At 52.1% G+C, this 57,671-nt stretch carries 50 protein-coding genes (2 of these 50 cut by a window edge); 46 read left to right on the top strand and 4 right to left on the bottom strand.

Going from position 1 to position 57,671, the window contains the following annotated elements:
• The 20 genes from fliD (YERSI8AC_RS19585) to YERSI8AC_RS19490 form a co-directional block, all read left to right on the top strand.
• On the top strand, nucleotides 1-146 hold the 3' portion of the coding sequence (fliD, locus tag YERSI8AC_RS19585) for a flagellar filament capping protein FliD (RefSeq protein ID WP_159177348.1). It extends 1,204 nt beyond the left edge of the window; the window shows 146 of its 1,350 coding nt (coding positions 1,205-1,350); its start codon lies off the left edge, out of view; the stop codon is at nucleotides 144-146.
• 181 nt (nucleotides 147-327) lie between these two features.
• Nucleotides 328-1,680, top strand: a complete 1,353-nt coding sequence (gene fliD / locus YERSI8AC_RS19580) for a flagellar filament capping protein FliD (RefSeq protein WP_159177347.1) — start codon at nucleotides 328-330, stop codon at nucleotides 1,678-1,680.
• 171 nt (nucleotides 1,681-1,851) lie between these two features.
• Nucleotides 1,852-2,754 (top strand): flagellin N-terminal helical domain-containing protein, encoded by a 903-nt coding sequence (locus YERSI8AC_RS19575; RefSeq protein WP_159177346.1) that lies wholly within the window; start codon nucleotides 1,852-1,854, stop codon nucleotides 2,752-2,754.
• A 295-nt stretch (nucleotides 2,755-3,049) separates the two neighbouring features.
• Entirely contained in the window at nucleotides 3,050-3,937 is an 888-nt protein-coding gene (locus YERSI8AC_RS19570; RefSeq protein ID WP_159177345.1) for a flagellin N-terminal helical domain-containing protein, read from the top strand.
• Nucleotides 3,938-4,183: 246 nt separating this feature from the next.
• Nucleotides 4,184-5,050 carry a flagellin N-terminal helical domain-containing protein gene (locus YERSI8AC_RS19565; RefSeq protein WP_159177344.1) on the top strand — a complete coding sequence of 289 codons (867 nt, stop codon included), beginning with the start codon at nucleotides 4,184-4,186 and terminating at the stop codon, nucleotides 5,048-5,050.
• A gap of 289 nt (nucleotides 5,051-5,339) precedes the next feature.
• The gene (locus YERSI8AC_RS19560; RefSeq protein WP_201304241.1) at nucleotides 5,340-7,547 is read left to right on the top strand and encodes a glycosyltransferase; all 2,208 of its coding nucleotides are present in this window, start codon (nucleotides 5,340-5,342) and stop codon (nucleotides 7,545-7,547) included.
• A gap of 23 nt (nucleotides 7,548-7,570) precedes the next feature.
• The gene (locus YERSI8AC_RS19555) at nucleotides 7,571-9,730 is read left to right on the top strand and encodes a hypothetical protein (protein ID WP_159177342.1); all 2,160 of its coding nucleotides are present in this window, start codon (nucleotides 7,571-7,573) and stop codon (nucleotides 9,728-9,730) included.
• Between the two features lie 17 nt (nucleotides 9,731-9,747).
• Nucleotides 9,748-10,746, top strand: coding sequence for a UDP-N-acetylglucosamine 4,6-dehydratase (inverting) (pseB, locus tag YERSI8AC_RS19550; RefSeq protein ID WP_159177341.1), 999 nt, complete (start codon nucleotides 9,748-9,750; stop codon nucleotides 10,744-10,746).
• Nucleotides 10,746-11,918, top strand: a complete 1,173-nt coding sequence (gene pseC, locus YERSI8AC_RS19545; protein WP_159177340.1) for a UDP-4-amino-4,6-dideoxy-N-acetyl-beta-L-altrosamine transaminase — start codon at nucleotides 10,746-10,748, stop codon at nucleotides 11,916-11,918. Before pseB ends, pseC begins: the two co-directional genes overlap by 1 nt.
• Nucleotides 11,915-12,619 (top strand): pseudaminic acid cytidylyltransferase, encoded by a 705-nt coding sequence (pseF, locus tag YERSI8AC_RS19540; RefSeq protein WP_159177339.1) that lies wholly within the window; start codon nucleotides 11,915-11,917, stop codon nucleotides 12,617-12,619. Before pseC ends, pseF begins: the two co-directional genes overlap by 4 nt.
• Nucleotides 12,616-13,728 carry a UDP-2,4-diacetamido-2,4,6-trideoxy-beta-L-altropyranose hydrolase gene (gene pseG, locus YERSI8AC_RS19535; RefSeq protein ID WP_159177338.1) on the top strand — a complete coding sequence of 371 codons (1,113 nt, stop codon included), beginning with the start codon at nucleotides 12,616-12,618 and terminating at the stop codon, nucleotides 13,726-13,728. Before pseF ends, pseG begins: the two co-directional genes overlap by 4 nt.
• Entirely contained in the window at nucleotides 13,715-14,260 is a 546-nt protein-coding gene (gene pseH, locus YERSI8AC_RS19530) for a UDP-4-amino-4,6-dideoxy-N-acetyl-beta-L-altrosamine N-acetyltransferase (RefSeq protein ID WP_159177337.1), read from the top strand. The genes pseG and pseH overlap by 14 nt, the downstream gene beginning before the upstream one ends.
• 5 nt (nucleotides 14,261-14,265) lie before the next feature.
• Nucleotides 14,266-14,964 (top strand): methionyl-tRNA formyltransferase, encoded by a 699-nt coding sequence (locus tag YERSI8AC_RS19525; RefSeq protein WP_159177336.1) that lies wholly within the window; start codon nucleotides 14,266-14,268, stop codon nucleotides 14,962-14,964.
• Nucleotides 14,961-16,007: a pseudaminic acid synthase gene (gene pseI, locus YERSI8AC_RS19520; protein WP_159177335.1), complete on the top strand. Its 1,047-nt coding sequence runs from the start codon at nucleotides 14,961-14,963 to the stop codon at nucleotides 16,005-16,007. Before YERSI8AC_RS19525 ends, pseI begins: the two co-directional genes overlap by 4 nt.
• On the top strand, nucleotides 16,000-16,671 hold the full coding sequence (locus YERSI8AC_RS19515; RefSeq protein ID WP_159177334.1) for a PIG-L deacetylase family protein: 672 nt from the start codon (nucleotides 16,000-16,002) through the stop codon (nucleotides 16,669-16,671). The genes pseI and YERSI8AC_RS19515 overlap by 8 nt, the downstream gene beginning before the upstream one ends.
• Before the next feature lie 340 nt (nucleotides 16,672-17,011).
• Nucleotides 17,012-18,451: a flagellin N-terminal helical domain-containing protein gene (locus tag YERSI8AC_RS19510; RefSeq protein WP_159177333.1), complete on the top strand. Its 1,440-nt coding sequence runs from the start codon at nucleotides 17,012-17,014 to the stop codon at nucleotides 18,449-18,451.
• A 197-nt stretch (nucleotides 18,452-18,648) separates the two neighbouring features.
• On the top strand, nucleotides 18,649-19,326 hold the full coding sequence (locus YERSI8AC_RS19505; RefSeq protein WP_159177332.1) for a hypothetical protein: 678 nt from the start codon (nucleotides 18,649-18,651) through the stop codon (nucleotides 19,324-19,326).
• A gap of 166 nt (nucleotides 19,327-19,492) precedes the next feature.
• Nucleotides 19,493-20,263: an amino acid ABC transporter substrate-binding protein gene (locus YERSI8AC_RS19500; RefSeq protein WP_041159255.1), complete on the top strand. Its 771-nt coding sequence runs from the start codon at nucleotides 19,493-19,495 to the stop codon at nucleotides 20,261-20,263.
• Nucleotides 20,264-20,345: 82 nt separating this feature from the next.
• Complete coding sequence (locus YERSI8AC_RS19495; protein ID WP_035538134.1) at nucleotides 20,346-21,014, top strand: amino acid ABC transporter permease; 669 nt, start codon at nucleotides 20,346-20,348, stop codon at nucleotides 21,012-21,014.
• Nucleotides 21,011-21,766 carry an amino acid ABC transporter ATP-binding protein gene (locus YERSI8AC_RS19490; RefSeq protein ID WP_027956927.1) on the top strand — a complete coding sequence of 252 codons (756 nt, stop codon included), beginning with the start codon at nucleotides 21,011-21,013 and terminating at the stop codon, nucleotides 21,764-21,766. The genes YERSI8AC_RS19495 and YERSI8AC_RS19490 overlap by 4 nt, the downstream gene beginning before the upstream one ends.
• Nucleotides 21,767-21,826: 60 nt before the next feature.
• On the opposite strand, the gene YERSI8AC_RS19485 is transcribed toward YERSI8AC_RS19490, so the two are convergent.
• The 3 genes from YERSI8AC_RS19485 to YERSI8AC_RS19475 all read right to left on the bottom strand — a co-directional run bounded on the left by YERSI8AC_RS19485 (nucleotide 21,827) and on the right by YERSI8AC_RS19475 (nucleotide 25,135).
• Entirely contained in the window at nucleotides 21,827-22,180 is a 354-nt protein-coding gene (locus YERSI8AC_RS19485) for an HVO_A0114 family putative DNA-binding protein (RefSeq protein ID WP_022521973.1), read from the bottom strand.
• The gene (locus YERSI8AC_RS19480; RefSeq protein ID WP_155706041.1) at nucleotides 22,177-22,527 is read right to left on the bottom strand and encodes a toxin-antitoxin system TumE family protein; all 351 of its coding nucleotides are present in this window, start codon (nucleotides 22,525-22,527) and stop codon (nucleotides 22,177-22,179) included. Before YERSI8AC_RS19480 ends, YERSI8AC_RS19485 begins: the two co-directional genes overlap by 4 nt.
• Before the next feature lie 631 nt (nucleotides 22,528-23,158).
• Nucleotides 23,159-25,135, bottom strand: a complete 1,977-nt coding sequence (locus YERSI8AC_RS19475; RefSeq protein ID WP_159177331.1) for a sensor domain-containing diguanylate cyclase — start codon at nucleotides 25,133-25,135, stop codon at nucleotides 23,159-23,161.
• Nucleotides 25,136-25,430: 295 nt separating this feature from the next.
• On the opposite strand from YERSI8AC_RS19475, the gene rpsT reads away from it, so the two are divergent.
• From rpsT to YERSI8AC_RS19415, 12 genes are all read left to right on the top strand, one after another.
• The gene (gene rpsT, locus YERSI8AC_RS19470) at nucleotides 25,431-25,697 is read left to right on the top strand and encodes a 30S ribosomal protein S20 (protein ID WP_022521977.1); all 267 of its coding nucleotides are present in this window, start codon (nucleotides 25,431-25,433) and stop codon (nucleotides 25,695-25,697) included.
• A gap of 84 nt (nucleotides 25,698-25,781) precedes the next feature.
• Entirely contained in the window at nucleotides 25,782-27,365 is a 1,584-nt protein-coding gene (gene murJ, locus YERSI8AC_RS19465) for a murein biosynthesis integral membrane protein MurJ (RefSeq protein ID WP_201304240.1), read from the top strand.
• A 66-nt stretch (nucleotides 27,366-27,431) separates the two neighbouring features.
• On the top strand, nucleotides 27,432-28,544 hold the full coding sequence (gene ribF / locus YERSI8AC_RS19460) for a bifunctional riboflavin kinase/FAD synthetase (RefSeq protein ID WP_159177330.1): 1,113 nt from the start codon (nucleotides 27,432-27,434) through the stop codon (nucleotides 28,542-28,544).
• Nucleotides 28,528-31,383, top strand: coding sequence for an isoleucine--tRNA ligase (ileS, locus tag YERSI8AC_RS19455; protein ID WP_159177329.1), 2,856 nt, complete (start codon nucleotides 28,528-28,530; stop codon nucleotides 31,381-31,383). Before ribF ends, ileS begins: the two co-directional genes overlap by 17 nt.
• Nucleotides 31,384-31,441: 58 nt before the next feature.
• The gene (gene lspA / locus YERSI8AC_RS19450) at nucleotides 31,442-31,939 is read left to right on the top strand and encodes a signal peptidase II (RefSeq protein ID WP_053857186.1); all 498 of its coding nucleotides are present in this window, start codon (nucleotides 31,442-31,444) and stop codon (nucleotides 31,937-31,939) included.
• Between the two features lie 19 nt (nucleotides 31,940-31,958).
• The gene (gene fkpB, locus YERSI8AC_RS19445; protein WP_022521982.1) at nucleotides 31,959-32,405 is read left to right on the top strand and encodes an FKBP-type peptidyl-prolyl cis-trans isomerase; all 447 of its coding nucleotides are present in this window, start codon (nucleotides 31,959-31,961) and stop codon (nucleotides 32,403-32,405) included.
• Between the two features lie 11 nt (nucleotides 32,406-32,416).
• Nucleotides 32,417-33,421, top strand: coding sequence for a 4-hydroxy-3-methylbut-2-enyl diphosphate reductase (gene ispH / locus YERSI8AC_RS19440; RefSeq protein ID WP_159177328.1), 1,005 nt, complete (start codon nucleotides 32,417-32,419; stop codon nucleotides 33,419-33,421).
• A gap of 81 nt (nucleotides 33,422-33,502) precedes the next feature.
• Complete coding sequence (locus YERSI8AC_RS19435; protein WP_022521984.1) at nucleotides 33,503-33,898, top strand: type IV pilin protein; 396 nt, start codon at nucleotides 33,503-33,505, stop codon at nucleotides 33,896-33,898.
• The gene (gene pilV / locus YERSI8AC_RS19430; protein WP_236557357.1) at nucleotides 33,885-34,493 is read left to right on the top strand and encodes a type IV pilus modification protein PilV; all 609 of its coding nucleotides are present in this window, start codon (nucleotides 33,885-33,887) and stop codon (nucleotides 34,491-34,493) included. Before YERSI8AC_RS19435 ends, pilV begins: the two co-directional genes overlap by 14 nt.
• Nucleotides 34,490-35,599, top strand: coding sequence for a PilW family protein (locus YERSI8AC_RS19425; protein WP_159177327.1), 1,110 nt, complete (start codon nucleotides 34,490-34,492; stop codon nucleotides 35,597-35,599). The genes pilV and YERSI8AC_RS19425 overlap by 4 nt, the downstream gene beginning before the upstream one ends.
• Nucleotides 35,599-36,030 carry a hypothetical protein gene (locus YERSI8AC_RS19420; protein ID WP_022521987.1) on the top strand — a complete coding sequence of 144 codons (432 nt, stop codon included), beginning with the start codon at nucleotides 35,599-35,601 and terminating at the stop codon, nucleotides 36,028-36,030. Before YERSI8AC_RS19425 ends, YERSI8AC_RS19420 begins: the two co-directional genes overlap by 1 nt.
• 149 nt (nucleotides 36,031-36,179) lie before the next feature.
• Complete coding sequence (locus tag YERSI8AC_RS19415; protein ID WP_022521989.1) at nucleotides 36,180-37,202, top strand: tryptophan--tRNA ligase; 1,023 nt, start codon at nucleotides 36,180-36,182, stop codon at nucleotides 37,200-37,202.
• Between the two features lie 139 nt (nucleotides 37,203-37,341).
• Here the strand turns inward: YERSI8AC_RS19415 and YERSI8AC_RS19410 are convergent, their stop codons facing one another.
• Entirely contained in the window at nucleotides 37,342-37,860 is a 519-nt protein-coding gene (locus YERSI8AC_RS19410) for an Hcp family type VI secretion system effector (protein WP_009287534.1), read from the bottom strand.
• 642 nt (nucleotides 37,861-38,502) lie between these two features.
• Here YERSI8AC_RS19410 and tssB point away from each other — a divergent pair.
• The 14 genes from tssB to tssM all read left to right on the top strand — a co-directional run.
• Entirely contained in the window at nucleotides 38,503-39,012 is a 510-nt protein-coding gene (gene tssB, locus YERSI8AC_RS19405) for a type VI secretion system contractile sheath small subunit (protein ID WP_009287535.1), read from the top strand.
• 53 nt (nucleotides 39,013-39,065) lie between these two features.
• Nucleotides 39,066-40,547: a type VI secretion system contractile sheath large subunit gene (tssC, locus tag YERSI8AC_RS19400; RefSeq protein WP_009287536.1), complete on the top strand. Its 1,482-nt coding sequence runs from the start codon at nucleotides 39,066-39,068 to the stop codon at nucleotides 40,545-40,547.
• Nucleotides 40,548-40,562: 15 nt separating this feature from the next.
• Entirely contained in the window at nucleotides 40,563-40,994 is a 432-nt protein-coding gene (gene tssE, locus YERSI8AC_RS19395) for a type VI secretion system baseplate subunit TssE (RefSeq protein ID WP_159177326.1), read from the top strand.
• Nucleotides 40,995-41,012: 18 nt separating this feature from the next.
• Nucleotides 41,013-42,776 (top strand): type VI secretion system baseplate subunit TssF, encoded by a 1,764-nt coding sequence (tssF, locus tag YERSI8AC_RS19390; protein WP_022521992.1) that lies wholly within the window; start codon nucleotides 41,013-41,015, stop codon nucleotides 42,774-42,776.
• On the top strand, nucleotides 42,740-43,759 hold the full coding sequence (tssG, locus tag YERSI8AC_RS19385) for a type VI secretion system baseplate subunit TssG (protein WP_027956916.1): 1,020 nt from the start codon (nucleotides 42,740-42,742) through the stop codon (nucleotides 43,757-43,759). Before tssF ends, tssG begins: the two co-directional genes overlap by 37 nt.
• 3 nt (nucleotides 43,760-43,762) lie before the next feature.
• Entirely contained in the window at nucleotides 43,763-45,229 is a 1,467-nt protein-coding gene (tagH, locus tag YERSI8AC_RS19380) for a type VI secretion system-associated FHA domain protein TagH (protein WP_027956915.1), read from the top strand.
• Nucleotides 45,226-45,765, top strand: a complete 540-nt coding sequence (gene tssJ, locus YERSI8AC_RS19375; RefSeq protein ID WP_022521995.1) for a type VI secretion system lipoprotein TssJ — start codon at nucleotides 45,226-45,228, stop codon at nucleotides 45,763-45,765. The genes tagH and tssJ overlap by 4 nt, the downstream gene beginning before the upstream one ends.
• Nucleotides 45,765-47,099: a type VI secretion system baseplate subunit TssK gene (tssK, locus tag YERSI8AC_RS19370; protein ID WP_022521996.1), complete on the top strand. Its 1,335-nt coding sequence runs from the start codon at nucleotides 45,765-45,767 to the stop codon at nucleotides 47,097-47,099. Before tssJ ends, tssK begins: the two co-directional genes overlap by 1 nt.
• A 3-nt stretch (nucleotides 47,100-47,102) precedes the next feature.
• Nucleotides 47,103-47,948: a type IVB secretion system protein IcmH/DotU gene (gene icmH, locus YERSI8AC_RS19365; protein WP_022521997.1), complete on the top strand. Its 846-nt coding sequence runs from the start codon at nucleotides 47,103-47,105 to the stop codon at nucleotides 47,946-47,948.
• Between the two features lie 8 nt (nucleotides 47,949-47,956).
• A complete protein-coding gene (gene tssH, locus YERSI8AC_RS19360; RefSeq protein WP_159177325.1) occupies nucleotides 47,957-50,578 on the top strand; it encodes a type VI secretion system ATPase TssH in 2,622 nt (873 codons plus the stop codon).
• A 4-nt stretch (nucleotides 50,579-50,582) separates the two neighbouring features.
• Nucleotides 50,583-52,166 carry a sigma-54 interaction domain-containing protein gene (locus YERSI8AC_RS19355; protein ID WP_022521999.1) on the top strand — a complete coding sequence of 528 codons (1,584 nt, stop codon included), beginning with the start codon at nucleotides 50,583-50,585 and terminating at the stop codon, nucleotides 52,164-52,166.
• A gap of 62 nt (nucleotides 52,167-52,228) precedes the next feature.
• On the top strand, nucleotides 52,229-52,822 hold the full coding sequence (gene vasI, locus YERSI8AC_RS19350; RefSeq protein WP_223828105.1) for a type VI secretion system-associated protein VasI: 594 nt from the start codon (nucleotides 52,229-52,231) through the stop codon (nucleotides 52,820-52,822).
• Between the two features lie 18 nt (nucleotides 52,823-52,840).
• Complete coding sequence (gene tssA / locus YERSI8AC_RS19345; protein ID WP_022522000.1) at nucleotides 52,841-54,307, top strand: type VI secretion system protein TssA; 1,467 nt, start codon at nucleotides 52,841-52,843, stop codon at nucleotides 54,305-54,307.
• Between the two features lie 57 nt (nucleotides 54,308-54,364).
• Nucleotides 54,365-57,671 carry the 5' portion of a type VI secretion system membrane subunit TssM gene (gene tssM, locus YERSI8AC_RS19340; protein ID WP_159177324.1) on the top strand. 344 nt of this gene lie beyond the right edge of the window, so 3,307 of the gene's 3,651 nt are visible here — the first part of the coding sequence; it begins with the start codon at nucleotides 54,365-54,367; its stop codon lies off the right edge, out of view.

Raw genomic sequence — 57,671 nt, 5'->3', positions numbered from 1 at the left:
GATATGCGACAACGGAAAGCCGTATCGAACAAACCGTTGAGCGTTATCGCACGCAGTTTCAAGCGATGGACAGCATGGTAGCTCAAATGAACTCAACCAGTGCTTATCTGACCCAGCAGTTTGCAGCGCTTGATCAGCAAAGTTAAAATTAGCCTGATAAACTAGCTAAATTAATAGCTTACAAGATGCCCTGCACTATGTGCTGGGCATTTTTCTTTGCAATGCTTTAAAAACAGCTTAAAAAAGGCATTACCTCTAAAGTTTGTTCCTCCGCAGCCGATAGATTACCTAGACACCTTTCTCTACTTCTTATAAGGAATGAGCCCCATGGCATCGATCACAGCACTCGGTGTAGGTTCTGGATTGGATCTTTCAGGTTTGGTGGATCAGCTAAAAGCGGCCGAACAGCAAAAGCTTGTGCCTATTCTAGAGCAGAAAAGTGCTCAGCAAACCAAGATTTCTGCCTATGGACGCCTTGAGTCAGCAATGGATAGGGTGCAAACCTCTATTGCTGCGCTGAACGATGCCGCTACATTTAAGCAGCAAAAAAGCACCGTGATGGGCGATGGCGTGCTGGCGACCGCAGGCGAAACCGCTAACGCAGGGCGCTATGAAGTCACCGTTACCCAATTGGCACGCTCAGGCAGCGCTGCTTCCAACAGCGTAGCGCTAGACCAAGAGCTAACAGCAGCCGATGCGACGCTAACGCTTAACTTTGGTGCTGGCGGAACACAAACAAGCTACGATGTTGCTATTTCAGCGGGCAGTACGCTGGCGGATGTCCGTGACCAGATCAATGCGGATAAAGAGTCTGGTGTCACTGCTTCTATCGTTAATGATGGCACTGGATACCGCTTAGCGCTGAGCTCAAAAGAGACGGGCCAAGATGCTTCACTGGAGAGCTTCTCAGGTTTGGCATCGCTGACCATGGATGCAGCCACCCAGCGTTCAGGTCAGGACGCTGAACTGAATGTTAATGGCATTGCTATCACCAGTAAAACCAATCGCGTTGAAGAGGCCATCCAAGGCGTAACGCTTGATCTCACAGAGGCTTCTGGTGACCCCGTTACGCTGGTAATCGAGCGTGATGATGCGTCGCTGAGAGAAGCCATTGACGAGTTCGTTAAAAACTATAACGAAATGAAATCCACCGTTGGTCGAATGACCGCATACAACGGCGAAGGCGAAACGTCTGGCGAGCTAGTGGGCGACCGCACCGTGCGCACCATTGAAGACCGCCTACGCCGGGATATTACTGACAACCTCGGCACCGGCGATATTTCACGCCTTTCACAACTGGGCATCGCCATTGATGAGAAGGGGCGATTAAAGGTCGACGAGGATAAGTTGGACGATGCAGTAGCCAACAACCCAGAGGGGCTATCTGCCTTCTTTGCGGGCGAAACCGAAGAAGGTGGCTTTGCTGGGCGCTTAAACGCCACGCTTGAAGGCATTACGGCAGAAAACGGCATCATTCAAAGCTCAGTGACTAGTGCTGAGCAGCGGGTTGACAGCCTGGACGAGCGTAAGCTTCGTATGGAGGCAAGTATCGAGCGAAGCACAGAGCGTTATCGTAAGCAGTTTGGGCAATTGGATGGCTTGATCGCTCAGATGAACTCAATGAGTAGCTACCTCTCTCAGCAGTTCAGTATGCTGGGGAACATGCAGAAAAGTAATTAATAAAGAAACCGAGATTTTTGTTGAGACAATAGTTGAAAAAGTTACGTTAATTTACGGTAAAAAGAGTGATTTTTCTAAAGAAATTGGTGGGGCTGCCGTTAATTATCATAACGGCACCATAAGCGCCGCAAAGCAGGCCATTAGGCCAGTTCATCTCCAAGGAGTGTTCATATGTCTGTAATCAATACTAACATTACTGCCCTGATCGGCCAGAATAACTTGTCAAATTCGCAGTCTATGCTGGCAAAGGCGCAAGAGCGTTTGTCTTCTGGCCTGCGCATCAACAGCGCCTCTGATGACGCTGCTGGTCAAGCCATCGCCAATAAAATGACGGCTCAGATCAAAGGCATGGATCAGGCTAGTCGTAACGCTAGCGACGGCATCTCCCTCGTTCAGACCATGGAAGGCGGTCTTGACCAAATCAACGACAACCTACAGCGTATTCGTGAACTAGCGGTTCAGGGTGCCAACGACACTAATGCCGCAGAAGATCGTGATGCAATCGTTACCGAGATCAACGAGCGTCTAGCTGAAATTGATCGTGTAGCTGGCAGCAACAACTTTAACGGTACGAACCTGCTGAACGTCAGTGGTGGTGGTACTCTAAATATTCAGGTCGGCTCTAATACCGAAACTGAAGATGTTATTTCTGTTACTACTCTTAACGCCACTGTTGAAGGTCTAGATTTAGACTCAGCTGCTGGTGGTGTGATAACTGCTGCGAGTGGTGGTGCAGCATCGCAGTTCCAACTTCAAGGTACCAGTGGTGGCGGAGCTGCTACTAACGCACACGGCGATTTCCAAGCGCTAGTTGATGCTGTTGATACTGCTACCGAGACTCTGGATACCAACCGTGCCACCTTGGGTGCAACGCTTAACCGCTTTGACTCAGTGATTGATAACCTAGCGACGACGTCGACTAATCTCTCTGAAGCCCGCTCACGTATAGAAGATGCTGATTACGCCGTGGAAGTGTCGAATATGACACGTGCGAATATTCTTCAGCAGGCGGGTACCTCCATGCTGGCACAGGCTAACCAGACGCCGCAGTCTGTATTGTCTCTGCTGGGCTAATACCCTAGCTGGTAATCTGCAAAAGATAGTAACGACGGGGCCAATAGGCCCCGTTTTTGGTATTTAAGGCTGGCAAATGCTGCTGCAAACAGTAGCTTGAGAATATGGTTTTCTAATGATTGTTGGCGGCATGTAACGTCCTATACAGAATGGCAATTCGTTACGTCACAGAGCGTTACATAAAAAAAGCGTTTTTTTCTAAAGAACCGGGTGCGGCTGCCGTTAATTATTATAACGGCAACGCAGGTGCCGCAAAGCAGGCCATTAGGCCAGTTAATCTCCAAGGAGCACTCACATGTCTGTAATCAACACTAACATTACGGCCCTGATCGGCCAGAACAACCTTTCCAACTCCCAGTCTATGTTGGCCAAGGCGCAAGAGCGTTTGTCTTCTGGCCTGCGCATCAACAGCGCTTCTGATGACGCTGCTGGTCAAGCCATCGCCAACAAAATGACGGCTCAGATCAAAGGCATGGATCAAGCTAGCCGTAACGCTAGCGACGGCATCTCCTTAGTACAGACCATGGAAGGTGGTCTTGATCAAATCAATGACAACCTCCAGCGTATTCGTGAGCTAGCGGTACAAGGCGCCAACGACACCAACGCCACAGAAGATCGTGATGCAATTACCACCGAGATCAACGAGCGCCTAGCTGAAATTGATCGTGTAGCTGGCAGCAATAACTTTAACGGCACTAACCTGCTGAACGTTAGCGGTGGCGGCACTCTCAATATTCAGGTTGGTTCTAATACTGAAGCTGAAGACGTTATTACTGTTACTACGCTTGATGCAACAGTAACTGGTTTGGAGCTGGATGCAGGTAGTGGTGCTAGTGTAATTACAACAGCTAGTGGTGCTTCAACGTTCGCTATTGCTGGGTCTGGAAGCGACGCGGCACATACCAGCTTCCAAAACTTGGTTGATGCTGTTGATGTTGCAACTGAGTCGCTAGATACCGATCGCGCGACACTAGGTGCTACTCTTAACCGCTTTGACTCTGTGATTGATAACCTGGCCACGACATCCACAAACCTCTCCGAGGCTCGCTCGCGCATCGAAGATGCCGACTACGCAGTGGAAGTGTCTAACATGACGCGTGCAAACATTCTCCAGCAGGCGGGTACCTCCATGCTGGCACAGGCTAACCAGACGCCACAGTCTGTACTGTCCCTGCTAGGTTAATACCTTAGCAAGTAATGTTTCAAAAGCGAGTAATTACGGGGCCAATAGGCCCCGTTTTTATTTAAGGCAGACAACACCGAACTCGGTGTTAGTTGACAGTTGTCGCGTTAGCTAGGTTACAGTAGCTTACATAAAAAAAAGCGGTTTTTTTAAAGAAGTTGGCGGAGCTGCCGTTAATTATAATAACGGCAACGCAAGTGCCGCAAAGCAGGCCACTAGGCCAGTTAATCTCCAAGGAGCACTCACATGTCTGTAATCAACACTAACATTACTGCCCTGATCGGTCAGAATAATCTTTCCAACTCTCAGTCTATGTTGGCTAAGGCGCAAGAGCGCCTGTCATCTGGTCTGCGTATCAACAGCGCTTCTGATGACGCTGCTGGTCAAGCCATTGCCAACAAAATGACGGCTCAAATCAAAGGCATGGATCAAGCTAGCCGTAACGCTAGCGACGGTATTTCCTTAGTACAAACCATGGAAGGTGGTCTTGATCAAATCAATGACAACCTCCAGCGCATTCGTGAGCTAGCAGTTCAGGGTGCTAACGATACTAACGCTACAGAAGACCGTGATGCGATCGTTACCGAAATCAACGAGCGCCTGGCTGAAATTGACCGTGTAGCTGGCAGTAACAACTTTAACGGCACTAACCTGCTGAACGTCAGCGGTGGCGGTACCCTCAATATTCAGATTGGTTCTAATACTGATGCTGAAGACGTTATTTCTGTTACTACGCTTGACGCCACCGTAGATGGTCTTGGGTTGTCAGGTGGTGCTGTTACCGGCAGCACATTTGCAATTACTTCCGGTGGTGCGGCGGGTGTCGTTCACCAAGAGTTCCAAGACTTGGTTGACTCTGTTGATACTGCAACTGAAACCCTTGATACCAACCGTGCAACCCTGGGTGCAACGCTTAACCGCTTCGACTCGGTAATCGATAACCTGGCAACGACGTCTACCAATCTTTCTGAAGCTCGCTCGCGTATCGAAGATGCCGACTACGCAGTGGAAGTGTCTAACATGACACGCGCTAACATTCTTCAGCAGGCCGGTACCTCCATGCTGGCGCAGGCTAACCAGACGCCTCAGTCTGTACTATCTCTGCTGGGCTAATATTCGAGCCGGTAAAGATAAGCTAGAAAATAAAGAACGGGGCCAATCGGTCCCGTTTTTTGCTTGCTGCAATGTCTGAGTGGTGCTGATTGCGAGAACATCTACTTAAATACCTCTGCATTCGCGCCTTTGGTCACCGCGCTACCACGGTAAGATAGATAAATTGCCTTTTTTCTGTGTGAGCTGCTTCATGGTTAAGACCTCTTCTTCATCTACTAATCAAAAACGCAAGCCCCGCATATTATGGGCTAATCCATTCTGCCTGCTAGACTCCTCTAGCGGGGCCAGCATGACAGTGCGGCAAATGCTGTTGCAACTGGTAGCTTATGGGTATGAAGTCCAAATATTGGGCGCGACCGTATTTGATAATCCTAAGGGGATGGGAAAACTCAAAGAGCAATTTCCAGACCTGAACGCTCACTTGCACCAACTAATCGAAGCTGAAGATGGCCCACTGACTCATCAGCTGGTAGTGAGCTATAGCCATAACCGTAATCACTTTACGACCCACGAAGAAGGGCTGTGGTACAGCCAGTATCTCTACATGCTGGATTCATTTAAGCCGGATATTGTTTGGTTCTACGGTGGCCAAACCTTGGACATGCTTATTGCCGATGAAGCGCGTGATCGCGATATTCCTGTCGCTTTCTACTTGGCCAATGGTAACTATAAGTCACCACGCTGGTGTCGTGATGTCGACTTGATCCTCACCGATAGCCAAGCAACGGCGGATATGTACCGTCAAACGATTGGTTATTCAGCCAAACCGGTAGGTAAGTTCATTGCCCCAGAAAGCTTTATCGCTGAACGCCATGAACGAAATCGGCTGCTGTTTGTTAACCCCAGTTGGCAAAAAGGGGGCAGCGTATTTGTGCAACTGGCAGAAAAGCTAGAAAGAGAAAGGCCCGATATTGAGCTTGAAGTGGTGGAAGCACGGTCTGACTGGCCCGCTGTGCTGCGGGAAACCACACGCCGAATGGGTGAGCTACGTAACTCGTTGAGTAATGTAACCGTTACTGCCAATACCAACGATATGCGCGGCCCATACGGGCGTGCTCGTGTGGTGATGGCTCCTAGCCTATGGTGGGAAAGCTCTGGAAGAGTGCTTGCGGAGGCCATGCTTAACGGAATTCCTGCACTGATTACCAACCGGGGAGGCATGCCTGAAATGATAGGCAATGCTGGTATTGCCTTTGATTTTCCGGATGCCTGCTATGAGGAACCCTACCATCACTTACTCAGTGATGAAGAGCTGCAACCTCTCGTTGATGCAGTCATCAGCTTTTTCGATGACGAAGACCTTTACCAGGACTACGTAGCTCGTGCCTGGCAAGTAGGCAAAGAGAAGCATCACCTTGACCGCGCTACCGATAGACTGATTGGTGCTCTAACGCCCCTGGTGGGGCAGCGAGCGGGCAATAAAGACTTCACGATTACCCAGAGAAAGCGTCACCGTCAGCGCTTAGCCAGCCGAGCGACTAAGCCTGACTTTAAGGTTGATAACTCTTTGCAACAGTTGGTTGGTGCTAAGTCGGGGGGGGAACCGGAAAACAACGGGCAACAAACTAGCCGTTTGTCATTGACAGATAATTTTACCTGGCAAATCAAAGGTAAAATTATGGTGCTTGATAATCGCGCCAGCCTGCTCAAAAGTGGCCTTGCCGACCAGATGGCGGCTACGGAAGCCTTTGGTATTGTCGCCTTTGACCCCGCCAGTGAAATAAAGGAGGTCAAGCAATACGAAGGCAGTGAGTATATACAGCTATTTCAGCACGCACTGCTCGGCAATGGGAAGCCAACAAAGTTGCACGCTTGTGTCGCTCCGGAAATGACCAGTATTCTCACACCACTACCGGCCGAACAACTCCCTAAACGCCACCAGCTAGGCACAAAACCTTTAGCTGAACTGCCCATCAATACAGTGGCTCTGGATAGTATTGAAGGTCTGGGGAACCTCGACTGGTTGATTCTTGATGACCTGAGTGATGCCATGAGCGTGCTAGAATATGGTAAAAAGTCGCTCATAAATACACTGCTGGTTCAGGCACGCGTTGTCTTCCAGCCTACGCATCAACACCAACCAAATTTCGCAGAGCTACAGCACTGGGCCAGCCGTAATGGCTTTCGTTTCTACCGCTTTCATAACATCAGCCAATATAGCCACTTTCCAAAAGAACTAAACGCCCGCGCACCTTGCGCCACTGAGCAGGAAAGCGCCGATATGCTATTCCTCCCAAGTCACGAGCGTATGGCTAAACTGAGTGAAAAAGAGAGAATGAAGCTTGCTTTTATTCTCAGTGCGGTTTTTGCAGCGCATGACATGGCTTTTGAATTGATAGCGGACGTTAGCCAGGAGAAAGCGCTAGAGTTTCTTGAAGCGCAAGAGCTGCTTCCTCCCGCTGTTGAAAAAGACAACAGTGAAATACCTCCAAAAGTTAATCCAGCTAAAGCTGCGTTTTTGGGTCAGGATGATAACCTTTTTGAGTTGCTTAGTTGAGCTATTTAGAGGGAATAGGTTTTATGCTTGCTGATGAAAAATTTTCTGTGTTTGATGAGATTGTTTCTAGTCTGCCTGATGGCTATGCTTTAACTTATTCACCGCTTATAAGAGAGAGCTTCCATTTCTGCCTTAAAGAAATTAATCGAAAAGGGACGGTTGCTTTTAAGGGAGGGGTGGCGCTTTCAGGCGTGAATTCTAGCAGCTATCCAGAGAAAAAAGATATCAAGAAAGTTGGTTACTTTTTCGATGAGGAATTTTTTAAAAATATCATTAAAGGTTTTGAGAACAAAGGTGTGGAGGTTGAAAAGCTAGAGCTTCTTCCTACTCAACTTAAAAGAGTGTTAAGTAATAAACAAAAAGAGGAAATCGATTTTTTTGACTCTATGCTTCAGGAGTATTTTGGCACCAGTATTCGATCAAGTTTAGAAGAGAGGTTTTACTTGATGAATGGAATGGTAGCTGAGTACTATAATTTGTTGAAAGAGTCAGATGTTGATGCTTTGGTTTTTAGAGTTTATTATGGTCTTTATTATTTCCCTATTATTCTTGCCTGTAAAATGCTGGGTATTACGGTTATTGATGTTCAGCATGGAATCAATGGGTTTAAGCACCCATGTTATTCAAGATTTAAGAAAAATGAGATTGGCAGCCCCTTGCTTCCAGATGTTTTTTGGACATGGAGTGATATGGCTACAAGAATGCTAATAAAAGATAGCCATATTGCGGCAGGAGCTTCCATTGTTGAGGGCGGTAATCCTATCTTTTCTACTCAGACTCACAGAAAAGGAAAGAAAATACTATATACCCATCAACCGCAATCGAAAGGAATTCCAGTTCCTATTGACGAAATTAAACGTGTTGCTGAGATTAAAAAAAGGGAAGTGGTTATCAGACCTCATCCATTGCACTTAGGTGAGGCAAAAGAAGTTTTAAGTTTACTCAAAAAAGAAGGCGTAAAATCAAAGATTGAGGATCCAAATAAAATCACAATCAATGACTCTTTGAGTCAATCGAGTGTTCATATAACTCATTCTTCAACGTGCGCATTAGATGCATTGAACTTCGGTATTCCTTCAGTTTATTGCCATGATTATATTGGTGACGTTGAAAAAGAATTTTCTACTGGTCTTCTGTTTAAGCTGGATGAAATAAGTAAAAAGGATATGTTCCCGTCACCAAGCAAGAGAGTAAATTATAGTTCTGGTAGTGCGGAAAAATTAGATGTCGGTATTAAATTACTTCTGAACCAAAAAGAAAAGGTTTCATCAGATCATAAGGTAGATACAGGAAAGTGGGGGGGGGTGTTGAAAAATAAAAAAATTGATATGAATGATATCGTTGAGATTAATAGTGATACAGTCGAATATATTAAGGGTCTTTCCATTTTAGATGTTAAGGAAAGATGTGATGAAGTTACTTTTGACAACTTAGATAATGTTGAAGAGGTTAGTGCCTGTTTAGATAGGACGGGTATTGTTATTATACCTAATTTTATATCTAACGAGATTTTCAGTGATATAGAAAGGGTGATTAGTGATTTGAACGAAAGAATGCAGTGTTTTTTCTCTTCAGGTAAAAATTTGGAAGAATCTGAAGAATTGCTTATCCAGAAAGGTGTTGCTAAGCTTTCAGGGTATGATCAATTGTCAAACTATGATAAAGCAGTTGCGCAGGTGAGGCTAGGTAAAATTGGACAAGATAGAGGTATGATTGATATATTTAATGTTGATTTAGCTTATCCTAGCCTTAACAAGTTAAGGAGGGTCTATGAAGCTTCAAATATACTTCGTGTTATCTCTGGTGGAAATAAACGCGCTAGTTGTAAAAATTTAAATTTTTATCTAAACGAGGGTGTTACCGAAACTCGGGGATTTCATGCCGACTCCTATTTTCCTCAGTTAAAAGCATTTATATACTTAACTGATTGTATTTCGCTTGATGATGGGCCTTATACGTATGTACAGGAAAGTCATAAAGATAGTAAATACCGTCGTTTCAACGTAGCCCTCTCAAGTGTTCTGCCGAACAGAACAGAAGCTCCCTTTGTTGAAAAGGAAAAAATAATTCCTGTTATGGCTAAAAAAGGTGCACTTGTGATTTCTGATCAAAGCGGATTTCACCGGGGTTTCCCACAGAATAAGGGGCATCGTCGCGCAGTTGCCGTGATGAATATTAGATAAATATATGGACATCAATTATGTTTAATGATGCAAGTGTTCTTATTACTGGCGGTACAGGCTCCTTCGGCCATACGTTCATTCCTATGTTGCTGGCTCGTTATAACCCCAAAAAAGTCATTATTTTTTCACGTGATGAAATGAAACAATGGGAGATGGCTAAAAAGTTTGAGGGTGATTCTCGTGTGCGCTTCTTTATCGGTGATGTGCGGGATCGTGAGCGCCTTTATCGTGCATTGGACGGGGTAGACTATGTTGTTCACGCGGCGGCGACTAAGATTGTCCCCACAGCTGAATACAATCCCTTTGAGTGCATAAAGACAAATGTTATCGGAGCTATGAACCTTGTAGATGCTTGTATCGATAAAGGTGTAAAAAAACTGGTGGCGCTTTCAACCGATAAAGCCAGTAGCCCGATTAATCTGTATGGCGCGACAAAGTTAACGTCTGATAAGTTATTCGTTGCTGGCAATCACTATGCTGGACATGACTCCACTCGGTTTTCTGTTGTTCGCTACGGCAATGTAATGGGCTCACGCGGCTCGGTGATTCCATATTTTATGTCTATCAGAGGAAGAGGCGTACTGCCGATTACTGATGAGCGCATGACCCGCTTTATGATTTCGCTAGAAGAAGGTGTTGAACTGGTTTGGCACGCCTTCGAGGATATGGAAGGTGGGGAGATCTACGTCAAGAAAATTCCTTCAATGAAGGTGATCGACTTGGCACGGGTGATCGCTCCCGAAGCCAAGCAGGAGGTTGTAGGTATCCGCCCTGGTGAAAAGCTACATGAGCAGATGATCAGTGCTGAAGATGCTTACTATACTTACGAATATCTCGAACATTTTAAGATTTTACCGCAGATCAACAACTGGGACAAAGATGCCAACCGGATTAAAGACGGCAAGCTTGTTCCAGATGGCTTTGTTTACTCAAGTAATAACAATAGTGAATGGATGACAGACGATGATCTTCAGGCCTGGATCAGTCAGAATCGTGAGAAAATTGGAGCTATTTAATGATCCCTTACGGTCGCCAAGAGATTACTCAAGCTGATATAGATGCAGTGGTCTCTGTGCTGAAGTCCGACTTCCTCACCCAGGGGCCGCAAGTACCTCGCTTCGAGCAGACAGTAGCCGCACATGTAGGAGCAAAGTATGCCTTAGCAGTCAATAGTGCTACCTCTGCATTACATATTGCCTGCTTGTCACTAGGCCTCGGAGAAGGCGATTGGCTGTGGACTTCACCGATCACCTTTGTTGCTTCAGCTAACTGCGGGCTTTATTGCGGTGCACAAGTTGACTTTGTTGATATTGATCCACGCACCTATAACCTCTGCCCTAAAGCGCTAGCGGCTAAGCTAGAGCAAGCAGAGACAGAAAGGCGCTTACCAAAAGTCGTCGTTGCTGTGCATCTATGTGGTCAATCGTGCGACATGCAAGAGATTAGTGTGCTTAGCCAACGCTATGGTTTTCGCCTTATTGAAGATGCTTCTCACGCCATTGGCGGTAAGTACCAAGGCGAGTTCATAGGCAGTGGTCGGTACAGTGATATTACTGTATTTAGCTTTCATCCTGTAAAAATCATTACTACTGCCGAAGGTGGCATAGCGGTGACCAATAATGACAAATTGGCCAGCCGCATGAACTTATTACGCAGCCACGGCGTTACCCGTGATCTGAACTTAATGACGCATGAGTCGGACGGCCCCTGGTATTACCAGCAGGTGGAGCTGGGCTATAACTATCGCATGACCGAGCTGCAGGCTGCGTTAGGCATCAGCCAAATGGGTCGGCTAGTTGCGTTTGTTGCCCGCAGGCATGAGCTAGCCAAGCGGTATGATGAGCTCTTAAAGGACCTGCCGGTAACAACGCCGTGTCAACACCCGGACAGCTATTCCGGGCTACATTTGTATGTGATACGTTTGAAGCTGGACGCAATCAACAAAAAACATCGCCAAGTGTTTGAGTCTCTGAGAGAGCAGGGCATCATTGTGAATCTGCACTATATTCCCGTTCATATCCAGCCGTATTACCAGGAAATGGGATTTGAACCGGAAGCCTTCCCGCAAGCGATGCAGTACTACCGTGAAGCGATTAGTTTGCCGATGTTCCAGGGACTGACGGATGAACAGCAGGATGACGTAGTGCAGGCACTGAAAATCGCTTTGGAAGTTGGAAGCTATTTATGAACCGAATTGCGATCATCCCCGCTCGCGGCGGCAGCAAACGTATCCCCCGTAAAAACATTAAAGACTTTTGTGGCAAACCGATGATGGCCTGGTCGATTGAAGCTGCAAAAGCCAGCGGTTGTTTCGACAGAATTATCGTGTCCACAGACGATCGTGAAATCGCCAAAGTAGCCGAACAATGGGGTGCAGAAGCGCCATTTCTTCGCCCAAACGATTTGGCCGATGACTACACGGGTACGCTCCCGGTGATTCGTCATGCGGTCGAATGGGTAAATGATCATGAAATGATAGTGGGTTATGCCTGTTGCGTCTACGCAACGGCACCTTTTGTAACCCCAGAAGATATTCAGCGTGGTTGGGAATTAATGCAACAAAGCGTAGCCAGCTTTGTCTTTTCGGTAACCAGCTACGCTTTTCCGATTCAGCGGGCTATCCGGATCACTGAGAATGGCCGGGTTGCTATGTTTAACCCAGAGCACTTTCAGACGCGATCCCAGGATCTAGAAGAGGCTTGGCACGATGCAGGTCAATTTTATTGGGGGACAGCGGACTCCTGGTTGGAAGAGAAAATGATCTTTGGCGAAGACTCGGTGCTGGTGAAACTACCCCGCAACCGCGTTCAGGATATCGATACTCCTGAAGACTGGGCCCGTGCTGAGTGGCTATTTAAAGCCATGCAGGCAGAAATGGAGACTCAATGAAAATTGCTTTCCGCGCTGATGCATCCATTCAGATCGGCACCGGCCATGTCATGCGCTGCCTGACCCTGGCTGAAGAGCTGCGTCGACAGGGCCATCAGTGCCTGTTTATTTGCAGAAATCATGAAGGCCATCTGGTCGACTTGATCTCGCAAAAGGGGTTTGATCTTCACCTGCTGCAGTCACCAGAACAATTAGAAACGTTGGAAAAAGATGAGCCACCGCTTGCTCATTCCGATTGGCTGGGTGTTCCATGGCAAACCGATGCAATGCAAACGCATGAAGTGCTTGCTGTTCACAATGCTGATTGGCTGATTGTCGATCATTACGCACTCGATGCCCATTGGGAACGCTCTTTGGCCGAGGTCGTTGGACAGATTATGGTGATTGACGACTTGGCAGACCGGGCGCATGAGTGTGCGGTGTTGTTGGATCAAAATATGTTAGATAGCAATGCAAAACAACGTTACAAAGTGAAGGTCAATAACGAGTGTGATCTTTTACTGGGTCCACGCTATGCACTGCTGCGACCAGAGTATGAATTGCTGGCCAATGCCCTGCCTGAACGTGATGGTAACATATCGAGAGTTTTGGTATTTGTCGGTGGAAGCGACCACGGTCATCTTACAGAAGGCTATTTGGAAACGCTTCAAGCTGAGCCATTTAAACATCTATTCGTAGATGTTGTGCTTGGCAAGAACCATCCATCCCCAAAAGCTGTGGAACAGCTGGTGGTAAATCGAAGAAAAACACGCATTCACTATGGGTTGCCAAGTCTGGCTGCATTGATGATTAGGGCTGACCTAATGTTGGGTGCTGGTGGGACGACGAACTGGGAGAGAATGTGTGTCGGCTTGAACTCCATTGTTGCGAGTATTGCCAGCAATCAAACTGAAATAAACCGTGAGCTCGAAGTTCAAGGTCTTATACAGTTTCTGGGTGATGCAGAAATCCTGAACACCTGCGGAATTCACAAAGCCATAAAATTTGCATTGGAATATCCAGAATACAATCGGAGCCAGTCAAATTCTATGAGATCTATCGTAGATGGTCGTGGTACACAATATGTATTGCAACACCTAAAGGATATTCAAGATCGTGTCTCTTCGTAAACTTGATGAGCCAGACTTGGAGTTAATGTGGAGCTGGCGGAACCACCCAATTGTTCGAGCCGGTATGTTTTCTCAGGGCGTTATCGAGTTGCATCAGCACAAAGCGTGGTTTAGACGTGAATCCCAAAAGAAGGATTCAGCTTGGTTTTTGTTTGTTGACATGAATGAAAAACCTGCCGGAGTGGTTTATTTTACAGAGATGGATCGCATAGCGAATCATGCCTTTTGGGGATTTTATACAGCTCCTGATGCTCCACAAGGTACAGGTACCCAGATGGGTGTTGAGGCATTGGATTATATTTTTAATGAGGAGCAATTCCATAAAATCAATGCTGAGGTTCTGGAAAGCAACGCACGAAGTTACAAGTTTCATAGAAAGTTAGGTTTTCGGACTGAAGGAACCTTTTGTGACCACTACTTTGGATCTGGTGGTTATGAGAGTGTGACGCGGTTTGCTCTGTTGGCGCAAGAGTGGCCCGCACACCGAAAAGAGCTTTTTAGATTTTTGAAAACTTTTTCAGGCCGCGAGTAGATAACTTGCACACAAATACTTATATTTTGGCTTCATCTAAGCCTTGGCATAAAACGCAACTCGCTGCCAGCAAACTATCGAGCGGCGATCGAGTCTTGTGGGCTGAAAGGCCTTCTGAGCTAGAACAGCTGCTTGAATCTAATCCGGCCGTTCGCTATATTTTTTTCCTCCATTGGAACTGGTTAGTCCCCGAAACTATTTGGAAAAACTACGAATGCGTTTGTTTTCATATGACTGACGTACCATATGGTCGAGGTGGAAGCCCACTTCAAAATTTAATAGTTCGAGGCCATACAGATACTATGCTTACAGCTCTGCGTATGGTTGAAGAAATGGATGCGGGGCCAGTGTATGCAAAACGTCGTTTCCTGTTGGAAGGAACGGCCCATGAAGTTTATCTACGGGCGGGTGAGCTGAGTTTCGAGTTGATCCGATGGATAATAAAGAATGAGCCACAACCAGAACTCCAGAAAGGCGAACCGGTGATATTCAAACGCAGGACACCTGAGCAAAGCTTGCTGCCAGTATTTGGCTCCATCAAAAGTCTTTATAATCATATCCGTATGTTAGATGCTCCAACTTATCCGAAGGCCTATTTGGAACATGGTGAATTTATTCTTGAGTTCTCTGGTGCTAATACTTGTGAAGGCGAGCTTACAGCTACCGTAAAGATTCGCAAAAAAACAAAGCAGGAGACAACATGAAAATAAGTATTGATGGTGTAAAAATTGGTCCAGAACACCCGCCTTACATTATTGCCGAACTCTCGGCTAACCATAATGGTTCCTTAGATAGAGCCCTTGAAACTATCAAGGAAGCAAAACGACGAGGTGCTTCCGCAATAAAGCTACAAACTTATACAGCGGATACGATGACTATCGACAGCGACCGCCCTGAGTTCCTGATTAAAGGTGGGCCATGGGATGGCTATAAGCTTTACGACCTTTACAAGTGGGCACAAACTCCTTTCGAGTGGCATAAAGCCATGTTCGATTATGCTCGTGAACTTGGAATCACTGTTTTCTCGACACCATTCGACGAGAGTGCTGTAGATCTGTTGGAAGAGCTGAACGCTCCAGCATATAAGATTGCCTCATTTGAGCTTACGGATCTCCCGCTAGTGGAGTATGTTGCTAAAACCGGAAAGCCGATGATTATGTCTACCGGAATGGCTACAGAATATGAAATCAAAGAGGCGGTTACAGCCGCTCGTAACGCAGGCTGTAAGGAACTGGTTTTACTACATTGTATTAGCAGCTATCCGGCTCCTATGGAACAGGCAAATGTCGCCCAGCTGGTAGAATTAGGGCGTCGTTTTAATACCGTACCAGGCTTGTCAGATCATACGTTGGGCACCACAGCCTCGGTTGCTGCCGTATCGCTAGGTGCGTGTCTTATTGAAAAGCATTTTATTTTGGACCGTAATGACGGCGGGCCTGATAGTGGTTTTTCGATTGAACCGCAAGAACTTGAAAGGTTATGCACTGACGCTTATGACGCCTGGGCCGCTGTTGGTAAATCCGGGTACAATCGCCAGGAGGCTGAGCAGTCTAATAAGATGTTCCGCAGATCGATTTACTTCATGCGAGATATGAAGGCTGGAGAATCAGTCTCTGAAACAGATATTCGCCGAATCAGACCTGGGGTTGGCATAGAGCCAAAGCATTTCAATACCCTAATCGGTAAAACGCTGCAGGTTGATGTAACACATGGCACGCCTACAAGCTGGGAACAATTCAATGACTAAAATTGTTCTTGTTGTAGCTGCGCATACCGATGACGAAGCCTTGGGCTGTGGCGGTACCATTGCACGTCACGTGGCCGAGGGTGATAGCGTTCATGCCGTCTTTCTTGCTGACGGGGTAACCTCAAGGCCGAAAGCTAGCACTAACGATATCGAAGAACGCTATGAAGCTGCAGCTAAAGCGCAGAAAGTGCTTGGCATTCGTCGTACCTACATGCTGGGTTTCCCGGATCAACGCACCGATAGCGTGCCATTTCTTGAGGTTGTCCAGGCGTTAGAAAAAGTTATTCAAGAAATTCGTCCTGAAGTGATATATACGCACCATTACGGTGACTTGAATGTTGATCATCGAATTGCTCATCAGGCCGTGATGACTGTCTGTCGCCCAGTACCTGGAAGTAGTTTTAGAGAAATTTATGCGTTTGAAGTGCTTTCCAGCACAGAATGGAATTCCCCGGGCAGCCTCTCATTTGTTCCTAATGTGTTTGTTGATATTTCAGCGCATCTTGAAACGAAAATTAAAGCTCTTGAAGCATATGGACTTGAAATGCGAGAAGAGCCTCACTCTCGCTCTATTATTAATGCTAAAAGGCAAAGCGAATATAGAGGAGCTTCAGTGGGAGTTAGAGCAGCTGAGGGGTTAATGTTAATAAGAAGAGTTAAGTGAATATATCGAAGTGGTGGAGGTTTTGACGATAGCTTCTCACTCGAACCCGTGAGCTAGCAGCATTATGCTGTGACATTAAAACGGCTTGACAAGCGCTTGGTAATGTGGGTTGTGGTGGTCAGCTGATATCGGACAGTAATTTAAGATTTTCCTCAGCTCCAACGTGAGACACGCCACCGTTAAATGAATGAGGTCGCTGCTGGTTGTAGTAACCTATTAGATAGCAGAGATAGAGTCCCAGAGAACATTGAAATCTTAGTGTCTTTCTCCATCAAGCCCTAAAGTAGCTATCCTTTCTGCCGTTACTCAATGTAATAAGCTGCTTACAAGGATGTCCTGAATGACGGTGATTAATACGAATCTGCTCTCTTTAAACGGTCAGAATCAGCTCAAACGCTCAAACTCTGCCATGGAGACCGTCATCGAGCGCCTTTCGTCGGGCTTGCGTATCAACGGGGCGAAGGACGATGCAGCAGGGCAGGCTATTGCTAACCGCATGGAGTCCAATCTTCAGGCGGGCAAAGCCTTAACCCGAGGCATCAACGATGGCATTTCGCTGATGCAAACTGCTGAAGGTGGTCTTGATAGCATTAACGATATTTTGCAAAGAGCGCGTGAGCTGGCCATTCAATCCGCCAACGGCACCCTATCTGATGCTGATCGCTCCTCGGTCAATGCCGAGTATCAGCAGCTCTCAGAGGAGATCGACCGACTGTCCTTCGGTACAGAGGCGTTTGGTAAGACACCACTCGCTCCCGCTGAACCGCGCCCCTTGCCGGTTAAGCTCGGCGAGGCACCTCATATTACTGAGCTTCTTGGGCCTGGTTTTGAGAGTTTTACCTCCGGTACAGTTTCATTGGCTTACATACCTGAGGGGGCCACTAACGTCACGCTGGAGATCGACTCTTTTGGTTTAGATGATGACATTCAGATCTTCACGCAAGATGGGAAGCATCTGGTAGGGACGCCTATTGATGGGGCTCATCCTGACCATGTTTGGCAGTCCCGGGACGCTACGGATCTTAATGCTTCACTACTCACGTCTGAAAATGGATTTGAACCTGGGGCCAGTTACGATGCTAGCCTGCTACAAGATGCGTCGGGAAGCTATGATCTAAGCTCGCCGCCTGTTGAGCTTGATTATAACAACATGAAAATTACCTATAGTGGAGATGGTGATCGGCTTGCCTTGGCTTCGGCCGATGATGACGATACCGAGTTTAACGACGGCAGCCTGTCGGAAAACATGCTGGAGCGAGTAACCTTCGATAAAGTCACCGAAAACCTAATTGTTTTCGTGGTAGGCCAAGGTTTATTTAATGCCAGAGCTACTTGGGACGACATGCCGATTGAATATGACGACCCTGAGCCGGTGCCGACCCCCGTTAGCACCCCGACAAACATAGTGGTCAGCGCTGGTGTTGGTCAGGAAATGGATTCCATCACGATCGCTCCCACGCCTTCTGACACTCAATCACTGGGGCTTGAGGGTGTAGCGCTGGATCCTATAGAGAAGGCCTTAGAAGCAATGCAGAGCTTGAACAGGCATGATGACTATCGAAGTCAATATGGGGCGCTAAACAACCGCTTTGAATCTGCCATTGGCACCTTGAGCCAGGAGCAAGTGGACTTGGGAGCTGCTAAGTCGAGAATTGAGGATGCTGACTACGCTGTAGAGGCATCTAATATGACTCGCGCGCGTATTTTGCAGCAAGCCAGTACTTCGATGCTAGCCCAGGCCAACCAGAACCCACAAAGCGTGCTTTCTCTGCTGGATTAATTAACTAGCCGATTGGTGTGTTAATTGTGCAAGTCCTGACATACGGGCTTGCTTCTTCTAAACCCTCTGCCACTAATTACTTAGACCGCTAAAATTGATCTTCCTGGCGTTTGCTCGATAATGAGTAGTTATCTTCGGCACTCGTCACCTTGTGGGTGCTCAAATTGTACGTTCCTAACCGGGCAGGAAAACACCCCATGGATCCGCAAAAACTGGCGGTAACCTTAGCGATTGCTGCAGGTTGGTTAAGTTTTAACAGCCTTATCATTTGCATGTATTTCCTATTGAGTGGCAGAGGCGTGCTGGAAGGGGGAATGTGGCGAGGCGGAGAGTGGCTAAGGCTCGGACAGTCAGTGCCAACTGATGAGAGCAATGAACTGGCTGCTCAGCCCCCTGCTGTTGCTAAACAAGTGAATACCTCCTCTACGTTACCCGAGAATGAAGATAGCGTAGAGGAGGTGGCACCTGTAGAGGCAGAAGAGAGCACTCATGTACTGTTTGTGATGTTTGATCAACCGGATATCGCACTCAACAAAAAGCTGTTCTCGAGCCTGCAAAAGTGGGAGGCCCACTACGATGAGGCCTTTCAGGTTTATAGCGTGCCAGGCGTTACCCCACAAAACCCATTGCGGGTTACCAATGCCTACCCGCCTGGATTGATGCCACCTCCAGAAGCCTTTCAGCAAGAAGAGCATTTGATCAGTGGTGTAAGTGTCATCCTCAAAAAGCCAAAGCGCAGGCGCGGGTTTGATAAGGTACAGTTGGAAAAACTGGTTACGTTTACTCAGGAGTTGGCAGCGCTGGGTGGAGGTGTGCTAGATGCCGATCGCCAAGCCGCTACCTTTAAAACGTTTCAGGCCATTCGCCACAAATAGCCATACATCACGGTGTGACTGCATATTCAATAAAAGAATAAAAATTATCTTTAATATTCTTTTGTATGCTTTTGTCGTAGAGGTAAACTAGCAGCCATCAATGCCTCATGATTATTTGTGTGGCTATTCGGATCGTCGGGATATCGACTAACGAGGAAACAGACTCATGCCACTACCAGCTAAGTTAACTACTACCCTTGCGGCGCTTTCGTTGAGTGTTGCCAGTGGGTTTTTCGCCGCTTCTGCCCAAGCCGATACGCTCCGGGTGGGCATGTCCGGTGGTTATTTCCCCTTTACCTTCGTTGAGCAAGACGAGCTCAAAGGCTTTGAAGTTGATGTCATGAATGCCGTGGGTGAGATCACTGGTGATGACATTGAGTTCGTTACGGCGAGCTTCTCGGGCTTGGCGGGGATGCTTGAATCTGGCCGTATCGACACCATTGCCAATCAGATCACCATTACCCCAGAGCGTGAAGCGAAGTATGTGTTCACTTCGCCTTACGTGTATGACGGCGCGCAGGTTGTGGTGCGGGCAGGCAATGACACCATTGAAGGTGTTGAAGATTTGTCCGGTAAAAGCGTAGCCGTCAACCTGGGCTCGAACTACGAGCAGTTATTGCGCGAGCAGCCCAATGCCGATGAAATCGACATTCGCACCTATGAGTCCAATATCGAACAGGATGTGGCGCTGGGCCGGGTAGAGGCCTTTGTGATGGACCGCGTGAGTGCTACACAGGTCATTAAAGAGAAAGGCTTACCGTTAGAGCTGGCGGGGCAGCCGTTCTCGACCATTGAGAACGCATTGCCGTTCCGTGATGATGAAGCGGGCCGCGAGCAGCGCGACCGCGTCGATGCAGCGCTGAGTGAGCTGCGTGAGAATGGTGAGCTGCGTGAGATATCGGAAAAGTGGTTTAATACTGATATCACCCAACCCTAAACGCTGAACTGATCCGTTCAACGCGGCCGTGGCATTGCCACGGCCGTTTGCTTATAAGCGATTTAGCCTATGTTTAATTATTATGCTTAACCTCGAATACATGTGGGGGCTGCTGCCGGTTCTGTTGCGCTACTTGCCGCTCACCCTTCAAATGGCAACGATTGCCATGTTCTTTGCGTTGATTCTGGCGTGCCTGCTGGCGGTAGTTCGCGTATCGAAGGTGCCTTTCTTGAACGGCTTCTCGTTACTGTTTATCTCGTTTTTCCGGGGTACGCCGCTGCTGGTTCAGCTGTTCCTGTTCTATTATGGTCTACCACAACTGATTAGCGCCTTGATCTCGATTACCGGCGTTACCGCCGCCGTGCTAGGCCTGACGCTGCACTTCTCTGCCTATATGGCCGAATCCATTCGTGCGGCGATTGTCGGGATTGATCGCAGCCAGACTGAAGCCGCGCTTTCAATCGGGATGACCCAGTCGCAACTGATGCGCCGCATCATTCTGCCCCAGGCAACCCGCGTGGCAACGCCGACGCTGATGAACTATTTCATCGACATGATCAAAGCGACCTCGTTGGCCTTTACGCTGGGGGTGACCGAGTTGATGGGCGCTACCCAAAAAGAGGCCGCGGGCAGCTTCCTCTATTTAGAAGCATTCCTGCTGGTGGCGCTGATTTATTGGGCGATTGTGGAAGTGCTCTCTTGGGGGCAGCGCCGGTTAGAAATTTATCTGAATAAGGCCTACCAACGATGATTTCGCTGCAAGGCATTACCAAGCGTTTTAGTGGCCATACGGTGTTTAAAGATATCGACTTGAGTCTTGCCCAGGGCGAGATCATTGTGATCATTGGGCCTTCCGGTACAGGTAAATCGACGTTGCTGCGCTGTATCAACTTTCTTGAACGCCCTGATGCAGGCCGTTTGCAGGTGGGTGATTTGAGCGTTGATACCCAGCGTGCCAGCCGGGCAGATATCCTGGCATTGCGCCGGCGTACCGCCTTTGTCTTTCAGAACTACGGCCTGTTCGCCAACAAAACCGCGCTGGAGAATATCAGCGAGGGGATGATCGTGGTGGATAAGTTGCCGAAAGCGAAGGCCCATGCACGGGCAAGAGAGATCCTTGAGCGCATCGGTCTGGCAGACAAAGCAGATGCTTATCCCGCTTCTCTCTCCGGCGGTCAGCAGCAGCGGGTGGGTATTGGCCGTGCCATGGCCGCCAACGCCGACGTGATTCTTTTTGACGAGCCCACCTCTTCACTTGACCCTCAATGGGTAGAGGAAGTATTGAGCCTGATGAAACAGTTAGCGGTAGAGCGCCAGACGATGATCGTGGTCACCCACGAGATGCAGTTCGCCCGGGAAGTAGCGGATCGGGTTGTCTTCATGGACGAGGGCGGCATCGTCGAGGAAGCGCCTCCTGAAGAGTTGTTCACTGCACCCAAGGATGAGCGAACGCGCCATTTCTTGCGCAAAATTTTAGCGCCCACGGGGCAGGCTGTGCCTTAAATGCTGAATACAGTTACTGTCCGCGGTGCACCGCTAAGAAAAATGCCTGTTTTGCACTTTTTACATTAACGTGACTTCAAAGCTATCGGCAGTAACCACAGGGGTCTTGGCATGTCGTGGGCCTTCTTGGATTTCCACTAAGCCATAATCGCCCATCTTTTTAATGGTGCGACTCAAACTTTCTTTTCGACGCCCGGTTATCTCAGCAAGCTCCCCTAATGATTGCGGCTTGCAGCGCCGAATCGTTTTGAGAAGTTCAAGGTTTTTCGTGTTTAACAGACGAGACATGGACTCGACACTATCAAACCATACCTTAGGCTCATCAGGAGCAGGTTTATAGAAACCTTTGGCAATTGAGATTGTGCGCTCACGGAATTCATCACGGTTCATGATGCCGATCTTGACGGTTGTCATATTCCTTCCTCTCGGAGTATTTCGTCGACATGCTTCCAAAAGTCTTCAATCAAGTGAGCCGCAGAATCAAAGAAGTAATCACTGACAACGCTGCGATAATGGCGGTGATCCCACTCTTCGCGTCGTCCCGCAAACTTTCTGCGTTTGATTTTTGGAGCATGTGCGTTGTCAAAGCCAAGTAGCCGTGTCCCGCTCTTATGATGCAAGGTCAAGCTATATTTTATTCCATGGGGGATGTTCGGTGTTGCCTTGACTCGCCGCACCTCAAACTTGACCCAAAAATCACCTTGGATGCCGTACTGAGTTCCATCGAGCGCTAATAAAGTATCTAGCCCTTGATCATCCATACGCTCCTTCCCTATTTCATAGATAAAATATAGTAGGGTTGATTGTAGATGTCAATGGTTGGGTGTGGAGTTGCGCCTATCTACGAGCCGGGCTTGAGCTGCTATCAGGCACTCTGGACGACGAACATGCTGGGTCGATTTGCAATACGCGCTGGCGATTTTGGACTGGGGGCACGTCCGTGCTGCACTTGTTGGTTGAGTTCAGGCCATTGGACCCAGCAAACATCCGCAAGCGGGGATGTCTCATCCATTAGGTAACCTTGAGCTTCATTCCTATGGGAGCTTTATGCTTAGCAGGCGCTTTCTTCAGAACCTGCGTGCTGCCATCGGGACGTGTTTCAACAAGTTCACCGTCGATGATTTCCACTATGTGTTGACCGCTGCTCAACGAGACCTGATAAGCGCGTCGCGTGTAACGCGCCGATTGGGCTGCAAGTCGTTGTTCTTAATCAGGTTTAATCGCCATTGGCTCGCCTCGTTGCTTGCATCTTGCTATCATATTATAGTTCAAGCACTGGATAGTAAGCGCTAGTGGTCATGTTTATTCTGCGCACTATATCGAAGTACCCATAATTGGCAATTACAGCAGTGTTTTGGCTGTGCAAGCTGTACCTTCGAGCACGTAATCCTGCTACGCCGCGTTAACGACTACTTGATTACGGCCATTATCTTTAGCCTGATATAACCCTATATCGGCGCGTTTCAGGGCAGGCTTAAGTGCTTTTTCGTTGTCTAGAATAGTCGTTACCCCTAGCGAAGCTGTCAGCCAAAGTGCCTTTTCTGCGTGCTCAGTTGAGACGTTAATCGGGGTCGCTGCCGTTGTTCTACGTATTCGCTCGGCCACCTGTTCCGCTTGAGAAAGCGAGGTGTTGGGAAGCAAAATAGCAAACTCTTCGCCGCCCACTCGGCATAGCAAGTCTTCCTGACGAAGCAGCTCGGTTACTATTTTGGTGAAGTTTTTCAGTACGTCATCACCCGCGTCATGTCCGTACGCATCGTTAATGTGCTTAAAGTGGTCAATATCAATGGCGATGAGCGCGATGGGGTGGTTTTGCCTTCGCGCCCGGGGTATTTCAGTCGTTGCTTGGGCCTGTAAATAGCGCCTATTGAAGACCCCCGTTAAGGGGTCGGTCATGGCTTGGGCGCGTAGTTTCTCTTCCAGCTCTTTGCGCTCGGTAAGGTCAAAGACGGTGGCGCGCGAATGCACAAACTGACCATTACGGCAGAAGGCTGAGGCTTGAATCATGACGTGACGCTGCTCGCCGTTTCGGGTTAGCAGGCTGCATTCAGCGCTACTGGGTTGATTTTGTTTTACGTTTGCGAAAGCTTTATCAAACTGATAGCGGGTTTCTGGCGTGATCAATTCTCGGTAAGTGATGTGACCAATAACTTCTTCGTCGGTGTAGCCTAGCCAAGCGAGCTCGGTGCGGTTCATTTTGATCACTCGCCCTGTGGTATCGAGCGAGTGGTAGCCGCAGGGGGCGTTTTCATAAAGATCGCTGACTTCATGAGCGTGGCGCTGAGCCGCCCTACGTAGCTGGCGCTGACGCTGGCTGCTGAGAGCCCAGAATATTCCAAAGGCGACGGCGACACCGTAGGTCAACAGTAGAAACCAGAGCACGGTGGTCTCTTCTTCTATTAAGGATCGCCAAGTAGGCAGTGGTAATGTCACGCCCAGCTTCCAAGGGTAGTAAGCGTTTTCGCTGAAAACAGTACCCGCTAGGCTACGGTAGCGCTGAGTGCGTATATCTTCAGTCTGAAAGCGTAATAGCTGACCATCGACCTTGGCATGACCTGTGTTGCGCTGCTGCATGGCTTGCCAATAGAGAGGTGAAAGGGCGGCAAAGTCGCTGCCAAAGCTCGTCGTATTTAATGGCGGGAAGCCTTCATCGAGCAGCCATCGTCCTTGGGCGTCGATTAAAATCGCATTGGCATCTTGGTCAAGCAACATGGCCTGACGTAGGGCGCTGGTAAGGTAATCCCAATTGAGGCTCAAAAGCACCACGCCGCGGCGTTCCCCTGCTGCATCAAAAACAGGGGTAGATACATTGACCACAGGAATCACGTCGCGACCCATTAGCTCAAAGTGGAGGTTACGGCCCGGTGGCGAGATATAAAGATCGCGTGGCTGTAGTGAAGAGGCTCCTTTGAAATAGTCGGTATAGGCATGATGATTGGCATTCACGCGGGGCCCCGTTTGAATACTTTTAGGTGCACGGAGTACTTCGCTGCCATGATTATCAATGAGTACTAGCTTGGTATAGCGAGGGTTGTGGCTGATCAACGTGTTTAGAAAGGTTGAAAGTTGCGATAAGTCGCTAAGCGAATAAGGCTGGGCTGATATCGACGAGTTGTCCTGTGCTGCCAGGTACCGCCTTAACGCAGGCATTTCGGCAATCGCCAGCGCGTAATTTAGGCTTTCATTAATATCGCGGGTTAGTGCCTCCTGGCCAGCTTTTAATAAGGCATCTGCTTCGGCATGCAGGCTATCTAGTCGGGACTCCATATGGACATGGAGCACAGGCAGCAACGTTGTCGATACGAGGATCAACGGTATGCAAATGGCTAGTAGTAAGCGAGTGTGTAAACGCCGCAATGACACTGACATGTTTCCTTTGAGTAGGTCTGCGCCGGGCAGCCTGCTTTTAAAGTTATACGTTGTACTTGTAAAGGCGTAGCTAGCAAGCTCGCCAAGCGCGTGATAGACTACGCCATCCTCTCAGGCAAGTCCCGTGAGCGGGCAGCTTATTTCGACTGCCTGCTACACACTTTGGTAGGGTGATACGCCTGCCAAATCAATTGGTTGTTGCGGAAACGTCGTGCTGTGGCAGCATAGCAGACGAACACATATTTAATTTCGTTGCCGTTTTGTCGGCAACCTTTATTCTCCAAGGAGATACCCTGTGGCGAACAGCAAGCAAGCTCGCAAGCGCGCCCGCCAGGCCGAGAACCGTCGCGTCCTGAAATCCAGCCAGCGCAGCATGGTCCGCACCTACATCAAGCGTGTAGTGAAAGCGATCGGCACCGGCGACCACGCTAAGGCAATGGAAGAGTTCAAGGCAATGCAACCGGTCGTTGACCGTATTGCAGACAAAGACGTGCTGTCTAAGAAGAAAGCAGCTCGCCTGAAGAGCCGTTTGAACAAGCGTATTAAGGCACTGGCGGCGTAAGCCGGCAGGCGCCATAAAAAAACCGGCTGCGGCCGGTTTTTTTGTGTCTGGATGATTTTTCTAGATGATTTTTCTGGATAGCTTATGACAGCGAAGAAAGCACCCAACACATCCCCAGGCACCACAGTCGTGCGTCGCGGGCTAATGCGCTCGGGGCTTGTAGTCAGTGCCATGACCATGCTGTCGAGAGTGATGGGACTGGCGCGTGATGTGGTTATCGCTACCTTCTTAGGGGCAGGGGATGGCGCCGATGCGTTTTTCGTGGCGTTTAAGATCCCTAACTTTCTGCGCCGTCTGTTTGCCGAAGGGGCTTTCAACCAGGCTTTCGTACCCGTGCTCTCAGAGTACTCCACCCAGCGTAGTCGGGAGGAGGTACGCGCGCTGCTGAATGCCACTGCCGGTAGCTTAACGGCGGTGCTGGCGCTAATTACCGCCGTGGCGATGCTCTGTGCGCCGTGGCTGATTTGGGTATTTGCCCCTGGGTTTGGCAGTGAGCCGGACAAGCTGGCGCTGACCGCGGATATGCTGCGCTTAACCTTTCCTTATTTACTGCTGATTTCGCTCACCGCGTTTTCCGGTAGCGTACTGAATACCTGGAACCGCTTTGCGGTTCCCGCGTTTACCCCGGTGCTGCTTAACCTTTCGCTGATTGGTGCGGCGCTGTTTTTAATGCCGCTAATGGAAGAGCCCGCCATGGCGCTCGCCTGGGGCGTGTTGATCGCCGGAGCGGCCCAGTTGGTTTTTCAGGTGCCGTTTTTACTGCGCTTGGGATTGATGCCTACTCCCTGGCCTAATTTTGCTCATGAGGGAGTGCGACGCATACTGAAACTCATGGGGCCTGCGCTGTTTGGGGTATCGGTATCGCAAATTAACCTGCTGTTGGATACCGTTTTGGCGTCATTGCTGACGGCGGGCAGCGTGTCGTGGCTTTACTACTCGGATCGTTTAGTGGAACTGCCGCTGGGCGTGTTTGGGGTGGCCATTGGGACGGTGATTTTACCAGCACTCTCTAAACGCCATGCTGACCAGTCCAAGGAGCACTTTGCTGCGATGCTTGATTGGGCGATCCGCATTGTATTGCTGTTAGGCTTGCCCGCGGCACTGGCGCTGGCGGTGCTTGCCGAGCCGCTGTTAATCACGCTGTTTCATTACGGAGCGATGACCGACAACGACATCCAGATGGCGGCCATGAGCCTGCGTGCTTATGCCTTTGGCTTGGTAGCCTTTATGCTAATCAAAGTATTGGCACCGGGATTTTTTGCTCGCCAAGACACCAAAACCCCGGTGAAGGTAGGCATTATCGCCATGGTCGCTAATATGGTGTTTAACCTACTGCTGATTTGGCCGCTGGCTCATGCTGGATTAGCGTTAGCCACCGCGCTTTCTGCTTTCTTGAACGCGGGCCTGTTGGGTTACTTACTGCATAAGCAGGGAGTGTTGGTCTTTCAGCCGGGCTGGAAGCGCTATGCGGTGCAGTTACTAGGTGGCAGCGGGCTAATGTGCGCGGCCCTCTATTTTATTGCGCCCGACTGGCAGGCTTGGCTCGCGTTTGGCCTTTGGCAACGGATAAGCTGGGTCACCGGGCTAGTGATACTGGGCGGCTCGCTGTACTTTGCGTGGCTGGCGGCACTGGGTTTGCGCGTTCGTCATTTAAAAATGCACTCATAACACTGCATCCTGGGGTGTGGGTTCGTTATAATCAGAGGCTTTATGTCCTCCAACGGCTGAGGTGCCATGCGCGTCATTCGAGGTCTGCACAACTTGAGAGCGGCTCATCGTGGCTGCGTTGCCACCATCGGTAATTTCGATGGGGTGCATCGCGGTCATCAAGCCATCCTGCAGCAGTGCCGAGAGCATGCGGCGCGCTGGAGTGTGCCGTTAACAGTGGTGGTGTTCGAGCCCCAGCCGCGTGAATTTTTTGCTGGTGATCAAGCTCCACCGCGTTTAACCCGGTTGCGCGAGAAAGTACGGCTGCTCCGCGATTTTGGCACTGAACAGGTTCTCTGCTTGCCGTTTAACGATGCGCTGCGCAGCCTTACCGGGCGTGAGTTTATCGATCAGGTGTTGATTGATGGGCTAGGCGTTAAGCACTTGGTCGTGGGCGATGATTTTCGCTTCGGCTGCGACCGCCGCGGTGATTTTGCTCTGCTGGCGGAGGTCGGGAGCGAACAGGGGTTTGGCGTAGAGCACACGCGTACTTTTACCGTGGATGACGAGCGGGTTTCCAGTTCTCGGGTGCGTACGCTGCTTGCCAGCGGCAATTTTTCTGCTGCTGCGCGTTTGCTGGGCCGCGCCTATTCGTTACATGGCCGAGTGGTGCGCGACCAGCAGTTGGGGCGCACCATTGGTGTACCGACTGCCAATTTGCCGCTGATGCCCCAGCCATTAACGCTGCGTGGGGTTTATGCGGTGGTGGCTGAGCTTGAAAATGGCGAGCGCTACCCAGCAGTGGCGAATGTGGGCTTCCGCCCTACGGTGGGTTCGGAACGGCCAACGCTGGAGGTGCACCTGCTGGATTTTAAAGGTGATCTCTACGGCCAACGCATGACGGTGTTTCCCTGCGCGCGCCTGCGGGGCGAGGTGAAGTTTGACAACCTTGAGGCACTTAAAGCGCAAATTGAACGTGACCAGGCCCGCGCTCGCCACTATTTAACGGCGGCAATAGGTGGGCAAAACAGCGCTGACCAAGAGAACGCTGAACAGGACTATTCGCTTCCGCTGGCCTCGGCCCCGCTTGGGCGTGAGGCCATGTCTTCAAGTGCAATGTCTTCAAATGCGGTGTCTTCAAACACGATTCCTTCTGATTCTTCTTCGGCGGATGATGCCGCCGATGCTAACAACGGCTGACCAGACCATGGATTATAAGCACACGCTGAATTTGCCTGAAACTGATTTCCCCATGCGCGGCATGCTGCCAAAGCAGGAACCAGGGCGGGTTTCCCAGTGGCAGGATATGAACATTTACCAGCGCCTGCGGGAAGCGCGCGCGGGCGCGCCGCTGTTTGTGCTGCACGATGGCCCTCCCTACGCCAACGGCAGTATTCATATTGGTCACGCCGTTAATAAGATCCTTAAAGATATTATCGTTAAATCGAAGAATTTAGCCGGCTTTGATGCGCCTTATGTGCCCGGCTGGGACTGCCACGGCTTGCCCATTGAGCACAAAGTAGAAACCACTCACGGCAAGAACCTGGCGCCGGAACATGCCCGTGAGCTTTGCCGTGAATACGCTGGCGCCCAAGTTGAAACACAACTGGCCGACTTTGTTCGTTTGGGCATTATTGGCGATTGGGATCACCCATACCGCACTATGGATTTCGCCAACGAAGCGAGCGAGATTCGTGCTTTGGCCGAGATGGTCGACGCGGGTTACGTGTTTAAAGGTTTGAAGCCGGTCAACTGGTGCTTTGACTGTGGTTCGGCGCTGGCGGAAGCCGAAGTCGAGTACGCTGATAAGAAATCCGACGCCATCGACGTCGCTTTCCCGGTAGAAGATGCCGACAAGCTCGCCGCCGCCTTTGGCTTAAGCGAACTGGCCAAGCCTGCGGCAGTGGTGATCTGGACTACCACGCCGTGGACCATTCCGGCCAACCAGGCGCTCAACGTTCACCCTGAGTTCACCTATGCACTGGTCGATACTGGCGAGCGTTTGCTGCTGCTGGCGGAAGAGTTGGTGGAGAGCTGCCTGGAGCGCTTTGGCCTGCAAGGCGAGGTAATTGCTACGACCCAGGGCAAAAACCTCGACCTGATCAATTTCCGTCACCCATTCTACGATCGGCTCTCGCCAGTCTACCTGGCAGAGTACGTCGAGTCTGAGGTGGGCAGCACCGGTATCGTTCACTCCGCGCCCTCTTACGGTATGGATGACTTTATCACCTGCCGCGAGCATGGCATGGAGTTTGATGACATGCTCAACCCGGTGCAGGGAAATGGCGTTTACGTTGACGACCTGCCGTTCTTCGGCGGCCAGATGATTTGGAAGGCCAACCCGCATATCGTCGAAAAACTGCGCGAAGTGGGTGCGCTGATGGCGCATATCCCGATCAAGCATAGCTACATGCATTGCTGGCGCCATAAAACGCCGGTGATCTACCGTGCCACGGCGCAGTGGTTTGTGGGTATGGACATCAAAGGCAAAGATGGCAAAACCCTGCGTGAACGTGCCCTTGAAGGCATCGAAGCCACGGCGTTTACGCCTGCCTGGGGCCAGGCGCGCCTGCACAGCATGATCGCCAACCGCCCGGATTGGTGTATCTCGCGTCAGCGTAACTGGGGCGTACCGATCCCGTTTTTCCTACACAAGCAAACCGGTGAGCTGCATCCGCGCACCGTTGGGTTGATGGAAGAGGCGGCCAAGCGCGTTGAGTTGGAAGGCATCGATGCCTGGTTCAAGCTCGACCCGGCAGAGCTGCTGGGTGCCGAAGCGGCAGATTACGATAAAGTCACCGATACCCTGGATGTCTGGTTCGACTCTGGCACCACCCACCGCCACGTACTTCGCGGTTCGCACCCCCATGGCCACGAAAGCGGCCCGCGGGCGGACCTCTACCTGGAAGGCTCCGACCAGCACCGTGGTTGGTTCCACTCATCGCTGCTCACCGGTTCAGCGATTGATGGCCATCCGCCGTATCGTCAGTTGCTGACCCACGGCTTTACCGTCGATTCCCAGGGCCGCAAGCAGTCCAAGTCGCTGGGCAATGTGGTCGCGCCCCAGGAAGTGATGGACAAGCTGGGCGGCGATATTCTGCGCCTGTGGGTCGCCTCCACCGACTACTCTGGCGAAATGGCCGTTTCTGACGAAATTTTGAAACGCACCTCTGATGTGTATCGGCGGATTCGTAACACTGCTCGCTTCCTGCTGTCGAACCTTAACGGGTTTGATCCAGAGAAAAACCAGGTAGCGTTTGGCGATATGCTGGCGCTGGATCAGTGGGTGGTGGATCGAGCGCACCAATTGCAGGCGCGGATCGAAAAAGCCTACGAAGAGTACCGCTTCCTGGATGTTTACCAACAGGTGCATGGTTTCTGCGCCCGGGAACTGGGTGGCTTCTATCTGGATGTGATTAAAGACCGCCAGTACACCACGCAAACCGATTCGTTGGCGCGGCGCAGTGCACAAACCGCGCTCTATCACGTGGTGGAAGCGCTGAGTCGTTGGATTGCGCCGATTCTCTCCTTTACCGCTGAGGAGATTCACGAAAACATCCCCGGTAAGCGCGGCGACAGCGTGCTGCTGGAGACTTACTACACTAACCTTGGCAACCTGGAAGAAAATGCTGAACTGGGTCGTGCTTTCTGGGAGCAAGTGCTGGAAGTCAAGCACTCGGTCAACAAGTGTCTTGAAGATGCCCGTAATGCCAAAGTCATTAAAGGCAGCTTGGCAGCTGAAGTCACGCTGTATGTCAGCGATGACCTGCAGGCGACTCTGGCTAAACTGGGTGATGAACTGCGCTTTGTGATGCTAACCAGTGAAGTGACGCTTAAGCCCTTGTCTGCTGCGAGTGATGCAGAAGCGACCGAGCTGGATAGCTTGAAAGTCGCGGTTAAAGCCAGCGACAACACCAAGTGCGAACGTTGCTGGCACCATCGTCCCGATGTAGGCACCTATGCGGACCACCCGGATCTGTGTGGACGCTGTATCAGCAATCTCCCCGAAGGTAGCGGTGAGATTCGTTACTATGCTTGATAAAAACATAGCTAAAGAAACTAAAACACCGTCTGACGATGTCGACACACGGCCGCCAATGCAGCGGCCGCTGCGCTGGCTGTGGCTAGCTGTGGCAGTAATTGCCTTGGATTTGGTCACCAAATACGTGGCCAGTAGTCAGTTGGGCTATGCCCAGCCGGTCGAAATACTGCCGTTCTTTAACCTGACGCTGCTGCACAATACTGGCGCAGCGTTCAGCTTTTTAGCCACACATCCAGGCTGGCAGCGCTGGTTCTTCGCCTTGATTGCCGTAGGTGCCAGCGTGGCGTTGACAGTATGGCTTTCACGCATCAAACACGATGAAAAGTTACTGGCGATAGCGCTGCCGCTGATTATTGGCGGGGCGCTGGGGAATCTCTACGACCGCCTGGTGCATGGCTATGTGGTCGACTTTTTATCGTTTCACGTCGCTGGGTGGTACTACCCGGCGTTTAACGTGGCGGATATAGCGATTACCCTGGGGGCGGTCGCTTTAATCTGGGAATCCATTATGGGCGAGCGGCGGCGCAAAAAAGCGGCCAAGACTTCCCATTAATCGAACGTTGAGAACTGCAATGAGCGACTATCTGATCGATGAAGGCATGGAAGTGACGCTACACTTCACCTTAAAGCTGGAAGATGGCACTTTGGTGGACTCCACCAAAGACAAAGCACCGGCTACCTTCGAGTTTGGCGACGGAAATTTGCCGCCCGGTTTTGAGCATCCGATTAAAGGCTTGGCTGCGGGGCAGGAGGGTACCTTTCAGATAACCCCTGAGCATGCATTCGGCCAGCACAACCCGCAAAATATTCAAACCCTGAAGCGGGCAGATTTTGGCGATGAAGCCCCGGAAATTGGTATGGTAATGTCGTTTGCCGATAAAGCGGGAACGGAATTGCCAGGTGTGGTCAAAACCATTGACGGTGATCGTATCGAGGTGGATTTCAATCACCCGTTAGCAGGCCGCACGCTCACCTTTGAGGTCGAAGTGCTCGACGTCAAACCGGTGACAACGCATTAATTCACTAAGCGATGCCGCTTACGCATCAAGGCGCTACTATGCAAACGACGCAAGCACAGCCCATACAGATCAAGTTAGCCAATCCGCGTGGTTTTTGTGCCGGTGTGGATCGCGCGATTGATATCGTTAATCGCGCGTTGGATGTGTTTGGCCCGCCGATTTACGTGCGCCATGAGGTTGTGCATAACCGCTTTGTGGTCGAAACGCTGCGCGCTCGCGGGGCAGTGTTTGTTGAAGAACTGGATGAAGTGCCGGACGATGTCATCGTCATTTTCTCCGCCCATGGCGTTTCCCGTGCGGTGCAAGCCGATGCTGAGCGGCGGGGCTTGAAGGTATTCGACGCCACCTGCCCGCTGGTCACCAAAGTGCACTTGGAAGTATTGCGCTACGCCAAGCGTGGTCAAGAGTGCATTCTCATTGGTCATGAAGGTCATCCGGAAGTTGAAGGCACTATGGGGCGTTATGACACCTCCCACGGTGGGCGTATCTACTTGGTAGAGGATGAAGAAGACGTCGCTAAGCTGGAGGTGAATGATCCCTCAAAGCTGGCCTTCGTGACCCAAACTACGCTGTCGATGGATGATACCGCTAAGGTGATCGACGCGCTGCGCGATAAGTTTGCCGAGATTCAGGGGCCACGCAATGACGATATTTGCTACGCCACGCAGAACCGTCAGGATGCAGTACGTGAGCTAGCGGCCCAGAGCGATCTATTGCTGGTGGTGGGCAGCCCCAATAGCTCCAACTCTAACCGCTTGCGAGAACTTTCTGAGCGCATGGACACGCCCGCCTACTTGATCGATAACGCTGACCAGATCGACCCCAAGTGGCTTGAGAACGTAGCGCGTGTAGGCGTCACCGCAGGCGCCAGTGCCCCTGAAGTATTGGTGAAAGGTGTGATTGCCAAGCTGCAGACCATGGGGGCTGCATTACCTGAAGAGCTACAGGGCCGCGAGGAGACCATTACTTTCTCTATGCCAAAGGAGTTGCGTGAAAAGGTGATCGCCAGCAGCTAACCATAGGCCTCGCAATGCAATGCGTATTAGTTTGCGACATACTAAAACGGTATGAGCCCACTAATACAGGAGCGAAGCCGCGTGTCTTATACCTCTCATCTTTCGACTGGCCATTCTTTACTGAATGGCCAGCGCGGCTTCACCCTCATTGAATTGATGATTGTGCTGGTGATCATCGGCATCGTCGCCTCCATTGCCTACCCCAGCTATACCCGCTACGTGCAAAAATCAGTGCGAACCGACGCCCACGCAGGCCTTATGCAAGCCGCTTCAGAGCTTGAGCGCTGTTACACGCGTTCTTACAGCTATAGCGATTGCACCATCAGTGAGTTATCTCCCGAAAAAAATTATGAGATTGCTGAGAGTATTAACGGTGACGGCTACCTACTGACTGCGAGCACCGTTCAAGATGATGGCTGTGAAGAGGATATAACCTTAAGTTCGAATGGCGAAAGGTTACCCAATGCCTGTTGGTGAGTTAAGGCGACAACGCTTTCAAAGTGTGGGCGACGCTGCCACTTCCAACTGTCCTGACTCTCCCTGCGAAATGACGTTAAACCCCACCCATCAAAGTGCTTCAGCTCCTTCTGTAACGCTGGTGATTAGCACATCGGACAGCCTTCGCAGGAAGGAGAGAGTCATAAACTCTCAGCGCGGCTTTAGCTTATTGGAAGCGCTAATCGCACTGGTGGTTCTCTCGATTGGCCTGATCGGCGTTGCCGCCATGCAGCTTAAAGCACTGCAAAGTGCCAATGCAGGCTATCAGCGTTCGGTGGCAAGTGTTGCGGCTGTGGATGCTCAGGAGCGGCTTTGGGCTCAGCTAGCCACGCTCGAAACAGGCCAGACCTGCGAGGATGTCTACATCTCCGGCGTGCAGAGTGCATGGAAGGAACATTGGTTTCAAAATAGTGATGCGACACCGCTACGGGGAGCCTCTTCTTCCCACAGCTATATTGCAAAAGATGACAGTGGAAGTGATTGTCGCATTGACGTGACTGTGGCCTTGGGCGAGAACAATGACGATCAATTTAGCTACTTCTTTCTTCTTCCCAAGGTCGAGAGCTCACCATGAGGCAGCGTCAGCAGGGCTTTACACTGGTGGAGTTGATGGTGGCGTTGGCGATCGGCACGGTCATTATCCTTGGGGCTGGCCAACTGTTTCTAACGACCTTTCAGACCTTTCAAAATGTTGACAAGGTAAGCCGTAAGCAAGAGAACCTGATTTTTATTGCCCAGAGGCTTACCAGTGAAATTCGTCAAAGTGGGCCGGGTCGCTATACGTTACGGTGTGAACGGAATCAGGATGCCTGTAGCTGTACGGTGGCGGATCAGGAAGAGAATGGGCAGCCGCTGGTAAGTTTTCTGAAAGATGTACCGAATCATGATTCGCCAAGCCAGTGTAATGAGGACGAGCACGTGTTAGGCGAACTTGTGCCGGGTGATGCGCCGCTTTACCGGGTGGAACTGCCCTTAGAGAACAATGGTGAGGCGATTGTATTTCATGTCATGGAGCGACAGGGCATATATGCCAGCTTCTTTGATACTCCTACCAGTCAGAAGGGGAAGGGCGATGCAGTGATTGCGGGAGGTGCCGTGAGCGGGGCGGAAAATATCCTGGTAAGTGAATCAACGGTTAACTCAAATTTAGATCCATCGATTATCCCTTCTCCGCAATCAAGCGACTCGCATGATTACTATACAGGCTATATCAATAACATTAAAAATCTGGACGGCGTGATTGCTACCTGTACCGAAAACGAAATCATGTTTTCATCGGGCAAGGTCTTTTATTGCGATGGAAATATAAATAAGTTAAACGTGACTGAACTTAGTGGAAAGGTGGTCGTAGTAGAGCAAGACATTTCAATACAGCAGAATGATAACTCCTCAGTCACTGATGTCGCCATTGTCGCTGGTGGCGAAATTAATTTTAATGGCAATAATACCAATGCACTGTTTCGAGGACTTATCTGGGGAGCGGGTAGTGTCAATTTAAGCATGTCTGGAGTTGAGTTTGTTGGTAGTGTTATCTCCAATGGCTCTGTTGTATTCAATAATGTCAATAGTATTAATGCTGACCTGAGTGTTTGGGAGTTACTGTCAGTATATGGTTATGAGTTCTCTATGCGTCAAGCATTAGAGGGTTTGTCAGAAAATATCGATTTTGGTGACGACTGATGACTCTGCAAAATCGTCAGAAAGGCGCTGCATTGGTCATCGTCATGGCGCTACTAGCCGGGGCACTGCTACTGGGGACTGCCGGCATGCAGTCAGCAATCATAAATGAGCATTTGGCAGGTAACTACCGGATAGTGGCGCAAGCCAATATGAATGCAGAGTCGGCTTACGCAAAAGCGGTTGAGGAGAATCTCGAAACAATAAACTGGGGTAGTGAGTCTTATGACCAAAATTATATTGAAAAGATGAATTGGGAGAGTATCAAAGGGCTTGGGCAGGTCGTAGATCAGTGTGAGGGGGAGGCCTTCCTGTGTTTTTATTTTCCTTTGCTTGTTGATGGAGAAAAGTGCTTCGTCGCGTTTGGAGCTGTATATGATGATCAGGAAGAGCCACTTGCCTTTAGTGACCCCTATTTTCTTTTCATCGATTGAGCATTTCTTTCAGAATGATAACGGCATAATGCTCTTGTAAATCCTCACCACTCTCTGCGGATATTGTAAAACCAAATTCTGCCTGTCGCATCCCCAGGTTCATACAAGTATCATACGACAATGTACGTTCAATGATGAGCCTAAAAACCATGAGCCAGACCGCAAAAACCCGCGTCCTCACCGGTATCAACACCACCGGCACGCCCCATTTGGGCAACTATGTTGGAGCGATCAAGCCCGCCATTGAGGCAAGCCAGGATCCCAACGTGCAGTCGTTCTATTTTCTGGCTGACTATCACTCCCTCATCAAGTGCCAAGACCCTAAGCGGGTGCAGCAGTCTCGCCTGGAGATTGCCGCGACTTGGCTTGCGCTAGGGCTGGATACCGATAACGCCATTTTCTATCGCCAGTCTGATATTGGCGAAATTCCCGAGCTGATGTGGATGCTCTCCTGCGTATGTGCCAAAGGTTTGATGAATCGCGCCCATGCTTACAAAGCAGCGGTGGCTGAAAACGAAGAGGCGGAAAACCAGGATCCTGATAAAGGCATTACGATGGGCCTTTTTGGTTACCCTGTGCTGATGGCGGCGGATATTTTAATGTTTAACGCCAACAAGGTGCCGGTAGGGCGCGATCAGATTCAGCATATTGAAATGGCGCGCGATATCGCCGGGCGCTTTAACCATCTTTATAAAGGGCAGCACTTTACCCTCCCTGAGGCCGTGGTAGACGACAAAGTACAGCTGTTGAATGGCTTGGATGGGCGCAAGATGTCCAAAAGCTACGATAATACGATCCCGCTCTTTTCCGCTGAGAAAAAACTGCAGAAGCTGGTACGTAAGATTAAGACCAACTCGCTGGAGCCCGGTGAGCCGAAAGATCCAGACACCTGCACGCTGTTTCAAATCTACTCCGCTTTTGCGACACCTGAAGAGACCGCTAGTCTACGTGAGCAGTACGTGAACGGTATTGGCTGGGGCGCGGCTAAGGATCAAGTGTTTGAGTACTTGAATGCACACTTGAGCGCGCCGCGTGAACGCTATAATGCGCTGATGGAAGACCCGGCCCACATTGAGGCTGTGTTGCAAAAAGGCGCCGAACGGGCGCGGGAAGAAGCTGTTGTAACGATGGATCGTCTCCGTTCAACGGTAGGTTTGGGGCGGTTTGTTTAATCCCAGAGCCTTGGCGCAATACCAATAGCGAAACACCTGCAGCAATAGAGCAGAAACGACGAAGCCCCTTCCAAGTGGAAGGGGCTTCGCTTGTTTCAGGCCTTGTTTTTCAGGCCAGGGCTAGGCTATTAGCAACAGCTTAACCTTCGATCGGGGCGCGCCAGTCGTCGGAACCAGAGGTGCCAGCAACAGTGTGTTCCCAATCAATTTTACGGTAAGCCAGTGACACGTCCATCAACTGGGTGAATTCAGACTTGGTGATGTCTTGGGCGTGTGGCATACGCAGGTTGATGTCAACGATAGTGGCATCGGTCAGCGTGGTCGTGAAGAAGTGCTCCTGCTTACCTTCAACAGAGGTGCGGTACCACTTCAGCTCAACGTTGGGCAGCATTTCACCAGACGCTAGTGCGTTGTACATCAGCGGTACTGATTTGTTCAGGGCAACGGTAAAGATAAAGGGCTTGTGTGCACGCTGACCGGATGGCTGACCAGACTGCGGATCAGTGGGTACGGTAACAACATGCTTAAATTCTTGTACCAGCATTTGGTCTTCATGGCCCTCAACGTAGATGTTGCCTACGGAGTCAGGGGTAAAAGCGCCTGCTGTGATGTTGCCCTGAGTTTGGCCTTCGATGCTGATATAACATGGTGTTGGCATGGTCTGCTCCTTGACTGAAAAATTAAAGAAATGTCACGTGGACTCAGACAATAGAGCAATTTCAGGGCCAGGTTTTTAAATTTGTTATATATCAATATGTTATGTGTTTGTTGTGTAGGGCGCTTCTTTCTGCGGGGCAAAAAGTTGCCTGTGCTGGGCAAGATATTGCCTGGCAGGGCAAGAACTTGCTTGCTTGCTCGTTACATCTACAAGCGCTTAGTAACGCTGGGTTGCATCTACCGTTACCTTGCTTTATGACTAAAGCCTTTCTTGGAATTTTAAGCAGAAATAGGGCCATGGGAGCAATATTTTTGTCGCTAAAAATGACGGCGCTGCCCATTTAAGCACCTCTCTTGTATGAATTTTGCTCTCCGTTTTGTAAGAAATCACTGACAGTTTTTGTAAGAGATCTCTTACAAATGCGGTTTTTAAGAATTAGTTTTAATTAGCTTCTTTTATTGTGCTGCTAAAATTCGCGAAAAAGGTCGTAAAACACGTCTTCTTGAAAGTCTTCTTCTCTCAGATTGTCGCAATACCTGCTTAGAGCCATTTGGTACTTTCGGTGTAAATCCGGTACTTTCCCGCAATTAATAAGCATTCTTCTTTGAATCGAAAATGTTCTAATTTTTACGGGCGAAAACCATGGCTAAGCAAGGAACGGTCGCGCCGAAAGAGCGCATCAATATCAAGTATGTACCCGCTACAGGTGATCAGCAGGCCGAGACTGAACTGCCGTTGAAATTATTGGTGGTCGGTGACTTCAAGGGAGGCGAGGAAGATACCTCCATTGAGGAGCGTGAGGCTGTTTCTGTTGATAAGAATAACTTCCAGTCTGTTATGCGCGAAGCGAACCTTGGCTTGCAGGCTGCGGTTCCCAATCGGTTGCAAGAAGAGGGTGAAGCAAGCGATTTGGCCGTCAATTTGGAATTTAAATCACTCCATGATTTTGCGCCCGACAGTATCGCTCGGCAGGTGCCGGAGCTGCGTAAGCTAGTCGAATTAAGGGAGGCGTTGGTGGCATTGAAGGGGCCGCTGGGCAACGTACCTGCTTTTCGTGATCGTTTGCAGAAGCTACTCGAAAGTGACGAAACGCGTCAGCAGCTGTTGGCGGAGCTAGAGCTGCTTGATTCTGACCCTAATCGTAACGATTAAGCATTCTTATTTTCGTGCTAGTCCAGTAACCGGATTGTATTCGAGGCATCTCTATGAGTGATACGGCGCAAAAGAAAAGCCAAACGGTGGAAGCCCAGGAAGAGGTTTCTTTACTTGACCAAGTGATGGCGCAGACTCGTATGGCGCCAGCGGATGAGGGCTACGACGTTGCCAAGCAAGGCGTTGCCGCTTTTATTTCCGAACTGTTAAGCGGCGAGAACGCTGCCCCGCAGGTTAATAAAGCCGTTGTGGATAGCATGATCGTTGAACTTGACCGGAAAATTAGTCGGCAAGTTGATGAGATTCTTCACGACAATAGCTTTCAGCAGCTGGAGTCTGCGTGGCGTGGCTTGAAGCTGTTGGTCGACCGCACCGATTTCCGCGAAAACATTAAGCTTGATGTGCTTCACGCCACCAAAGAAGAACTGCTGGATGACTTTGAGTTTGCCCCGGAAATTACCCAAAGCGGGCTCTACCAACACGTTTATGCTGGCGGGTATGGTCAGTTTGGCGGTGAGCCGGTAGCAGGGATTATCGGGCATTATGATTTCACCCCCTCGACCCCTGATATGAAACTACTGCAGCACACGGCTGCTGTAGGGGCGATGGCCCATGCGCCGTTCCTGTCAGCGGTGGCGCCTTCCTTCTTCGGCATCGATAGCTTTGAAGAGCTGCCCAATATCAAAGATTTTAAAGCCATCTTTGAAGGGCCCAAGTACGCGCGCTGGCGTAGTCTGCGCGAGTCAGAAGACGCGCGCTATTTAGGTCTGACGGCGCCTCGTTTCTTGCTGCGGATGCCCTACGACCCGGTCGAAAACCCCATCAAGACATTTAACTATCGTGAAACCGTCAGCGAAGATCACGACCATTATCTTTGGGGTAATACGGCGTACCTGCTGGCCGAGCGCTTGACCGACAGCTTTGCAAAATACCGCTGGTGCCCGAACATTATTGGCCCCCAAAGCGGCGGTGCGGTTGAAAACTTGCCTGTCCACACCTACGAAGCGCTAGGTCAGTTGCAGGCTAAAATCCCCACCGAGGTGCTGGTAACGGATCGCCGCGAGTTCGAAATGGCTGAAGAAGGCTTTATTTCGTTAACGATGCGTAAGGGCAGCGATAACGCTGCTTTCTTCTCGGCTAACTCCGTACAAAAGCCCAAGGTATTTCCGAACACGCCCGAAGGCAAAGACGCTGAGACCAACTACAAACTGGGTACTCAACTGCCGTATATGTTCATCATCAACCGCCTGGCTCACTACATTAAAGTGCTCCAGCGTGAACAGATCGGTTCATGGAAAGAGCGTCAAGACCTTGAGCGTGAGCTGAATACCTGGATCCGCCAATACGTGGCCGACCAAGAGAACCCGCCCTCCGATGTACGCAGCCGCCGCCCGCTGCGTGCCGCCTCTATTCAGGTGTCGGATGTCGAAGGCGATCCGGGTTGGTACCAGGTGTCTATGTCGGTGCGCCCGCACTTTAAGTACATGGGTGCCAACTTTGAGCTGTCGTTAGTCGGACGTCTCGACAAGGAATAAGGGAACCTCTCCATCATGGCTATTAACCATGGCAGCCTGCTAGGTAGCCGTCTGTTTGAGCGTCTTGCGATGCCTGAACAGTCGTTAGCGCATGGGGAGGATGAGAGGCTGGCGGAAACTGTTGAGTCGATCAAACGACACTTAGTGGAGTTGCTCAACAGTCATCCGGGCAATAGCGCCTGTGAGCCTGAGTTGGGGTTGCTGGACTTCAATGATGCAACGATCGGCGTGCTGGATTTAGAGCTGAATATCCAGCGCGCCATTCGGCAATGCATCGAACGCTTTGAGCCGCGGGTTCAGCACGTTGAAGTTGAGTCATTACCCAATAATGGCGATCCCTTACAACTGCATTTTCAAGTACATGCCACCGTAGCGTTAGGGCGAGATAACGCCCACGCCACGATCGACTTATTGCTCAATAATAAGCGCTATCAGTGTCTTAACTGATAGGCTTGCGAGGCCCGAATGCTAAATCGCTATTACCGGGACGAGCTCAATTTTCTGAAGCGCCAAGGGCGAGAATTTGCGGAGGGCAACCCCGGCCTGAGTCGCTTCTTGTCAGAGCGCAGTACCGATCCTGATGTTGAACGTCTATTAGAAGGCTTTGCCTTTCTAACTGGCCGTATGCGCGAAAAAGTGGAGGATGAGTTCCCCGAACTTACCCATTCGCTGATCAGCATGCTATGGCCGAACTACTTGCGCCCGGTGCCTAGCATGACCGTGGTGCAATTTACCCCTACGTGGCATGCGCTGAGTACCCATCAGCTCCTGGAGCGGGGTACGGAATTAGCCAGTAAGCCAGTGGATGGCACTACCTGCATGTTCCGCACTTGTCATGACGTGACGCTCTATCCGCTCGAACATGCGGGGGTTGAGGCACGCCATACACGCGATGCCTCCATTGTTGAGTTGGCGCTTGATGTACATAGTGATCAGCCCCTCAGCGCGATGGGGATTGATACATTGCGTCTGCACCTGGGTGGAGACGCTTATACAGCGCGCACGCTTTACCTGTGGATGAGCCACTACCTAGCGCGCGTAGAGCTGGAAATTGATGGCAAACGGCTGCCTCTGCCCAAGCAGTTGCTGCAGCCGGTTGGTTTTGATCGCCATCATGCACTACTGCCCTACCCGAGGAATGTGTATCAAGGGTATCGGATACTGCAGGAATACTTGTGTTTTCCAGAGGCTTTCCATTTCTTTGATGTAACAGCCCTGAGCCAACACTTGCCGGCCATTCCCGCAGACAAAATTATTTTGCGCCTAGAGTTTGAGCGTACGTTACCGACCGACGCACGGGTGAGAGACGAGCATTTCGCTTTGTATTGCTCGCCGGCGATCAACCTGTTCTCTCACGATGCAGAGCCTGTTGATGTTAGCGGGGAGCGCAGTGAATACCGCATTCACCCCAATAGTCGATCTCCCGGCCACTATGAAATTTTTAGCGTCGATAAGGTGGAAGGCTGGTTAGAGAACGAGACCGGTAAAGGGCGCGGTACGCCGCGTGAGTACGTGCCTTTTGAAAGCTTTCAACACCAAGTCAAGAGAGACCGTGGCAACGATGCCTCCTACTACCGTCTTCGCGTGCGCGACAGCTTGCGCGGGGATGGGTTTGATCACGACATCTCCTTTGTGCGTGGCGATGAGCGCAGCTACATCGGCATGTCCGAAACCGTCTCGCTCGGATTGACGTGTAGTAATCGAGAGCTGCCTGAGCGTTTGACGGTAGGCGATATTTGCTACTCAACGGAAGAGAGCCCCTCGTATGCCATGTTTCAAAATATCACCCGCCCCACGCCAGTGTTGCGCCCCACGCTGGATGGCAGCTTGCTATGGACACTGATTTCTAATCTATCGCTTAACTACTTATCGCTACTGGAGCGTGATGCGCTGTGTTCTGTGCTGCGTGCTTACGATTTCCGTGCCTTGGTCGATAGGCAGGCCGAGCGAGTGGCTCAAAAACGGCTGGCAGGCATTGTTAGCATTGAAACCCAGCCCATTGATCGGCTGAAAAGAGGGCTGCCCATTCGTGGTCTGCGTTCGGTCATGACGCTAGATCAAGATGCCTTTGGCGACGAAGGGAGTCTGTATTTATTTGGCAGTGTGCTGGCGCGGTTCTTCTCCTTGTACGCCAGCATCAACTCGTTTCATGAGCTGCATGTTATTAACCGTCAAAATCACGAGCGCTACAAATGGACCTTACAGTCGGGGCAACAGCCTCTGATGTAGCGCTTGCCCCTTTGATGGCAAAGGCGCGGCGTTACGATTTTTATCAGCTAGTAGAGCTTCTGCACCGTCATCATGGCGATGACCTAGAGTGCGCTCAGCGAGGCGCGCCCGCTTTTGAGCGCGTGCGCTATAGCGCTTCAGCGTCACTAGGCTTTCCCAGCAGTGATGTGCTCTCACTGGCTTTTCAGCCTGAGGGCCATTATGAGCTGGAAGTTAGCTTCTTGGGTCTGCAGGGGTCTCAGTCGCCGCTGCCCAGCTATTACCTTGAAACATTAGCGCATGAGGCCGCCCACCACGACGGTGTTGCAGGCGATTTCCTGGACTTTTTCAATAACCGCTTACTGGCGTTAGTGCACCGCAGTTGGCGTAAATATCGCCACTACATCCGCTATCAGGATGGTGCTAGCGATGGATTTTCGGCGGCCATTTTTGCTTTGGTGGGGTTGGCGGACAGTGACCTGCGCGTTGAGACGCCTATTAACTGGAGCAAGATGCTGGCTTATGCCGGTTTGCTGGCAGGCCGTTCGCGTTCACCCGAGGTCGTCTGCAGCATCGTAGGGCACTGCTTTGACCTTGATGATGTGCAGATTGAAGAGTGGGTACATCGCTGGGTTCAGATTCCGATGGATCAACGCAGCCGAAGCGGTATGGCAGCAATGACGTTAGGCAGCGATGTAGTGGCCGGTGAGCGCGTTGCTGATGTTAACGGCAAATTTGTGCTGGGTTTATTTGGTCTTACTTTGGAGCGTTTTCGCGACTTCCTACCCGATGGCAGGGAGCATGCTCCATTGCGCACCTTGGTTGAGTTTGTGCTGCGCGAGCCGTTGGCCTACGACCTAGAGCTAGAGCTGTTACCCAGCGCCGTAAAGCCGATGCGGTTAGGCGATGCTGGCACCTGCCAGCTCGGCTGGACCACCTTTGTTAATCCCGAGTCCGGCAGCGCCTCAAAACGCCGCCGAGTGCGTATTCAGATGACAGGTTAAACAATGAACGCCAACCCAATTTCCGCTGTAACGCTGGTCATTGCCAATAGTGAGCGCCTAGAAGGCCGTTCGACAAGTAGTCATGTCTTTCATGAAGTCGGCGGCACCCTAGGCTGCTCAACCGATGATGACTGGTTATTGCACGATCACGCCGGCCGAATTCGCCCGCAGCATGCCCAAGTGAGCAAAATTGACGGCAAGTTCTGCCTGATTGATAGCAGCGGGCACACCTTTATCAATCGCGCCACCCTGCCGATTGGGCGAAACCGTAAGGTCGCTTTGAGCGAGGGCGATGAAGTGCTAGTCGGCGAGTACCGTCTTAAAGTGCATTTGGGTGATCGGCAGAGTACTCAACCCGGTGCTCAACCTCTGGCCTCGTTAGTCAATGAAGAGCAGGAGGCGGTAGATGCCTATGGCCGCCCGTTGGTTCAAGAAGACCAGCCGCTACGTGCGGAAGCCGCAAAAAAAGAAGATCCCATGGAGGCTCTTGGCGGGGTAGCGCGTGGAGTGGGGCATGAAGACCCAATGGCTGCTCTCGACCCCCGTTCTGCCAATGCCCAGCTTTCCGAATCCGTTGAAGACATGTCGGAGTTGCTGGGTTCCGAGCGGCGCGTTGAAGGAAGTGTGGGCCGTGACCAGCAAGAGCGGCGCGAAGGCGCTGTTCGCATGCCAGCGATCAAACGCAAGCTAGGCAGCCATTCACCGGACAGCTATTCACCAAGCGGTTATTCACCAAGCAGTCATTCGCCAAACGGCTATACAGCAGGCAACCAGACAGAGAGGAGCAGTAGCATGGATGAGCGGGCAATAGATGACCTCGAACGTTCCGTTGGCGAGCAGTTAGAGGATCGCTGGCAAAAGCCTAGTGGCCGTTCCCTTGGCCATGTGGGGGCCGACCCGCTATTAAGGGGGTTGGATATCGACATACCCTTCCGTGATAGCGAAGAGCAGCAGGCGTTTCTTGAAGAAGCGGGCCATACGTTACGGGCTGCTATTAATGGCTTACGTGCTCTGCAGCAAACCCAAAACGATAGCAAATACCCCCTCCGGGATCGTCGTTTACAGCCTATCGAAGATAACCCCCTGCGCCTTGGCCAAGCTTACGAGGCCACTGTCGAGACGATGTTTTCGGCCCAACGTAGCCCAGTTCACCTTTCGGCGCCGGAAGCGGTGGGGGAGTGCCTGCGTCATCAAGGCCACCACCAAGCGGCAGTAGAAGAAGCCATTGAGTACGCACTAACCGCTATTTTGGATGCCTTTTCACCGGAAGCGCTGCTCAAACGTTTCCATGCATACCGGGGGGCAGGCACCCGCATTGAAGATGAAAACGGCTGGGCCTGGGAAATGTACCGCCACTACTACCATGAGCTTAACTCAGGCCGCCAGCTAGGCTTCCAAAAACTGTTCTGGGAGGTTTTCGAGCAGGCGTATGACCAGTCTGTTCGTCGCCAGCAGCGGGAGGACGCATGAGCAAGGCCAAGAGCCTCGGGCTTGTAGGTGTGCTTATCGTGCTGCTGTCAATCACGGGCTGTGCTTCGACCCGTGAGGCAGCCGGTAAAGCCTGGGAAGTCATGCTAGACCCCTCGATACCGGTGGGCTATCCAGAAGATCAGCCCACGCTGGTCGATTTAAGCATGGTCGCAGAGCCCGATGTGAACCCGAATATTGATGGCGAGGGGACGCCGCTGCGCTTTCAAATTTTGCAGCTTAAAGATGACTCCATGCTAATGGCGGCCGACATGGATCAGTTAAGTGAGGATATGGAGGCGGCATTGGGCACGAACTATCTGGCCCATGACGACTTCACCTTGCTACCTGGCCAGTGGAAATTCTACGAACCCTTCGCCATTGAAGAGGACACGCGCTATATCGGTTTGATTGCGTTCTACGCTGAGCCAAACGAGGCGGAGTGGAAGAAAGTCGTCAAAGTGAAGGCCAGTTCAGAGAATTATCACTTGCTGGTTCATCTGCGCAACAGTGAAGTAGAACTAAGGAAGGAAGAGTGATGGCCAGTCGCAATCGCGTGGTATGGAGTGAAGGGCTATTTATCAAGCCGCAGCACTTTCAACAGCAGCAGCGCAGCCTTGAAGGGTTGATTGATACGCGGCTTAAAGGGGTTAGTCACTATCTATACGGATTTTTAACCCTGGAGTTGAACAACGAGTTTTTAAGCTTTGGCCGGATTGCGATTAGCCGGGCGAGTGGCGTCATGCCCGATGGCGTTGCCTTCCAATTGCCTGAGGATGATTTAGAGCCTTCTGCGCTGGAAGTTGCAGACTCGGGCATTACCAATCAAGTGGTGTACTTAGGCTTGCCATTGGCCACGGATAGCGTCGGGGAAGTGCGCTGGCCCGATGACGAACTGCCCGCACGTTATCGCCTTTCGCCGCGCAGCGTGCGTGACCTGCACTCCCGCGACGGTGATATGGCCGACCTGGACGTCGCGCGCGTTTCACCGCGCTTGTTATTAGAGCAAGAAGACCGCAGTGGTTATGCCTGCTTGGCCGTTACGCGCATTCTAGAGTGCCGCCCCGACGGCAGCTTGGTACTGGATGAGCAATTTATTCCCACCTTAATGAACGTGCAAGCAGCGCCAAGCCTGCAGCGGTTTGTGGGTGAGATGGCCGGTTTGATGCGAGAGCGGGCGCGCAATATTGCTCAGCGGCTGTCGACGCCTAATCAGGCAGGTGTTGCCGATGTGACCGATTTCATGCTGTTACAACTACTGAACCGCGCCCAGCCACGGTTTCAGCATCTGTCACGCTTGGGGCAAGTTCACCCGGAGCGGCTCTACGACACCATGTATGAAATCGCTAGTGAGTTGGTGACGTTTACCGATGAGTCGCGTTTGCCGCCTGAGTGCCCTGCTTATGACCATGAGCATCCCGAACGCGGATTCCGGCCCTTGATGCAGATGATGCGCCAAGCGCTCTCCACCGTGCTTGAACCCCGCGCGATCGCCATTCAGATACAGGCACGGAAATTTGGCTTACTGGTGGCGCCGCTCTCGGATACCAGCCTGTTTGAAACAGCCGAATTCATTTTGGCAGTGCGTGCCGACATGCCCAACGAGCGCCTGCGTAAGCAGTTTCTACAGCAAACCAAAGTGGCCAGCGTCGAGCGTATTCGCGACCTTATTAGTCTGCAATTACCGGGTGTGCCCTTGGAGCCGTTACCGGTGGCCCCTCGCGAGTTGCCTTATCACGCGGGCTATACCTACTTCCAACTCAGCCGACAAAGCGAAGCCTGGGGAATGCTGGATGGCGCAAGCGGTTTTGCCTTCCACGTGGCGGGCGAATTTCCCGGGTTGGAAATGCAGTTTTGGGCGATCAGGAGTTAAGCCATGCAAGATATTGCCACGCATCAAGATGACGCCAAAAACGACTACCCGATGGGTGAGCCGGTTCGCCATGAAGACCACATAAAAGACAGCGGCGTTGAGCAGTTGGTGCATAGCCATGCCCAACACCTCAATGCTGACGAGGACTACTGGTTTCGGCTGCGCGGGCACAACTTAAACCCGCTGGTCGATGCATCGAGCAGCCTGCTGGGCATGGCGGTGCGCGTCCGACAGGTGGACGGCGCTGATGATCTCGAGCGCTTATATCGTCAGGTGGTGGACGAAATTGCCTCTATCGAAATTGAGCTAACCGAACAGGGGTATGACCGCCCGACACTGCTCGCCTACCGCTATGTGCTTTGCTCGTTTATCGATGAAACCGTGATGGGCATGCCCTGGGGGAGGCAGAGCGTGTGGGCTGAGCACTCGCTGCTAGCGAGGTTTCATAACGAGACCTGGGGTGGCGAAAAAGTTTTCTCTATCCTCGCGCGGCTGCAGCAAGAGCCTCATCGCTATCGCGACATGCTGGCCTTTATCTATTTGTGCCTGTGCCTTGGGTTTGAGGGGCGTTACCGGGTGAAAACCCATGGTCGTGAAGAGTACGACCAGATTGTACGCGCGCTGGGCGATCAACTGGCGTCACTTGATGAGCCGCCAGATGAGATGCTGACCCAGCCACTTAGGCATGTGGTGAAAGGGCGTGGCAAAGGGATGCACGAGGGGTTACCGCTGTGGGCCATCTTTGCCCTGTTCGGCGTTACGTTGGTGGGTATTTATTTGGGGCTTTCTTGGTCTCTGGATCAGCAGGCTGAGCAAGTCAGAGCTTTACTCGATCAGATTTATCGTTAGGAGATAGCATGCTTAGGGTAGAGCTACCGGCGCTTATTAGTCGACTGAATGGAATTTCTCGTCATGGCCTCGAGCAGGCCGCCGTGCTGTGCGCAGAGCAGCAAGCACCGGAGGTGACCACCGGGCACCTGCTGCTGGCGCTGGTCGACCAGCCGCTATGTGATGTGCGCTTACTGCTGGAAACGCTTGATATTGATGTCGAGGAGCTGCGCGCACGAATGGCTGAGGAGAGCCGTCCGCCTCGTGATCTTGAGGTGTCGACACCCAGCTTTTCGCCGTTATTGGTAGAGCTGCTGCAGGACGCGTGGTTACTGGCAGCCACCGAGTATGGACATCAAGCGCTTCGCAGCGGCGTGCTTTTCACGGCGCTACTGCACAACGCCCCGCGCTATTTAGGTCCGAAGAGCACGGCGCTACTGGAAGATATCAATCGCGAAAATCTACGCCGCCACTTGGAGCGTCTTACGGCCGATTCAGCCGAAGCACCTCGGGAGGGTGCCGACGCTAAACAACGCCAGGCTGCTCATCCTGCTGGCGATGACAGCGCACTCGCCCGTTTTGCTACCTCGCTGACCGAACAGGCGCGCAATGGTGAGCTTGACCCTGTGCTGGGGCGCGACCCGGAAATCGACCAAATGCTCGATATCCTGGGGCGTCGGCGCAAAAACAACCCCATTGTGATTGGCGATGCCGGGGTGGGTAAAAGTGCTGTGGTAGAAGGTTTAGCGTCACGCATTGTGGCGGGGCAAGTACCCGCTGCGCTAGCAGATGTCGAGCTGCTGACCCTTGATCTAGGGGCGCTACAAGCCGGTGCCGCGGTGAAAGGCGAGTTTGAAAAGCGCCTTAAAGCGGTGATTGACGAAGTCAAAAACGCCCCGCGTCCCACGCTGCTATTTATAGATGAAGCACACACGCTGATCGGTGCTGGTAACCAGGAAGGTGGCGGTGACGCGGCCAACTTGCTCAAGCCTGCCCTGGCCCGGGGCGAGCTGCGTACTATCGCCGCTACTACCTGGCGTGAGTACAAAAAGTACTTTGAAAAAGACCCGGCGCTGTCGCGACGCTTCCAGCCCATTGCGCTTTCCGAGCCAAGCGTTGAGCAAGCGCTGGTCATCCTGCGCGGTTTGCGGGATGTGTATGAGCGCGCCCACGGCGTGCTGATCGGCGACAGCGGCCTGCGTGCTGCCGCTGCGCTTTCTGCCCGTTACCTGGCCGGACGGCAACTGCCTGACAAAGCCATTGATGTGCTGGACACCGCCTGTACCCGATTGGCGCAGGCTCTGGATACCCCGCCCCGCAAGCTAAGCCACTTACAGAGTGAACATATCGCCGCGCTGCGTGAGCGCGATCAGGTCGAGCGTGAACGTCTGCTGGGGCGCGAACCGGATAGTGAACGCCACCACGACTTAACCGAACGCTTAGCCAAGCTGGAAGAGGAGTTGGCAAGCCTGGAAGCCGCCTGGCAAGCGCAGCGCGAATGCGTCGATGCCATTGTGGCGCTACACCGCCAACTGCTAGAGGCAACGGATAATGATGCCGTTGATCAACTTCCCGAGGGCGTGCATCAAGAACTCGCCGACCGGGAGCAGCAGCTGGCCCAACTGCAAGAGACGTTTGCGCTGGTTAATCCCAGCGTTGAAGAGGCGCAAATTGCCCAGGTGATTGGCGACTGGACCGGCGTACCGGTCGAGCGTATGACCAGCGACGAGCTAACCCGCCTCACCGAACTGCCGACCCATCTGGATGCGCTAATCCAGGGGCAGGGCAGTGCGATTGAGCGTATCCATCGCCACTTGCTAACCGCGCGTGCGGATCTCCGTCGCCCGGGGCGGCCATTGGGCGCATTTCTGCTGGTAGGCCCCAGCGGCGTGGGTAAAACCGAAACCGTGGTGCAAATTGCCGACCAGCTGTATGGCGGTCGTCAGTTTCTTACCACGATCAATATGTCGGAATACCAAGAGAAGCACACGGTTTCACGTCTGATTGGTTCGCCGCCGGGGTATGTCGGGTTTGGCGAGGGCGGGCTACTCACCGAAGCGATCCGTCAGCGCCCTTATTCGGTGGTGCTGCTGGACGAAGTCGAAAAAGCCCATCCCGATGTGCTTAACCTCTTCTACCAGGCGTTTGATAAAGGCGAACTGGCCGACGGGGAAGGGCGCGTTATCGATTGCAAAAACGTGCTGTTCTTCCTGACCTCTAACCTGGGCTACGAAGCCATCGTTAGCTATGGCGATGACCCAGCAGCGCTGGATGCCGCGCTCTACCCGGTGCTGGCTGAGTTCTTTAAACCGGCGCTATTAGCGCGTATGGAAGTGGTGCCTTACTTGCCGCTGGACGGCGATACCCTGCGTGACATCGTCAAGGCCAAGCTGGATACCTTGGCAACACGCATCCGTGAGCGCCATCGCCATGCCGAGGTGGTGCTGGATGACAGCCTGGCCGAGGCAATTTGTAAACGTGCGACGCGGAGTGAAAACGGCGCACGCATGCTGGAGTCGGTGATCGACGGTGAACTGCTGCCGCCGCTTTCCCGTGCCCTGCTTGAGCGTATGGCACGGCGCGAGAACGTTAGCCGGGTAGTGTTGGGCACGGATGCCGACAGCGGTGTCTTTACTGCGGAGGTGGCATAGCGCCATGCAGGTAAAGGCTCTTGACCAGCGCAATGCTAGCGAAGCGCAGCCTTTAGCTGGGCTGGCGGCTATGCCCATGGCGCTTGCGTTGGTTGAAAGTACCACACCACGGGAGCTGCGCTTACGCAGTCGGCAACTGCTGGGTAATAGCCTGGGCTTGGCGTGGGTGGAGTGCCTCTATCTGGACAGCAGTGGCCGCTGGGTAGGCCGTGATAATAGTGAGGCGCGCTTCAACTGTGATGAGTTTAGTCACCCCTATGCCCATGCCATCCGCACCGGTAAGCCGGTGACACTGGGCGTGGGGGAAGCGCGTACCCGGCTTGATCATCCCGGTTTTCAAGCCCAAATAGCCTCCCTCAGTGGTGACTTGCGGCTACACGTGAGGCCGTTACGACTCCAGGACAGTTCCCGTGAGTGGCTAGGCGTGCTGGCCTTCGTCACGGAAGCGGCAACCTTGATGAAGCTTATGGAGTGTAGCGATTTTGTCGCTTTTGAGGCCCTGCTGTGCCGGTTGTGGTCGCGCCTGGCAAGCAGTCAGGGAGAGCGTCAGAAATCAGCGGTATTGCGTGACTCGTTAGCCAAGCTCAACGACAACACCCGGCGCCAGGGGTTAGCGGCCAAGCTGGCGAGTGATTTGCTGGGTAACTCTATCGCCATGCAAGAGCTTCGACAGCAGGTGATTCGTGCAGCCGAAACCAATTTAGCGGTGCTACTGCAGGGTGAAACCGGCACCGGCAAAGACCTCGTGGCGAGAGCGATTCACCGTTTCTCGGCACGCGCCAAGGCGCCGTTCATGGCGATTAACTGTGCCGCGATCCCCGAGTCGCTGCTCGAGTCGGAGCTGTTCGGCCACTCCAAAGGGGCGTTTTCAGGCGCTGACCAGGCCAGGGAAGGGCTCATCGCCCAAGCCGACGGCGGTACGCTGTTTCTGGATGAAATCGGCGATATGCCGCTAGCGCTGCAAGCCAAACTGCTCAGGGTGCTGGAGAGCGGCCGCTATCGCCCCTTAGGGTCGAATGAAGAACGCTGTGCAGACCTGCGTCTTATTGCGGCTACCCATCAGCCGCTACGCGAGCAGATCAAACAGCAGAGGTTTCGCGCTGACCTCTATTATCGCTTAGGCCAGTTCCCGCTTTCGCTGCCTTCGCTGTCGGCACGGCGTGAAGACATCGCCTTTCTGGCCGAGCACTTTGTTGCTGATTTCTGTGCACGGGAAGAACGCAGTGAGATGGGCATCACACCCGCCGCGTTGCGGCAGCTAAAAGAGCGTGATTACCCCGGCAACGTGCGTGAGCTCAAAAACTTGATCGATTATGCCTGCGCCATGACCCCCGCCGGTGTCGATATTGAAGCCTTGCTCCTGCCCAGCGATACCGCCAGTGGCGCTGATTCAGCGACATCAGAAGCCAGCGGCACGCTGAATAAGATCAATGATCTGCGCCAAGCGGTTCGCGATTATGAAGCGCAATTGATTAGCCAGCGATTGCTTTACTACGGCGGGAATCGTGCCCTTGCAGCAGAGAGCCTGGGAATACCCAAGCGAACGCTCTCCCACAAATGCCAATTGCTAGAACTGGATGCTAAATGAAAGTGACATTCGTAAGTTGCCGATGGCAGCACAGGCTATTGATTTGCCTCTGGCTACTAAGCATGAGCAGCGCACTACAAGCAGAGGATAGCGCGGCGGTATTGGAACAGGCGCATCAGTGTGGCCAAGAAAGCTCCCGTTTGGATCGCCTGGGGTGCTACGACAGTCTGTTCCTGGACGAGCAGAGCACGCCAAGTGATAGCGCTGAATTGCCGCCACTTTGGCACGCAGTTGTCAGCCAAGAGGAGAAACGCAATCCCGATGACTTTGGCCTGATAGTCAGCGCCGAGGGAAGCCAAGTATTAATGACGGTGCCCGCGCGGGGCACAACGCCTCCGCGGCCCGTATTAGTACTGGCCTGCGAGAAGTTAATTACCCGCTTCCAGGTGCACCTGCCCAATGCCTTGGATACCCCCCGCGTGTCGTTGCGGGTCGTCGCGGATGGACGTGATGTCTCTCAACAATGGCGAGTGCGCGATGACGGCCACGTGGTAAGCGGTGGGCGCGGCCTGCCCGCCATTGAAACGCTGCGGCAATTATTGAGCGCCAACGAGCTTGTGTTGAGTAGCGACGCAGCGGCTCTGGACGGGCTGCGTTTTGATGTATCAGGACTGCGTCAGCAAATTCAACCGCTTCGCAGCGCCTGTCGCTGGTAGTGGGTATAGGAGTTCGTGATGCGTATAACGGCGGATAGTCACCTTGAACCCCTGCTAGCGCCTCTGCCTGCCAATGAGCAGGGCGAGGAGATCGGCGTTGTGCTGGAGGACAGCGCCGACTACCTGCGCCTTGAGGCTGAAATGATGAAGGTCGGCTCATTGCAGCACCAAGACGTTGATTGGGATACGGCAGAAGCATTAGCCATCACTATGCTCAGCCATAAGGGCAAAGACCTAAAGGTGTTGGGACACTTGCTGCACTGCCTGCAGCATGAAGGCAATGGCGTGCGTTTCGCGCTTTCCCTAAGGCTGCTGGCCGGTTGTCTTGAAGCCTGGTGGGCGTTGGCATACCCCTTCAATGGCGCACGTGGGGCTAAGTTGCGGCCCAGGCTGTTCCAGCAATTTACCCAACGCACGCTGAAGCTTGCCGCGGGCCTCGACTTTCATAATGCCGAGGATGAGTTTCTGGCCTGCCGCCACTCGTTGGAAAAACTGCAAACGTTAGCCGCGGACAAGCAGTTGCCCGCTGACTCACTTGACGAGCTGATGCGCCTGCTGGATGAAAAACAGCCTAATCAAAACCGTGCTGCATCGGACTCTCAAGGCGGCAACGCGTCCGGTGGCGATGCACGGACGGCCGCGTCTTCTTCCTCCAGCAGTGCTGAAAAGGTTGAGCAGCCCGGTGGTGGGGCAAAAGTCCCCGAACTGCGTCTGGAGGCGGGCAATGAACGCGCCAACCGCCAGTCTCTGCTCAAAATGGCCGATTTTCTAAACGAGCAAAACCCGGGCGAGCCGCTGGCATACCGCTTGCGTCGCTATGCCATCTGGAGCGCCATCCAGGCGTTACCTGCTGCAAGGGAAGGAGGGCGTACCGAGTTAGCCCCTGTGGCTGCTGACCGTGTGGCGGATTATCGAGAGGCGCTTTCCCGGGGCGGTGACGAAGCGCTTTGGCAGCGCATAGAGAAAAGCGTTGCGGTCAGCCCCTACTGGCTAGAAGGACACCGCTTGAGTGCCGAGCTGGCCAAGCGCCTAGGGCGGCCGCGCTGCGCTGAGGCTATTCGTGATGAGTCGGTGCGGTTCGTGGAAAGGCTCCCCGGTATTGAGTCATTAACGTTTAACGATGGCTCGCCTTTTTTAGATAAGGAAACGCAGCAGTGGCTGTATAGCGGCGCGGGCAGCGGTGCAAATGACGGCGCCGGTGGCGGTGAAGCATGGCATGCGGGGTTAGAGGAAGCGCGTAGCTATATGGGGAGTGAAGGGTTAGGGCCTGCCTTGCAGGTGCTTGACCAGGGGTTAGCGTCGGCACGCTCCTTGCGCGAGAGCACGTACTGGCGCTTGGCCAGCGCTGATTTGCTGCAGGAGGCGGGGCTAGAAACGCTCGCCCAGCAGTACTACAGCACGCTGCACCAAACTGTTAATGAACTTGATTTAGAGCAGTGGGAACCAGCGCTGGTTTCGCGGCTTCAGGCATCGCTTAGGACATGACCTCAGGGTATGGCAACGATGATCGACTTTATCACTAGGGACGAGGATTAAAGGCTCATGTGGGGAACATTGAAATCAAGGCTGAGCCGCTGGGTGCCCGGCTTTTCACGTGCACAGAGCACTCACAATCGCGCCAAAGCGCAAGCTAACAGAGTCAAGGGGCTAGGGCGGCTTTCCATGGCCATGTGGGGCGTATTAATCGTGCTCCTATTAGTGGCTATCTGGTGGTTAGGACCTAGTTGGGAAGTGCGAGACAGCTACCCATTAGGCCCCTGGGTCAATCGGTTACTGGCCACCTTGGCGCTGGTAACGTTAGTGGCGGTGATTTGGGGCGTTCGGCTTTCCCGTCGACTGCGCAAAGCCGATGAACTCGCGCAGGATATGGAGTCGCAGCAGTCAGACCCCATTCAGGAAAGTATCGACCAGCAGGAAACTTCGCTGAACAGCGTACTATCCGAAATCATTGATAGCGTTGGCGGTGGGGACAGCAGCCGCTATCGTCTTCCCTGGTATTTGGTCATGGGCGTTGAAAACGCGGGCAAAACCAGCTTGGTCAATCGCTCGGGGCAAAATTTCGCGTTGTCCAATGTCATGAAAGCCTCTGGCATCAGCAGCAAGAAAAACCGCTTTGGTTTTGATTGGTGGATTGGCGATAAAGCGATACTCATCGACCCTGATGGCGAGTTATTGACCCAAGGCGCACTGGAAACTGGCGAGCCTGTCGAACTCAATAGCCGCCTCTGGGATCACTTCACCGAATGGCTAGAGCGTAACCGCCCACGCCGCCCGCTGGACGGCGTTGTGCTGGTGTTGGATCTAGCCCGTCTTAGCCACGCCCAGGTAGCCGTTCGTAAAGCGTACGCGACGCTGTTACGTAGCCGCCTGCGCGAGTTGATGGAGCGCCACGGCAGCCGGTTACCGGTTTACGTCACCTTCAGTAAAATGGATTTGCTGCACGGTTTTGACGATTTCTTCCGCCATTACTCCCGTGCTGCACGGCGGGCGCCGTTAGGCTTTACCTTCTCGGCTAAATCCATTGATACACCGGGACAGTGGGAAGAAGAGTTCGCCGCCGCTTACGACAACATGCTGGAACGCCTTAACCGCGCAATGCCCACCATGCTGGCAGAGTGCCGCGACCGGGAAGAACGGGAATCGGTATTTCGCTTTGTGCGCCAGCTAGCAGGGCTGCGCGATGTGCTGCTCGGTTTCCTCAACGAGGCGCTTTCCAGCGACCGCTTTTCCACCGCGGCGATTGTACGCGGCACTTATTTCACCTCGGTTTATCAGCAGGGGGTGCCTGAAGATCCTTTCGTTGATGCCGCGGCCCGCCGTTATGGCATGCCCGAAAGTGTTCAGCCAGCGCACCGTGCCACGCGCAGCGCCCTGTATTTCACCGAAGAGCTGTTTGAAAAAGTTATTTATCCAGAAGCTGGCCTGGCCGGTGACAACGCCAAAGTAGCCCGCCGCCGCCAGCGCACTCGCCAGGCGTGCATCGTCGGTTGCATGTTAGTGAGTGCGGTAATGATCGGTGGGTGGAGTCATTTCTACCAGAAAAACGCGACCTCGCTTTCCACCGTCGAGCATCGGGCGGAAACTTTCCTGGCCACCCATCCCGAAGAGTTTCAGAGCGACGACCCAACGGGCTACGAAATGCTGGCGCCGTTGGATCGCCTACGCGATGCGATGCAAACCTTCGAGGGCTACCGTACACACACACCTTTCCTTGCCGATATGGGGCTTTATCAAGGCCACATTATTGGTGGCCAGTTAGAGAATGCTTACCTCGCCATGTTGGAGTACCAATTCCTGCCGGCGTTGATGGTGGGCATCATGGATGACATGAACCGCGAAGAAGAGGGCAGTAACGCCAAGCTGGCGCTGCTGCGCATTTTGCGCATGATGTCTGACGCCAGTGGCCGCCAGCCCGAACGCGTACACGACTTTATGGCGCAGCGTTGGCAGTCGGATTTCCCCCAGCGTGGTGAAATCCAAGACCGCTTACTGGCTCATTTAGATTACGCCCTGCAGCACAGCGATTTGGAAAGCCGGGTTGCCGCTGGTAATCGGCGCGCTGAATATGCCATGGCGCCACTACGCGGCAGCTTAGTCGCCGCGATTGACGACCTATCACGCCTGCCGATGGATGAGCGGGTCTACGCCACCATGAAAGCTGACAGTAGCCGACGCGGTGATCCTCTCGATCTGCGCCGTCAGGTGGGGTCGATGTTCAACACGGTGTTTATGGCGCGTAACGATGAGCCCTCGTATGTGCAACTGCCGTATCTGGTTACCCGGGGTGGCTTCGAAAATCACTTCCTGCAACAGCTTGATAGGGCAACCGAGCTAGCGCTTATCGACTTGTGGGTATTGGATCAGCGCGAAGACATCAACTTCAGCAACGCTGACCGTCAGCAACTGCAAAACGCCCTGCGTGACTATTATGTCAGTGACTATCGCGTGAGTTGGCGTGATGCCCTGCGCAATACCCAGCTTGTGCCCCTGCCGGACATTCATCAGGCAGCGGTGGTCGCCGATGCGCTGGTCAGCGCCGAGCGCCCCCTAGACCGTCTGTTAGCAGCGGTCGAGCAGAATACCCGTCTCTATCCGGAACTGCCTGCAGATGACGAGGAAGCCCGTGAAGCGCTGCAGCGTTCACCGCGCTATCAGCTTGCTCACGATATCGAGCAGCAGTTTACCGCGATTAACAAGCTCTCCAATCCTCAAGAGGGGGATCCCTCCTCCCTGGAAGAGATCAAATCGGCGGTAACGGAGCTGCGCGATTACCTGCTTGATATAGAAGAAGCCAGCGACCCAGGGCGCGCCGCTTTCATCGGCGCGCGTGACCGCTTATCGCTGCGCGGTGATGACCCAATTTATCGCCTGCAGCGTATTGCTGACAGCTCGCCCGAGCCTGTCGCAAGCATGTTGAAAAGCCTGGCGGATCAAAGCTGGCAGCTCATCATGGCAAGCGCTATCAGTCACCTGGAAAATATCTGGATAGATGAGGTAGTGGCACCCTATCAAGAGCGTTTAGCCGGGCGCTATCCGCTGGTGCCCAGTGCAAGCCGGGATGCTTCGCTAAGCGACTTTGAAGCCTTCTTTGCTCCTGAAGGTATCCTCGACAACTTCTATCAGGATAACTTGCAGCCCTTTATCGAAGGTGCGCCTGAGCAGTTGGTGGATACCCAGGGTAATTCGCTACTGCGTGAGAGCGTGTTTGCCGCTGTGTCACAGGCGGAACAAATTCGCCGTGCCTACTTTGGCCCTGATGGCGCACTAGACGTCGAGTTCTCTCTTGAGCCGATCAGCTTAAGCCCCGACAAGCGGCGCAGTGTGATCAGCGCCGATGGCCAGCTCATCG

The organism is Halomonas sp. 113 (genome assembly GCF_904067645.1).
Lineage (GTDB): Bacteria > Pseudomonadota > Gammaproteobacteria > Pseudomonadales > Halomonadaceae > Vreelandella > Vreelandella titanicae.
The sequence above is the reverse complement of the archived record's forward strand: the minus strand, read 5'-3'. Positions and strand labels throughout refer to the sequence as shown.

Excerpts from the sequence above, each read along its gene's own strand:
- fliD (WP_159177347.1), top strand. The coding sequence starts at position 328 with ATGGCATCGATCACAGCACTCGGTGTAGGTTCTGGATTGGATCTTTCA.
- YERSI8AC_RS19575 (WP_159177346.1), top strand. The coding sequence starts at position 1,852 with ATGTCTGTAATCAATACTAACATTACTGCCCTGATCGGCCAGAATAAC.
- YERSI8AC_RS19570 (WP_159177345.1), top strand. The coding sequence starts at position 3,050 with ATGTCTGTAATCAACACTAACATTACGGCCCTGATCGGCCAGAACAAC.
- YERSI8AC_RS19565 (WP_159177344.1), top strand. The coding sequence starts at position 4,184 with ATGTCTGTAATCAACACTAACATTACTGCCCTGATCGGTCAGAATAAT.
- YERSI8AC_RS19560 (WP_201304241.1), top strand. The coding sequence starts at position 5,340 with ATGACAGTGCGGCAAATGCTGTTGCAACTGGTAGCTTATGGGTATGAA.
- YERSI8AC_RS19555 (WP_159177342.1), top strand. The coding sequence starts at position 7,571 with ATGCTTGCTGATGAAAAATTTTCTGTGTTTGATGAGATTGTTTCTAGT.
- pseB (WP_159177341.1), top strand. The coding sequence starts at position 9,748 with ATGTTTAATGATGCAAGTGTTCTTATTACTGGCGGTACAGGCTCCTTC.
- pseC (WP_159177340.1), top strand. The coding sequence starts at position 10,746 with ATGATCCCTTACGGTCGCCAAGAGATTACTCAAGCTGATATAGATGCA.
- pseF (WP_159177339.1), top strand. The coding sequence starts at position 11,915 with ATGAACCGAATTGCGATCATCCCCGCTCGCGGCGGCAGCAAACGTATC.
- pseG (WP_159177338.1), top strand. The coding sequence starts at position 12,616 with ATGAAAATTGCTTTCCGCGCTGATGCATCCATTCAGATCGGCACCGGC.
- pseI (WP_159177335.1), top strand. The coding sequence starts at position 14,961 with ATGAAAATAAGTATTGATGGTGTAAAAATTGGTCCAGAACACCCGCCT.
- YERSI8AC_RS19515 (WP_159177334.1), top strand. The coding sequence starts at position 16,000 with ATGACTAAAATTGTTCTTGTTGTAGCTGCGCATACCGATGACGAAGCC.
- YERSI8AC_RS19510 (WP_159177333.1), top strand. The coding sequence starts at position 17,012 with ATGACGGTGATTAATACGAATCTGCTCTCTTTAAACGGTCAGAATCAG.
- YERSI8AC_RS19505 (WP_159177332.1), top strand. The coding sequence starts at position 18,649 with ATGGATCCGCAAAAACTGGCGGTAACCTTAGCGATTGCTGCAGGTTGG.
- YERSI8AC_RS19500 (WP_041159255.1), top strand. The coding sequence starts at position 19,493 with ATGCCACTACCAGCTAAGTTAACTACTACCCTTGCGGCGCTTTCGTTG.
- YERSI8AC_RS19495 (WP_035538134.1), top strand. The coding sequence starts at position 20,346 with ATGCTTAACCTCGAATACATGTGGGGGCTGCTGCCGGTTCTGTTGCGC.
- YERSI8AC_RS19490 (WP_027956927.1), top strand. The coding sequence starts at position 21,011 with ATGATTTCGCTGCAAGGCATTACCAAGCGTTTTAGTGGCCATACGGTG.
- YERSI8AC_RS19485 (WP_022521973.1), bottom strand. The coding sequence starts at position 22,180 with ATGACAACCGTCAAGATCGGCATCATGAACCGTGATGAATTCCGTGAG.
- YERSI8AC_RS19480 (WP_155706041.1), bottom strand. The coding sequence starts at position 22,527 with ATGGATGATCAAGGGCTAGATACTTTATTAGCGCTCGATGGAACTCAG.
- YERSI8AC_RS19475 (WP_159177331.1), bottom strand. The coding sequence starts at position 25,135 with ATGTCAGTGTCATTGCGGCGTTTACACACTCGCTTACTACTAGCCATT.
- murJ (WP_201304240.1), top strand. The coding sequence starts at position 25,782 with ATGACAGCGAAGAAAGCACCCAACACATCCCCAGGCACCACAGTCGTG.
- ribF (WP_159177330.1), top strand. The coding sequence starts at position 27,432 with ATGCGCGTCATTCGAGGTCTGCACAACTTGAGAGCGGCTCATCGTGGC.
- ileS (WP_159177329.1), top strand. The coding sequence starts at position 28,528 with ATGCTAACAACGGCTGACCAGACCATGGATTATAAGCACACGCTGAAT.
- lspA (WP_053857186.1), top strand. The coding sequence starts at position 31,442 with ATGCAGCGGCCGCTGCGCTGGCTGTGGCTAGCTGTGGCAGTAATTGCC.
- fkpB (WP_022521982.1), top strand. The coding sequence starts at position 31,959 with ATGAGCGACTATCTGATCGATGAAGGCATGGAAGTGACGCTACACTTC.
- ispH (WP_159177328.1), top strand. The coding sequence starts at position 32,417 with ATGCCGCTTACGCATCAAGGCGCTACTATGCAAACGACGCAAGCACAG.
- pilV (WP_236557357.1), top strand. The coding sequence starts at position 33,885 with ATGCCTGTTGGTGAGTTAAGGCGACAACGCTTTCAAAGTGTGGGCGAC.
- YERSI8AC_RS19425 (WP_159177327.1), top strand. The coding sequence starts at position 34,490 with ATGAGGCAGCGTCAGCAGGGCTTTACACTGGTGGAGTTGATGGTGGCG.
- YERSI8AC_RS19420 (WP_022521987.1), top strand. The coding sequence starts at position 35,599 with ATGACTCTGCAAAATCGTCAGAAAGGCGCTGCATTGGTCATCGTCATG.
- YERSI8AC_RS19415 (WP_022521989.1), top strand. The coding sequence starts at position 36,180 with ATGAGCCAGACCGCAAAAACCCGCGTCCTCACCGGTATCAACACCACC.
- YERSI8AC_RS19410 (WP_009287534.1), bottom strand. The coding sequence starts at position 37,860 with ATGCCAACACCATGTTATATCAGCATCGAAGGCCAAACTCAGGGCAAC.
- tssB (WP_009287535.1), top strand. The coding sequence starts at position 38,503 with ATGGCTAAGCAAGGAACGGTCGCGCCGAAAGAGCGCATCAATATCAAG.
- tssC (WP_009287536.1), top strand. The coding sequence starts at position 39,066 with ATGAGTGATACGGCGCAAAAGAAAAGCCAAACGGTGGAAGCCCAGGAA.
- tssE (WP_159177326.1), top strand. The coding sequence starts at position 40,563 with ATGGCTATTAACCATGGCAGCCTGCTAGGTAGCCGTCTGTTTGAGCGT.
- tssF (WP_022521992.1), top strand. The coding sequence starts at position 41,013 with ATGCTAAATCGCTATTACCGGGACGAGCTCAATTTTCTGAAGCGCCAA.
- tssG (WP_027956916.1), top strand. The coding sequence starts at position 42,740 with ATGGACCTTACAGTCGGGGCAACAGCCTCTGATGTAGCGCTTGCCCCT.
- tagH (WP_027956915.1), top strand. The coding sequence starts at position 43,763 with ATGAACGCCAACCCAATTTCCGCTGTAACGCTGGTCATTGCCAATAGT.
- tssJ (WP_022521995.1), top strand. The coding sequence starts at position 45,226 with ATGAGCAAGGCCAAGAGCCTCGGGCTTGTAGGTGTGCTTATCGTGCTG.
- tssK (WP_022521996.1), top strand. The coding sequence starts at position 45,765 with ATGGCCAGTCGCAATCGCGTGGTATGGAGTGAAGGGCTATTTATCAAG.
- icmH (WP_022521997.1), top strand. The coding sequence starts at position 47,103 with ATGCAAGATATTGCCACGCATCAAGATGACGCCAAAAACGACTACCCG.
- tssH (WP_159177325.1), top strand. The coding sequence starts at position 47,957 with ATGCTTAGGGTAGAGCTACCGGCGCTTATTAGTCGACTGAATGGAATT.
- YERSI8AC_RS19355 (WP_022521999.1), top strand. The coding sequence starts at position 50,583 with ATGCAGGTAAAGGCTCTTGACCAGCGCAATGCTAGCGAAGCGCAGCCT.
- vasI (WP_223828105.1), top strand. The coding sequence starts at position 52,229 with ATGAGCAGCGCACTACAAGCAGAGGATAGCGCGGCGGTATTGGAACAG.
- tssA (WP_022522000.1), top strand. The coding sequence starts at position 52,841 with ATGCGTATAACGGCGGATAGTCACCTTGAACCCCTGCTAGCGCCTCTG.